The 57,377-nt window shown below is 74.5% G+C and carries 47 protein-coding genes and 1 tRNA gene; 27 read left to right on the top strand and 21 right to left on the bottom strand.

Going from position 1 to position 57,377, the window contains the following annotated elements; all coding sequences use genetic code 11:
* Positions 1-214 precede the first annotated feature (214 nt).
* The 8 genes from JQN70_RS05700 to JQN70_RS05665 all read left to right on the top strand — a co-directional run bounded on the left by JQN70_RS05700 (position 215) and on the right by JQN70_RS05665 (position 14,616).
* Positions 215-580 carry an NADH-quinone oxidoreductase subunit A gene (locus tag JQN70_RS05700; RefSeq protein ID WP_204130368.1) on the top strand — a complete coding sequence of 122 codons (366 nt, stop codon included), beginning with the start codon at positions 215-217 and terminating at the stop codon, positions 578-580.
* Positions 581-588: 8 nt separating this feature from the next.
* Positions 589-1,170, top strand: a complete 582-nt coding sequence (locus JQN70_RS05695; protein WP_204130367.1) for an NADH-quinone oxidoreductase subunit B — start codon at positions 589-591, stop codon at positions 1,168-1,170.
* Positions 1,167-1,526, top strand: a complete 360-nt coding sequence (locus JQN70_RS05690) for a DUF2568 domain-containing protein (RefSeq protein ID WP_204130366.1) — start codon at positions 1,167-1,169, stop codon at positions 1,524-1,526. The genes JQN70_RS05695 and JQN70_RS05690 overlap by 4 nt, the downstream gene beginning before the upstream one ends.
* 102 nt (positions 1,527-1,628) lie before the next feature.
* Complete coding sequence (locus JQN70_RS05685) at positions 1,629-3,683, top strand: PhoX family protein (RefSeq protein ID WP_204130365.1); 2,055 nt, start codon at positions 1,629-1,631, stop codon at positions 3,681-3,683.
* A 117-nt stretch (positions 3,684-3,800) separates the two neighbouring features.
* Positions 3,801-9,995 (top strand): Ig-like domain-containing protein, encoded by a 6,195-nt coding sequence (locus JQN70_RS05680; RefSeq protein ID WP_204130364.1) that lies wholly within the window; start codon positions 3,801-3,803, stop codon positions 9,993-9,995.
* Positions 9,996-10,050: 55 nt separating this feature from the next.
* Complete coding sequence (locus JQN70_RS05675; RefSeq protein WP_204130363.1) at positions 10,051-11,037, top strand: AAA family ATPase; 987 nt, start codon at positions 10,051-10,053, stop codon at positions 11,035-11,037.
* Between the two features lie 7 nt (positions 11,038-11,044).
* Complete coding sequence (locus JQN70_RS05670; RefSeq protein ID WP_204130362.1) at positions 11,045-12,244, top strand: DUF58 domain-containing protein; 1,200 nt, start codon at positions 11,045-11,047, stop codon at positions 12,242-12,244.
* The gene (locus JQN70_RS05665) at positions 12,241-14,616 is read left to right on the top strand and encodes a transglutaminase-like domain-containing protein (RefSeq protein ID WP_204130361.1); all 2,376 of its coding nucleotides are present in this window, start codon (positions 12,241-12,243) and stop codon (positions 14,614-14,616) included. The genes JQN70_RS05670 and JQN70_RS05665 overlap by 4 nt, the downstream gene beginning before the upstream one ends.
* A gap of 30 nt (positions 14,617-14,646) precedes the next feature.
* On the opposite strand, the gene JQN70_RS05660 is transcribed toward JQN70_RS05665, so the two are convergent.
* The 3 genes from JQN70_RS05660 to JQN70_RS05650 form a co-directional block, all read right to left on the bottom strand.
* On the bottom strand, positions 14,647-14,844 hold the full coding sequence (locus JQN70_RS05660) for a hypothetical protein (RefSeq protein ID WP_204130360.1): 198 nt from the start codon (positions 14,842-14,844) through the stop codon (positions 14,647-14,649).
* A 5-nt stretch (positions 14,845-14,849) separates the two neighbouring features.
* The gene (locus tag JQN70_RS05655; RefSeq protein WP_204130359.1) at positions 14,850-15,053 is read right to left on the bottom strand and encodes a hypothetical protein; all 204 of its coding nucleotides are present in this window, start codon (positions 15,051-15,053) and stop codon (positions 14,850-14,852) included.
* Between the two features lie 81 nt (positions 15,054-15,134).
* Positions 15,135-15,623, bottom strand: coding sequence for a hypothetical protein (locus JQN70_RS05650; RefSeq protein WP_204130358.1), 489 nt, complete (start codon positions 15,621-15,623; stop codon positions 15,135-15,137).
* A 211-nt stretch (positions 15,624-15,834) separates the two neighbouring features.
* Between JQN70_RS05650 and JQN70_RS05645 the strand changes: the two genes are divergently transcribed.
* The 9 genes from JQN70_RS05645 to htpX are packed head-to-tail and all read left to right on the top strand — an operon-like array spanning position 15,835 to position 24,497.
* On the top strand, positions 15,835-16,356 hold the full coding sequence (locus JQN70_RS05645) for an NADH-quinone oxidoreductase subunit C (RefSeq protein WP_204130357.1): 522 nt from the start codon (positions 15,835-15,837) through the stop codon (positions 16,354-16,356).
* A complete protein-coding gene (locus JQN70_RS05640; RefSeq protein WP_204130356.1) occupies positions 16,353-17,309 on the top strand; it encodes a complex I subunit 1/NuoH family protein in 957 nt (318 codons plus the stop codon). The genes JQN70_RS05645 and JQN70_RS05640 overlap by 4 nt, the downstream gene beginning before the upstream one ends.
* The gene (locus JQN70_RS05635) at positions 17,306-17,932 is read left to right on the top strand and encodes a NuoI/complex I 23 kDa subunit family protein (protein ID WP_204130355.1); all 627 of its coding nucleotides are present in this window, start codon (positions 17,306-17,308) and stop codon (positions 17,930-17,932) included. The genes JQN70_RS05640 and JQN70_RS05635 overlap by 4 nt, the downstream gene beginning before the upstream one ends.
* Positions 17,929-18,453, top strand: a complete 525-nt coding sequence (locus tag JQN70_RS05630) for an NADH-quinone oxidoreductase subunit J family protein (protein WP_204130354.1) — start codon at positions 17,929-17,931, stop codon at positions 18,451-18,453. The genes JQN70_RS05635 and JQN70_RS05630 overlap by 4 nt, the downstream gene beginning before the upstream one ends.
* On the top strand, positions 18,450-18,773 hold the full coding sequence (gene nuoK, locus JQN70_RS05625) for an NADH-quinone oxidoreductase subunit NuoK (RefSeq protein ID WP_204130353.1): 324 nt from the start codon (positions 18,450-18,452) through the stop codon (positions 18,771-18,773). The genes JQN70_RS05630 and nuoK overlap by 4 nt, the downstream gene beginning before the upstream one ends.
* Complete coding sequence (locus JQN70_RS05620; RefSeq protein ID WP_204130352.1) at positions 18,770-20,647, top strand: NADH-quinone oxidoreductase subunit 5 family protein; 1,878 nt, start codon at positions 18,770-18,772, stop codon at positions 20,645-20,647. The genes nuoK and JQN70_RS05620 overlap by 4 nt, the downstream gene beginning before the upstream one ends.
* The gene (locus tag JQN70_RS05615) at positions 20,644-22,119 is read left to right on the top strand and encodes a complex I subunit 4 family protein (RefSeq protein ID WP_307835837.1); all 1,476 of its coding nucleotides are present in this window, start codon (positions 20,644-20,646) and stop codon (positions 22,117-22,119) included. Before JQN70_RS05620 ends, JQN70_RS05615 begins: the two co-directional genes overlap by 4 nt.
* The gene (locus JQN70_RS05610; RefSeq protein WP_204130350.1) at positions 22,116-23,570 is read left to right on the top strand and encodes a proton-conducting transporter transmembrane domain-containing protein; all 1,455 of its coding nucleotides are present in this window, start codon (positions 22,116-22,118) and stop codon (positions 23,568-23,570) included. Before JQN70_RS05615 ends, JQN70_RS05610 begins: the two co-directional genes overlap by 4 nt.
* A gap of 39 nt (positions 23,571-23,609) precedes the next feature.
* The gene (htpX, locus tag JQN70_RS05605; protein ID WP_204130349.1) at positions 23,610-24,497 is read left to right on the top strand and encodes a zinc metalloprotease HtpX; all 888 of its coding nucleotides are present in this window, start codon (positions 23,610-23,612) and stop codon (positions 24,495-24,497) included.
* 10 nt (positions 24,498-24,507) lie between these two features.
* Here the strand turns inward: htpX and JQN70_RS05600 are convergent, their stop codons facing one another.
* A complete protein-coding gene (locus JQN70_RS05600) occupies positions 24,508-25,107 on the bottom strand; it encodes a GNAT family N-acetyltransferase (RefSeq protein ID WP_204130348.1) in 600 nt (199 codons plus the stop codon).
* 66 nt (positions 25,108-25,173) lie between these two features.
* On the opposite strand from JQN70_RS05600, the gene JQN70_RS05595 reads away from it, so the two are divergent.
* A complete protein-coding gene (locus tag JQN70_RS05595; protein ID WP_204130347.1) occupies positions 25,174-26,127 on the top strand; it encodes an NAD(P)-dependent alcohol dehydrogenase in 954 nt (317 codons plus the stop codon).
* A gap of 1 nt (position 26,128) precedes the next feature.
* On the opposite strand, the gene JQN70_RS05590 is transcribed toward JQN70_RS05595, so the two are convergent.
* The 7 genes from JQN70_RS05590 to JQN70_RS05560 form a co-directional block, all read right to left on the bottom strand.
* Positions 26,129-26,917, bottom strand: coding sequence for a glucosamine-6-phosphate deaminase (locus tag JQN70_RS05590; protein WP_204130346.1), 789 nt, complete (start codon positions 26,915-26,917; stop codon positions 26,129-26,131).
* An 11-nt stretch (positions 26,918-26,928) separates the two neighbouring features.
* On the bottom strand, positions 26,929-27,822 hold the full coding sequence (locus JQN70_RS05585) for an ROK family protein (RefSeq protein ID WP_204130345.1): 894 nt from the start codon (positions 27,820-27,822) through the stop codon (positions 26,929-26,931).
* On the bottom strand, positions 27,819-29,213 hold the full coding sequence (locus tag JQN70_RS05580) for a glycoside hydrolase family 3 protein (RefSeq protein WP_204130344.1): 1,395 nt from the start codon (positions 29,211-29,213) through the stop codon (positions 27,819-27,821). Before JQN70_RS05580 ends, JQN70_RS05585 begins: the two co-directional genes overlap by 4 nt.
* A complete protein-coding gene (locus JQN70_RS05575) occupies positions 29,210-30,049 on the bottom strand; it encodes a carbohydrate ABC transporter permease (RefSeq protein WP_204130343.1) in 840 nt (279 codons plus the stop codon). Before JQN70_RS05575 ends, JQN70_RS05580 begins: the two co-directional genes overlap by 4 nt.
* Positions 30,049-31,038 carry a carbohydrate ABC transporter permease gene (locus JQN70_RS05570; RefSeq protein WP_204130342.1) on the bottom strand — a complete coding sequence of 330 codons (990 nt, stop codon included), beginning with the start codon at positions 31,036-31,038 and terminating at the stop codon, positions 30,049-30,051. Before JQN70_RS05570 ends, JQN70_RS05575 begins: the two co-directional genes overlap by 1 nt.
* Positions 31,039-31,111: 73 nt before the next feature.
* Positions 31,112-32,464, bottom strand: coding sequence for an extracellular solute-binding protein (locus JQN70_RS05565; protein ID WP_204130341.1), 1,353 nt, complete (start codon positions 32,462-32,464; stop codon positions 31,112-31,114).
* Between the two features lie 65 nt (positions 32,465-32,529).
* Positions 32,530-33,666: an ROK family protein gene (locus tag JQN70_RS05560; protein WP_204130340.1), complete on the bottom strand. Its 1,137-nt coding sequence runs from the start codon at positions 33,664-33,666 to the stop codon at positions 32,530-32,532.
* A 98-nt stretch (positions 33,667-33,764) separates the two neighbouring features.
* Here JQN70_RS05560 and pepN point away from each other — a divergent pair, with 98 nt between their 5' ends.
* Positions 33,765-36,248, top strand: a complete 2,484-nt coding sequence (gene pepN / locus JQN70_RS05555; RefSeq protein WP_204130339.1) for an aminopeptidase N — start codon at positions 33,765-33,767, stop codon at positions 36,246-36,248.
* 92 nt (positions 36,249-36,340) lie between these two features.
* On the top strand, positions 36,341-37,855 hold the full coding sequence (locus JQN70_RS05550) for a S8 family peptidase (RefSeq protein ID WP_307835836.1): 1,515 nt from the start codon (positions 36,341-36,343) through the stop codon (positions 37,853-37,855).
* Positions 37,856-37,961: 106 nt separating this feature from the next.
* Here JQN70_RS05550 and JQN70_RS05545 read toward each other — a convergent pair whose 3' ends face one another.
* From JQN70_RS05545 to JQN70_RS05515, 7 genes are all read right to left on the bottom strand, one after another.
* Complete coding sequence (locus tag JQN70_RS05545) at positions 37,962-38,369, bottom strand: DUF6855 family protein (RefSeq protein ID WP_204130337.1); 408 nt, start codon at positions 38,367-38,369, stop codon at positions 37,962-37,964.
* Between the two features lie 85 nt (positions 38,370-38,454).
* Positions 38,455-39,030 (bottom strand): dihydrofolate reductase family protein, encoded by a 576-nt coding sequence (locus tag JQN70_RS05540; RefSeq protein WP_204130336.1) that lies wholly within the window; start codon positions 39,028-39,030, stop codon positions 38,455-38,457.
* A gap of 72 nt (positions 39,031-39,102) precedes the next feature.
* A complete protein-coding gene (locus tag JQN70_RS05535) occupies positions 39,103-40,041 on the bottom strand; it encodes a transketolase family protein (protein ID WP_204130335.1) in 939 nt (312 codons plus the stop codon).
* On the bottom strand, positions 40,038-40,727 hold the full coding sequence (locus JQN70_RS05530; protein ID WP_204130334.1) for a thiamine pyrophosphate-binding protein: 690 nt from the start codon (positions 40,725-40,727) through the stop codon (positions 40,038-40,040). Before JQN70_RS05530 ends, JQN70_RS05535 begins: the two co-directional genes overlap by 4 nt.
* A 43-nt stretch (positions 40,728-40,770) precedes the next feature.
* Positions 40,771-41,169, bottom strand: a complete 399-nt coding sequence (locus JQN70_RS05525; protein WP_204130333.1) for an ester cyclase — start codon at positions 41,167-41,169, stop codon at positions 40,771-40,773.
* A 9-nt stretch (positions 41,170-41,178) separates the two neighbouring features.
* On the bottom strand, positions 41,179-43,203 hold the full coding sequence (locus JQN70_RS05520) for a vWA domain-containing protein (RefSeq protein ID WP_204130332.1): 2,025 nt from the start codon (positions 43,201-43,203) through the stop codon (positions 41,179-41,181).
* On the bottom strand, positions 43,196-44,584 hold the full coding sequence (locus tag JQN70_RS05515) for a magnesium chelatase ATPase subunit I (protein ID WP_204130331.1): 1,389 nt from the start codon (positions 44,582-44,584) through the stop codon (positions 43,196-43,198). Before JQN70_RS05515 ends, JQN70_RS05520 begins: the two co-directional genes overlap by 8 nt.
* Positions 44,585-44,720: 136 nt before the next feature.
* On the opposite strand from JQN70_RS05515, the gene JQN70_RS05510 reads away from it, so the two are divergent.
* Complete coding sequence (locus tag JQN70_RS05510) at positions 44,721-45,446, top strand: MerR family transcriptional regulator (RefSeq protein ID WP_204130330.1); 726 nt, start codon at positions 44,721-44,723, stop codon at positions 45,444-45,446.
* Positions 45,447-45,455: 9 nt separating this feature from the next.
* Positions 45,456-45,854, top strand: coding sequence for a PIN-like domain-containing protein (locus JQN70_RS05505; RefSeq protein WP_204130329.1), 399 nt, complete (start codon positions 45,456-45,458; stop codon positions 45,852-45,854).
* 43 nt (positions 45,855-45,897) lie between these two features.
* Here the strand turns inward: JQN70_RS05505 and JQN70_RS05500 are convergent, their stop codons facing one another.
* Entirely contained in the window at positions 45,898-46,392 is a 495-nt protein-coding gene (locus JQN70_RS05500; protein ID WP_204130328.1) for a YajQ family cyclic di-GMP-binding protein, read from the bottom strand.
* Positions 46,393-46,450: 58 nt separating this feature from the next.
* Between JQN70_RS05500 and JQN70_RS05495 the strand changes: the two genes are divergently transcribed.
* Together JQN70_RS05495 and JQN70_RS05490 are read left to right on the top strand one after the other, a co-directional pair.
* A tRNA-Tyr gene (locus JQN70_RS05495) sits at positions 46,451-46,531 on the top strand.
* A 95-nt stretch (positions 46,532-46,626) separates the two neighbouring features.
* Positions 46,627-47,838, top strand: a complete 1,212-nt coding sequence (locus JQN70_RS05490; protein WP_204130327.1) for an AI-2E family transporter — start codon at positions 46,627-46,629, stop codon at positions 47,836-47,838.
* On the opposite strand, the gene JQN70_RS05485 is transcribed toward JQN70_RS05490, so the two are convergent.
* Positions 47,835-49,340, bottom strand: a complete 1,506-nt coding sequence (locus JQN70_RS05485; protein ID WP_204130326.1) for a carboxypeptidase-like regulatory domain-containing protein — start codon at positions 49,338-49,340, stop codon at positions 47,835-47,837. The two genes, JQN70_RS05490 and JQN70_RS05485, sit on opposite strands and share 4 nt — an antisense overlap.
* Positions 49,341-49,468: 128 nt before the next feature.
* Between JQN70_RS05485 and JQN70_RS05480 the strand changes: the two genes are divergently transcribed.
* Positions 49,469-54,976 carry an ATP-binding protein gene (locus JQN70_RS05480; RefSeq protein ID WP_204130325.1) on the top strand — a complete coding sequence of 1,836 codons (5,508 nt, stop codon included), beginning with the start codon at positions 49,469-49,471 and terminating at the stop codon, positions 54,974-54,976.
* Between the two features lie 21 nt (positions 54,977-54,997).
* Here JQN70_RS05480 and JQN70_RS05475 read toward each other — a convergent pair whose 3' ends face one another.
* Complete coding sequence (locus tag JQN70_RS05475) at positions 54,998-55,426, bottom strand: pyridoxamine 5'-phosphate oxidase family protein (RefSeq protein WP_204130324.1); 429 nt, start codon at positions 55,424-55,426, stop codon at positions 54,998-55,000.
* Positions 55,427-55,546: 120 nt separating this feature from the next.
* On the opposite strand from JQN70_RS05475, the gene JQN70_RS05470 reads away from it, so the two are divergent.
* Positions 55,547-56,161, top strand: coding sequence for a hypothetical protein (locus JQN70_RS05470; protein ID WP_204130323.1), 615 nt, complete (start codon positions 55,547-55,549; stop codon positions 56,159-56,161).
* Positions 56,149-56,991: an HNH endonuclease signature motif containing protein gene (locus JQN70_RS05465; protein WP_204130322.1), complete on the top strand. Its 843-nt coding sequence runs from the start codon at positions 56,149-56,151 to the stop codon at positions 56,989-56,991. The genes JQN70_RS05470 and JQN70_RS05465 overlap by 13 nt, the downstream gene beginning before the upstream one ends.
* Positions 56,992-57,377: the final 386 nt, after the last annotated feature.

Raw genomic sequence — 57,377 nt, 5'->3', positions numbered from 1 at the left:
GGGTCGCATCTGGGGGCAACCGAGAGTCCGGGCGGGAGGGTGTGGTGTGAGTGCTCTCGGTTGAGTCACATCCGGAAGCAACCGAGAGCAGTCGCACACCCCATCAACGGACCGGATCGGTCGACGTCCCGCCACGGGGGCCCCGGCAGGAGGCCGGCACGAGAACCGGCACGAGGCCGGCAGGAGAACCATCACGCGGCTAGGCTGACCGACCATGGAGGGCTACCTCGCCGCCGCCGCGGTGATCCTCGCGGGCGTGCTGCTGGTCGCCGCCGCGATGGTCGTCCGGCGGCTCGTCGCGCCGCGGGCGGCCGGACCGGTCGGGCGCACCACGTACGAGTCGGGCGTCGACCCGGTCGGCGCCGGCTGGGCGCAGTCCCGGGTGCGCTACCTCTCCTTCGCCTTCCTCTACGTCGTCTTCGCCGTCGACGCCGTCTACCTCTTCCCGTGGGCGCTCGTCCTGCGCGACGCCGACCTCGGGGTCGCCTCGCTCGTCGAGGTCGTCGTCTTCGTCGGCGTCGTCCTCCTCGGGCTGCTCCACGCCGGCCGCCGCGGCCTCCTCCGCTGGGACCTGCGGTGACCACCCGGATGAGCGTCGACCTCCCGATGCCGCGCGTCGGCCCGGTCGGCGAGCACGCCCCGAAGCCGGTGCGCGTCGTCCTCAACTGGGGTCGCCGCTACAGCCTGTGGGTCTTCAACTTCGGGCTCGCCTGCTGCGCCATCGAGTTCATCGCCACCTCGATGGGCCGGCACGACTTCATCCGGCTCGGGGTCATCCCGTTCGCGCCCGGCCCGCGGCAGGCCGACCTCATGGTCGTCAGCGGCACGGTCACCGACAAGATGGCGCCGGCCATCCGCCGCCTCTACGACCAGATGCCCGAGCCGAAGTACGTCATCAGCTTCGGCGCCTGCTCGAACTCCGGTGGGCCGTACTGGGACTCGTACTCGGTCACCAAGGGCGTCGACCAGGTCATCCCCGTCGACGTCTACGTGCCCGGATGCCCCCCGCGCCCCGAGGCGCTGCTCCAGGGGATCATCCGGCTCCAGGAGAAGATCGCCGCCGAGCGGGTCAGTGGCGGGGCCATCGCCGCCCGCCGGGCCGGACGCTTCGCCGGGCACCGGGCCGCCACCGCCGCCGACGTCACCCGCGGGCTGGTCACCAAGCCGTGACGACGCCCGCCCTCGCGCTCCTCGCGCTGATCGCCTTCGTCACCGAGCTCGCCCTCTTCGGCGGGGTCGGCGCCCTCGCGCACCACGCGGCCGGGGGAGGGGCGGCCGGATGGGCCGCCGCCGTCGGCGCCACCGCGCTCGTCCTCGTCCTCTGGGGGCTGTTCATGGCGCCGAAGGCCCGGCTGCGGCTCGCGCAGGGGCCGCGCACGGTGGCCGCCATCGTCCTCGTCTACGGGGTCGCGTTCGGGCTGCTCGCCGTCGGGCAGACCGGGTGGGCGTGGTTCGTCGGCATCGCCGGGCTGGCCGTCGTCGCGGCCCAGACCGTGCTGCACCGTCCGGCCGACGCGCCGTCCTGACCATCGTCTGACCCGCGCGTCACCGTCCCCACGGGCAACCGTCACCCGGTGTTCAGGTCGGCGACGCCCGCCGGGACGGGGGCCGCTCCTACCGTCCTGACCATGACGATCGCCCCCGAGAACCGCCCGCTCCTCGCCCTCGCCGCCCACGCCCGCGGCAAGCGCAGCCCGGTCACCTGCCGCCTCAAGTGCGGCGACCAGTGCGCCCACGACGCCCCGAACACCAGCGGCAACGAGTACTTCCGCGACGTCGCGTCGCGCGCCTTCAGCCGCCGCGGCGCGCTCGGCGCCGCCGGGGCCCTCGCCCTCGCGGTCGGCACGGCCGACGCGGCCGCCGCGCACCCGGGCCACGGCCACGGTCGCGGCCTGCGCTTCACGCCGATCGACCCGGTCCCCGCGTCCACCGACGCCCTCACCGTCCCGCAGGGCTGGCGCTGGACGCCGGTCATCCGGTGGGGCGACCCGCTGTTCCGGCACAGCGAGGAGTTCGACCCCGAGCACCAGAGCGAGCGCTCGCAGCTCGGCCAGTTCGGCTACAACTGCGACTACCTCGACGTCATCGAGCTCGACGGGAGCCACGGCCGGCGGGCCGTCGCGGTCGTCAACCACGAGTACACGAACGAGGGGATCATGTTCCCCCCGACGACCGACCCGGACACGCTCGCGGAGCAGAAGCGCATCGCGATGGCCGCCCACGGCCTGAGCGTCGTCGAGCTGCGGCGCTCCGGCGAGGGCCGCCCGTGGGAGTACGTGCGGGGGAGCCACCTCAACCGGCGCGTCCACGTGCAGACGAGGTTCACCGTCTCCGGCCCGGCCGCCGGTCACCGGCTCCTGCGCACGAAGGACGACCCGGTGGGCCGCACCGTCCTCGGCACGCAGAACAACTGCTCCGGCGGCACGACCCCCTGGGGCACCGTGCTCTCCGGCGAGGAGAACTTCCACCAGTACTTCGTCGCCGCCGCCACCCCCGAGAACGCCCGCTACGGCATCCCGACGACGGTCAGCGCGACCGGCCGCAACTGGTGGACCGTCGACCCGCGCTTCGACGCCCGCCAGCCGGGCTACGAGAACGAGGTGAACCGGTTCGGCTGGGTCGTCGAGGTCGACCCGATGGACCCCGACTCCACGCCCGTCAAGCACACCGCGCTCGGCCGCTTCAAGCACGAGAGCGCGAACGTCCGGGTCGCCCGCGACGGCCGGGTCGTCGCCTACTCCGGCGACGACGAGCGGTTCGAGTACGTCTACAAGTTCGTCTCCGAGAAGCGGATGGCCAGGGGCAGCAGCCGCGCGGCCCGCGCCCACAACAAGACCCTCCTGGCGAGCGGCGACCTCTACGTCGCCCGGTTCACCGGCGACAGCCCGGCCGCGGAAATCGACGGCACCGGCACCCTGCCGTCGGACGAGCGCTTCGACGGCCGCGGCGAGTGGCTGCCGCTCGTCAAGAACGGCCGCTCGCGCGTGCCCGGGATGGACGTCGCCGAGGTGCTCGTCTTCACCCGGCTGGCGGCCGACAGGGTCGGCGCGACGAAGATGGACCGGCCCGAGGACGTCCAGCCCAACCCCGTCACGGGCAGGGTCTACGCGGCGCTCACGAACAACACGAACCGCGGGGTCGGCGCGAACGCCCCGGCCGACGAGGCCAACCCCCGGGTCACCAACCGCGAGGGCCACGTCCTCGAGCTCACCGAGGACCGGAACGACCCCACGTCGACCCGCTTCTCGTGGAACCTGCTCCTCGTCTGCGGCACCCCGGACGGGGCGGGGACCTACTTCGGCGGCTACGAGGGCCCGGTCTCGCCGATCTCCTGCCCGGACAACGTCGCGTTCGACTCCACCGGCGCCCTGTGGATCTCCACCGACGGCCAGCCGGGGACCATCGGGTACTGCGACGCGCTGCACCGGGTGACCCTCGAGGGCCGCGACCGCGGCAAGGTCGAGCAGTTCCTCGCCGTCCCCCGCGAGGCCGAGACCTGCGGGCCGGTGGTCCACGACCGCGACGGCGCCGGCACGGTCTTCGTCTGCGTGCAGCACCCCGGCGAGGAGGGGTCCTGGGCCGACCAGCACTCCTTCTTCCCCGACTACGCCGCGCCCGGCTCGCTGTCGCGCGGCCGGTGGGGCGGGCCGCGCCCGAGCGTGGTGCAGGTGCACCGGGCCTGACCCGGCGAGACACGCCGGGCGGGATTCCCGAACCCGGCCACGTGGACGCCGCGCGTCGCACACAATGGACCCGGGACGCGGCCGTGAACGCGTCCCGATTGGTCGGACCCAGGGATCATGAGCGAGGAGCGCGGGACGACGCGGCGCGGCCATGCGGCACGTCGCGGTCCTCGGCGACCCCGCACGGGGGTCGTCGTCGCCACCGTGCTCGCCGTCGTGCTCGGCGGGTACGGGTACGCGGCCACGCGCAGCCCCGGCTACACGAGCGACCACCTCGAGGCCAACGACGGCACCCTGTGGGTCACGAACGACCGCGGCGGGCTCTTCGGCCGCCTCAACGCCCCCGCCGCGCACCTCGACGCCGCCTTCGTACCCGGTGAGGAGCGCGGCCCCAGCTACCAGCTCGACGTCGTCCAGTCCGGGTCGTCGGTGCTCACCCGAGACCGGGTCACCGGGAAGGTGGCCCCCGTCGACGTCCGCGCCGGCACGCTCGTCACCGACCGGACCGTCGCCGTGCCCCCGTCCGCACCCCTGGCCGTCGGCAACGGGACCGCGGTCTTCGTCGACCCCGACTCCGGCGAGGTGAAGGCGTCGGTCTCGACGACCCCGACGGCCGTCGGCGTCGACGGCTTCTCCACCGCACCGGTCGCGCAGGTGCCCATCGCCCCCGACGTCACCGGGGACGCCCTGACCGCCGACGTCGCCGTCGACGACGAGGGCACCGCCTACGCCGCGGGGTCCGGCGGCCGGCTCGTCATCCTGCGACCCACCGGCGACGGCCGCTTCGGCACGGACTCGCGCTCGCTCGGCGGACCCCTGCAGGACGCCCACCTCGTGCTGACCACCGACGGCCCGGTCGTCCTCGACACCGTCACGGGCGTCATCGCCCGGCCGGACGGCACCCGCACGTCGGTCACCGGCACGTCCCTCACCGACGGCGTGCCGGAGGAGGGACGGGTCGACGGCGAGGTGCTCGTCGCCACCCCTCGGGCCCTCGTGTCGGTCGACCTCGCCACCGGCGTGGCCCGCACCGTCACCGACGGCGGCACCGGCCCGGCCGCCGCGCCCGTCGTCCTCGACGGCTGCACCTACGCGGCGTGGTCCGGCAGCCCCGGGCGCGCGGTCAAGGGTTGCGGCGGGACCGTTCAGGACGTGCGGCTCGACCGGGCGAGCACGCTCATCTCCCCGCACCTGCGCCTCAACCACCGCTCGGTCGCGCTCAACGACGGGTCCACCGGCGCCGTGTGGTCGCTCGACACCGGTCGACGGCTCGACAACTGGGACGCCGTCGCCCCACCGTCGTCGCAGTCCCCGCCGAAGGACCCCGACCAGTCGAGCACCGTCGACCGGAGCTCGAAGCCGCCGCAGGCCCGTGACGACACCCTCGGTGCCCGGCCGGGCCGCACGAGCATCCTCCACGTCCTCGACAACGACGCGAACCCCTCGGGCAGCGTCCTGTCGATCACCAAGGTGTCGCCCCTGCCGTCCGCCACGGGCGCGGTGGCGATCTCGCCGGACGGCCAGGCGGTGCAGCTGACGCTCGAACCCACCGCCCGCTCGGCCGAGTTCGACTACGTCATCGACGACGGCCGCGGCAACAGCTCGTCGGCCCGCGTCACGGTCGAGGTGCGCTCGCCGGACGAGAACGGCGCCCCGGCGCTGCGCCCGGACTTCGTGCCCTCGGTGACGAGCGTCGTCAACAAGGGCTCGGTCAGCGTGCCGGTCGTCGGCGACTGGCGCGACCCCGACTCCGACCCGGTCGCCGTCACCTCCGCCAAGGACGAGGACACCCCGGTGGGCCTCACGCCGGACGGCCGGATCCGGTACACCGCGGGCGGCGACGCCGGCCCGCGCACGGTCGAGTACACGGTGTCCGACGGCACGGCCTCGACCGTCGGCCGACTCTCGGTCGACGTGCTGGCCGCCGACGCGCAGCGCACGACGCCGGCCACGCCGCTGCCGGACGTCGGACGCGGCGAGGTCGGCAAGCCGATCGTCCTGCGGCCCCTCGACAACGACGTGCCCGGCACCGACCCCGTCAACCCGTCGGCCAGCCTCCAGCTCGCGGGCGCCGTCACCGCGCCGGACGGCACGACCGTCGACACGAGCCTCGAGGCCGGCACCGTGTCGGTCACCGCCGGTGCGCCCGGCACCTACCTCCTCACGTACCCCGTGCGGTACGGCGACGCGAACATCGCGCGGGGCGCCATCCGCGTCGACGTCCGGGCGGCCAGCGACCGGCCGGGGGCGATCACCGCGATGCCCGACCAGGCGGTCCTGCGCAGCCAGACCGCGACGATCGTCGACGTCCTCGCCAACGACGTCGACCCCGCCGGCGGGCTGCTCGTCGTCCAGGGCGCGAAGACCGAGTCCGATGCCGTCGACGTCGCGGTCCTGCGCGGTCGCTGGCTGCGCATCGCCGCCACCAGCCCGTCCCTGCGGCCCAACCCGGCGCTCGTCAGGTACACGGTGACCAACGGCGAGGGACGCAACGCCACGGGCGACGTCTCGGTGCTCCAGCTGCCCGAGCCCGCCGACGACACCCCGCTCGTCGTCGACGACACGGCCACGGTCCGCTCCGGCGACCACGTGTCGGTCCCGGTGCTCGACAACGACGTCGACCCCACCGGCGCGACCCTCCGGCTCTCCCCGCGGGTCGAGGGCGCGCCCCGCCCGGGCACCCTGCCCGTCGGGGGACCGGACGGCGGGCCGACCACCGACGACGTCGGCGCCGCGTACGTCGCCGGCTCCGTCGTGCGCTACCAGGCCCCCGAGGTCACGACCGCGCGCACGGTCGCCGTCACGTACGTCGTCGAGAGCCCCTCCGGCGCGCGGGCGAGCGGCCTGGCGCGGATCAACGTCGTCCCGCCGCCCTCTCCGGAGCGGCTCAACCGGGCGCCGGCCCCACCGACCCTCGAGGGCCGGGTCGTGGCCGGCGACACCATCACCGTCTCGGTGGCGGCCTCCGGCTCGGACCCCGACGGCGACTCCACCACGCTCGCCGGCCTGGCCTCCGCGCCGAGCCTCGGCCGGGTGCTCGCCGTCACGCCCTCGTCGATCACCTACCAGGCGTACCCGACGAGCGGCGGCACCGACGACTTCACCTACCTCCTCGGCGACCGGTACGGGAAGGTCGGCACCGGCACGGTCCGCATCGCCGTCGCCCCGCCGGGCGACCCGCAGCCGGTCGTGGCGGTCGACGACGACGTCACCGTCGCCCCGGGTGCGACGGTGGTCGTCGACGCGCTCGCCAACGACATCCAGCCGATCGGGGAGCGGGCCACCGTCGAGCCGCTCGAGCCGCTCAACCCCGACCTCGCCGGCCGCGCCACCCTCGACGCGACGTCCGGGCGGATCACCGTCACCGCGCCACCGGCCGACCAGCCGCTCGCCATCCGCTACTCGATCACGGGGGCGAGCGGCGAGCCGTCGACCGCCACCGTGCACGTCCGCGGCCGCGCGGGTACCAACCTGCCGCCGGTGCCGCGCAACGCCCTCGCCCAGCCCGGGCCCGGCGCCACCTCGGTCGACGTCGACCTGCTCGCCGGCGCGGTCGACCCCGACTCCCCGGGCGGCGCGCTCACCGTGACGCGCGTCTTCAACGCGCCCGGGGCCCGCATCGAGGGCGGCGTCGTCACCCTCCCGGTCACCGACGCCCCGCAGGTCCTCTCGTTCGAGGTCACCGACGCCGGGGGAGCGGCCGCCCTCGGGCTCGTCCACGTGCCGGCCGGCGGCTCGGGCGCCCCGAGCGTCCGCGAGGACGCCCTCGTGCGGGTCGACCGCAACGCCACCGCCACGGTCGACCTCGACGACGTCGTCGTCGACCCCGCGGGGCGCGAGCTGACGCTCACCACCGACGACCGGCTCGCCGCGTCGCCGGCCGGCAAGCTGCGCGTCGAGGCCGACGGCCCCTCGCGGCTGCGGGTCACCGGCCTCGCCGGGTACGTCGGACCGGCGGCCATCGCCTTCGAGGTCTCCACGGCCGCCACCGCCGACGACCCCACCGCGCGCCGGGCCTTCCTCACCGTGCCGGTGCAGGTCGGGCCCGAGACGCCCGTGCTGCGCTGCCCGCCGACCGCGATCGACGTCGTCGTCGGCGGCACCTCGCGACCGCTGGGCATCCCGCAGCTCTGCCACGTGTGGACGGCCACCCCGGACGGCCTCACCGACCTGCGGTTCACCGGGCGCTTCGAGTCGCCGGTCGCCGGGCTCACGGTCTCGAACCGCGGCGACGACACGCTCGTCGTCGAGGCGGGGGCCGCGGCCGTCCCGGGCTCGACGGCCCGGATGCTCGTCACCGCCGAGGGCACCGAGGCGGTGCCGGCCGTCATCACCGTGCGGGTGGCCCCCGCCGAGCCGCCGACGATGTCACCCGTCGTCGTGTCCGGCGTGCGGGCCGGCTCCACGGCGACCGTGAACATCGAGGGGTACCTCTCCTCCCGCCTCGGCGACCCGGCGTTCTCGATCGTCGGGTTCGAGCGGACGTCCGGGTCGGCGGCCTCGGTGACGCAGGACGGGCCGACGACGCTGTCGGTCACGCCGGCCGGGGACGCCCGCGGCCGGATCACCGTCCGCGTCACCATCACCGACGTCGAGTCCACGACCCGCCGCGACCGGCAGGGCACCGGCACGCTGAGCATCGACGTGCTCGGGGTGCCCGACGCCCCCGGCACCCCGGCCCAGACCGGCCCGACGCTCAGCCGGTCGGCGCGGCTCACCTGGCAGGCCCCGAACGACAACGGGCTGCCGGTCGAGGCCTACGAGGTGCGCTGGGAGGGTGGCGGCACCCAGCTCTGCGACGCCTCGCCCTGCCTCGTCACCGGCCTGACCAACGCCACCGAGCACCGCTTCACCGTGCGGGCCCGCAACGCCGTCGGCTGGGGCCCGCCGAGCGCGGCCTCGGCGCCGATCGTCCCCGACGAGGTGCCCGGCGCGCCGGTCGACCCGCGGGTCGTCGACCCCGCGAACCGCACCGTCACGGTCACCTGGAGCCCGGCCCCGACGCAGGGCTCGGCCGTCGACCGCTACCTCGTCACCTGGCCCGGCGGCCGGCTCGAGACGACGTCGACCTCGGTGACGCCCACCGGCCTCGACAACACGCTGCCGACCCCCTTCACCATCCGGGCCCGCAACACCGCCGGATGGGGGCCGGGGGTCACCGTCGAGGGCCAGTCCGCCGGCACTCCCGCGACGCCGGACGCCCCGCGCCTCGAGGCCACCGAGGTCGCCGGCGGGGCGCGGCAGGCGGTCGTCGTCAGCTGGAACGCGGTCTCGCCCAACGGTCCCGGCGACACGTCCTACACGGTCACCCGCACCGGACCCGGCGGCAGCACCGACGTGTGCCGCACGTCGGCCACCCGGTGCGACGCCGACGCCGTCGAGAACGACGGCTCCACCTACGAGTACCGCGTCGTCGCGTCCAACCCCTTCTACAGCTCGCCGGCCAGCGCCCCGGCCTCCCTCGAGGCGATCGGCACGCCGGGCGACTTCTCGAACGCCTCCGCCGTCGCCACCGGGGAGGACCGCACGATCCGGCTGCGGTTCACCTCCCCGGCCGCGCGCGACGACTCCCTGACCATCACCTGCCGGGTGTCCGGTGCGACCTGCGGCAGCTGGCCGGCCCCCGCGGAGCCCACCCGGTTCGACGAGGTCGTCACCGTCCCGGCGAACGGGTCCGAGTACACGCTGACGCTCACCGCGACGAACAGCGGCGAGCTGTCGTCGTCGACGCAGGTGACCTCCGACGTCGTCTACGGGCCGCTCGGCCCGGTGAGCGTCGAGGACGTGCAGACCGTGGGCCCGTACGTGTTCTTCACCGTGACGGCCGACCCGAACGGCCGGCCGGCGACGGTGGCCGTCGCGGTCACCGGGGGCAACGCCGCGCCGGTCGGCGACGACACGACGGGCAACGGCCCGTGGTCGCGCCGGTACGCCGTCAAGGCCGGCTTCTCGAGCGCCCTGGCCATCACGGCGACGGCGAGCCGCGGCTCGGAGTCGCAGTCGGCGGCCGGGGCCGGCAGCACGGGCAGCGGGTCGGTGCGCGCGGCCGGCGAGGCGCTGCCCGGTGGCGGGGTCGCGCTCACCCTCACCGCGAACAACCTGTCGCCGAGCACCACGCTCCAGTGCGTCGTCGACGAGGCGGGCAGCGGGGGCACGACGACCGTCGGCCTGCCCACCGACACCGGCGGCGACGGCACCCGGGCGATCCCCGCGTCGGAGTTCACCGCGACGTCCGGGACGCGGTACACCATCACCTGTGACGACGGGGTCTCGCCCGAGACCCCGGTGCGACGCACGTGGGTGGCGCCGTGAGCCGCGCCACCCGCCCCCCGAGGACCCCCGCCCCCGAGCCCATGACGAGGACCCCATGAGCACCGAGCCCCTGGCCCACGCCGACGAGATCGCCTGGTTCGGCGAGACCTTCGCGACGATCGTCGACGCCGTCGGCGCCGCGCTCGTCGGCAAGGAGCGGGTCGTCCAGCTGAGCGTGGCCTGCCTCGCGGCCGGGGGCCACCTGCTCCTCGAGGACGTGCCCGGCACCGGGAAGACGAGCCTGGCCCGCTCGCTCGCCGGCGCGGTGCGCGGCAGCCACCAGCGGATCCAGTTCACGCCCGACCTGCTGCCCTCCGACGTCACCGGCGCCTCGATCTACGACCCGCGCGCCCAGGCCTTCGAGTTCCGCCGCGGCCCGGTCTTCGCGAACATCGTGCTCGCCGACGAGATCAACCGCGCGTCGCCGAAGACCCAGTCCTCGCTGCTCGAGGTGATGGAGGAGGGCCGCGTCACCGTCGACGGCACGACGCACCAGGTGCCCTCGCCGTTCATGGTCATCGCGACCCAGAACCCCATCGAGCAGGCCGGCACCTACCGGCTCCCCGAGGCCCAGCTCGACCGGTTCCTCATGAAGACGGCCATCGGCTACCCGGACCCGGAGGCCACGATCGGCGTGCTCTCCGGGCTGGCCGTCCGCGACCGCGCGGCCTCGGTGACCCCCGTCATCGACGGCACGCAGGTGCTGCGGATGCGCCAGATCGCCCGCTCGGTGCACGTGTCGCGCCCGCTGCTCGAGTTCACCCAGACGGTCGCCGAGCGTTCGCGCGAGCACCGGCACGTCCGGCTCGGCCTCTCGGTGCGCGGGCTGCTCGGGTACGTCCACGCGGCGAAGGCCTGGGCCGCCGGGCAGGGTCGCAACTACGTCGTCCCCGACGACCTCAAGGAGCTCGCCGTCCCGGTCATGCAGCACCGCATGCTCCTCGACGCCGACGCCCAGTTCGACGGCGTGACGATGCTCGACGTCATCGACGAGCTCTTCGACGCCATCCCGCTCCCCGCCGCCGCGACCGCCGACCGCTGACCCGACCGTGACCTCCCTCCGCCGCCTCCTCGACCTCCTCCGGGAGCGGTCCGTCGTGACCCGCACCGGCTGGGGTGCGGGGGTCGTCGGGGTGCTCGCGGTGCTCGTCGGCTGGCTGCTGGCGTGGGACGAGGCCCGCATCGTCGGGATGGGCCTCGTCGTCCTCCTCGTCCTGTCGGTGCTCATGAGCCTGGGCGGCTCGCGCGTCGACCTCGACCTCACGGTCCACCCCGTCCGGGTGCGCCCGGGGACGACCGCCGACGGCTCGCTGCTCGTGACCAACGGCCGCAGCCGACGGGTCGCGCCGGCCGACCTCGAGGTGCCGGTCGACGGCCGCGTCGAGGCCTTCCGGATGCCCTCGCTCGGGCCCGGCGTGCGCGTCGACTACCCGTTCGAGATCCCGACGACCCGGCGCGGGGTGGTGCTCGTCGGACCCGTGACCACCGTGCTCGGCGACCCGTTCGGGCTGGCCCGGCGGGCCCTCAACACCTCGCGCACCGTCGAGCTCTTCGTGCACCCCGAGGTGGTGCGCCTGCCCTCGCTCGACGCCGGGCTCGTGCGCGACCTCGAGGGCCGCCCGACCCAGGACCCCTCGGTGTCGGACCTCGACTTCCACACCCTGCGGGCCTACCTGCCCGGCGACGACCGCCGGCACGTGCACTGGCAGTCCTCGGCCCGGATGTCGGCCGCCGCCGGCACGACGACGCTCATGATGAAGGGCTACACCGACACGCGCCGCAGCCACCTCGGCGTGCTGCTCGACGCGCGGGCCGAGGGGTACGCCGACGAGGACACCTTCGAGGCGGCGGTCACGGCGGCGGCGTCGGTGGCCGTCCGGGCGCTGCGCGACGAGATGGACGTCAGCGTCGTCGCCGGGTCGCACGCCGTCGACCGGGCCGGCGTCGCCCGCACCCTCGACGGCTTCTCCCGGGTCGAGCCCGACGACACCGACCTGCCGACCCTCGCCGCCCGGCTCGCGGGCCTGGCCCCGGGGACCTCGATCGCCGTCGTCGTCACCGGCCCGGACACCCCGGTCGCCGAGGTCCAGCGGGCCGCGGGGCACCTCGGCCCGCACGTGCGCCTCTTCGTCCTCCGCTTCTCGCCGGACCAGCGCAGCAGCGCCTCGGCGGTCCTCGGCATCACCTTCCTCACCGTCGGCTCGCTCGCCGACCTGCCGCGCCTCGTCCGGGTGGTGGGGGGCCAGTGACGACCCTGACCCGCGACCCCGTCCGCGCGGCGCCCGTCGCCCCGCCGACCCCGGCCCCGCAGACCCGCCGGGCCCGCGCGCAGGCCCGGCGGCGGCGCAACATCGCCATCGACGCGCTGGGCACGACGGTGCTCACCGCGACGGCCCTCAGCGCCCTCGTGGGCACCTACGACGGGCCGTGGTGGGTCGTCACGAGCGCGGTCGCCCTCGTCGCCGGGATGGTCCTCGCGCTCGCCCTCGACCGCTTCCGGATGCCGTGGTGGGCCGCGGCCCCGGCGCTGCTCGTCCTCGTCGCGCTGCTCGCCCCACCGCTGACGATGCGGAGCACCTCGGCCGGTCCGTGGCCGACCCCGACGTCGTGGGCCGCCCTCGCGGACACCGCGACCGACGGCTGGCGCCGGTTGCTCACGACCCTGCCGCCGGTCGACGGCGCCGGGCCGCTGTCGCTCCTCCCGTTCCTGCTCGCCCTCGTCGGGGGGTGCGCGACGCTGCTCGTGGCCCGCCGCGTGTGGTCCCCGTACCTTCCGGTCCTCGTGCCGGCCCTCGTCGGCGCCGCGTCGGTGGCCTTCGGGGTCGTCGAGCCGGGCGGCGTGGTCGCCCGCGGGGCGGTGCTGCTCGTCGCCGCGCTCGTCTGGGGCACAACGCGCTCGCGCCGCCGGGTCGTCGTGCACACAGCGCGCAACCTCGAGCGGCTCGGCACCGCGGCGCTGCTCCTCGTGGTCGTCGGCGTCATCGTCATCGGGGCGGTCCCGTGGACCGGGACGACACAGCGGCAGGTGCTGCGCGAGCACGTCGAGCCCCCGTACGCGGCCACCGACCGCCCGAGCCCGCTCGCGGCCTTCCGCTCCTTCCGGCCGGTCGCCGAGGACCTCGCCGACAAGGAGCTGGTGCGGGTCGGCGGGCTCCCGCAGGGGACGCTGCTGCGGCTGGCCACCGTCGACACCTACTCCGGCACGGTGTGGGCCGCGGGCAACGCGACGCCGACCTCGGCCGCGGGATCCGGCACCTTCCTGCGGGTCGGCGCCCGGATCCCGCGCCCCGACGGCGGCCGCGAGGCCCGCGCCACGGTGACCGTCGGCAAGGACTGGGCCGACCGCCGCGACCTCGGCATCTGGGTGCCCACCGTCGGCAGCGAGACGCGCATCCGGTTCGAGGGGCCGCGGGCCCAGGACCGCGCCGACGAGCTGCGCTACAACCTCGACACCGGGGCCGCCGTGCTGCCGCAGCGGCTGTCGGCCGGCGAGACCTACGTGCTCGACGAGCGGATCGGCGCCCCGCAGACCTCGGTCCCGACCGCCCCGCCCGTCGACCCGACCCTCGCCCAGCCGATGGCCCGGCTCGTCGCCGCGAGCGCGACCGCCGGTGGCGACCCCATGACCCAGCTGCGGGCGGTGGCCACCCGGCTGCGGACCACGGGTGCCTACAGCGACGGCGGCACGGGCGAGGAGACCATCCTCCCGGGGCACTCCTCCGGCCGCCTCACGTCGTTCGTCGCCGAGTCCGAGCCGGCCGGCAACGACGAGCAGTTCGCCGCGACGCTCGCACTGTCGGCCGCCTACCTCGGGATGCCGGCCCGCGTCGTCCTCGGGGCGCTGCCGGAGGCCGACGGCCTCGTCCGCGGCCGCGACGTGCGTGCGTGGGTCGAGGTGCACGACGGCACGCGCTGGCAGCTCATCGCCCCCGACGAGTTCGTGCCGGCGCGCGACAAGAAGCCGAAGCCCCGGGCGGTCGTCGAGCAGGACACCAGCCGGGCCGCCACCGTGCCGCCGCCCACCGCGCAGCGACCGCCGAGCAGCGAGGACGGCTTCTCGCTCGACGAGTCCGCGAGCGGCCGCAGCCGGACCACCGCACCCGAGGTGACCTTCCCGCTGCCGCTGTGGGCGCGGGTGACGATCGCCGCCGCGGCGGTGCCGGTGCTCGGGATCCCGCTCTGGACGGGCCTGCTCGTCCTCGTCAAGACCCTGCGCCGGGTGCTGCGCACGCGGCGCGGATCGGCCGCCGCGCGCTCGGCGGCCGCGTGGGACGACGTGCTCGACTCCCTGCGGGACGCCGGTTACGCGGTCTCGCGCCGGGACACCCGCCGCGAGGTGGCCGCGTCGGTCGGTGGCGCGGCCCTGCTCGACACCGCGCGCGCGGTCGACGGGGCGACCTTCGGGCCGGCGGGCGCCGACGACGCGACCGCCGAGCGGGCCTGGGCCCTGGCCGGCCGCGCCCGGCACGAGCTCGCCGAGGGCCGGACGCGTCGCGAGCGCTGGCGCCGGGCGGTCGCCCTGACCTCGCTCCTGCCGTCGCGGCGGGCCGCGGCCCGCCGCACGCCGTCCGGCATCCACGCCGGGCGCATCACGGCGCCGGTGTCGGCCTCGGCCGGGTGACTCCGGGCCACCCGCCGCGGCGGGGTCGGCTCAGTAGTTGCCGCCGCTGATCTGGCCGACGCTCATCGAGCCGGGGCCGGTGACGTTGCCGCGCGGGCCCGTCCAACGCTCGCGCATGCACAGGGCGCACCGGACGAAGCGCTCGCCGTCCTCGGTGTGGGCGTTCTCCCACCGGTGGCGCAGGTTGGTGCGGCACAGGAACGGGACGCGTCGCGGCGTGGAGGCCACGGTGCTCAGAAGCCGCCGCCGCTGATGCCGGAGGTGCTGCCGGCGCTCATGGCGCCGGGACCGGTGACGTTGCCGCCGGGGCCGGAGTCGCGCTCGCGGAGGCACTTCGCGCAGCGGACGAAGCGGGCGCCGTCGTCGGTGTGCGCGACCTCCCAGACGTGCCGGAGGTTGGTGCGGCAGAGGAACGGTGTGCGGGTGCTGCTGGTCATCGGGACCCCCTTGTCGTCGGTACCCGAGGATACCGCCGGGCGGCCCCGGTGAACAGGAGGTCGGGCCGTCGCCGGGGCCGGTCAGCCGCGACGTCGGCGCCAGGGCCACCGGCCCCGGCGCGGGGGGTCGGTGAGCGGCGTGGCGCGGTCGGGGGCGAGGTCGACCGCACCGCGCGGCGGGGCGAAGCGCTCGTGCGCGCGGGCCCGCGACGCCGAGCCGCCCGTGGGCGACGGAGCGGGCTCGGCGGGTGCCGGCCCGGCCGGGCTGTGCGGCGGTGCCGGCGGGACCATCGTCGAGGCCGGCGGCACGGCCCACGGCGCGATGCGGTGCTCGAGGTCCGGGCCGGTGCGGCGTTCGGCGGCGCGGGCGGGCTCCGGCGGGTCGGCGACGAGGGGACGGGCCGCCGGGGTGGGCACGGCGGGTGCGGCGGGAGCGGGCGTCCCGGGCGTCCCGGGCGTCCCAGGCGTGTCGAGCGTCTCGGGTGGGCCCCACGCGGCGCGCAGCCGGGAGCGGGGGACGGTGTCGCCGTCGACGTCCTCGAGGACCTCGGGCGCGTCGGGCTCGGCCACGGCGTCATCGTAACCAGCACGGGGTGTATTCGACCCGGCCTTCGACGCCGAACCCCTCCTGTCGCACGAGTATCGGGTCACCCGATACCGGTGCGCTTCACCCCGCAACCGTTCCCGGGGGAAGCGCGGCGTTCCGGGGGAGAGGCGTTCGGCGGACCTCCGGCGGGTGCGCTCGGGTGCGTGGAGGCGGTGTCTCGCTAGGCTGCCGGACGTGGCGGACGAGACACGGGTGGTCGAGCCCGGCGGGTGGCGCGAGGCCGCCGCCGCCGCGCGCGACGACGGGTTCGCCTTCCTCGACTGGCTGAGCGCCGTCGACCGCACCGACGACGAGGCCGCCCCCGGCTTCGACGTGCTCTGCCACCTCTACGACGTGTCGGTGCCCGGCGCCCTGCGCGGCCTGCTGCTCACCACCCGGCTGCCCGACGGCGCCGCCATCGACTCGCTCACCCCGGTGTTCGCCGGCGCCGCCTGGCACGAGCGCGAGACCCACGAGATGTTCGGCATCGACGTTGCCGGCTTCGACGACGGCAGCGGCCTCGGCCTGCGCCCGCTCCTGCTGCCCGACGGCTTCGAGGGGACCCCGCTGCGCAAGTCCTTCCAGCTCGCCGCGCGCGCGTCCAAGCCCTGGCCGGGCGGCAAGGAGCCGGGGGAGGGCCACGACTCCGCGCGCTCGCCGAGCCGCCGCCGGGTGCAGGCCCCGGGCGTCCCACCGCCGGAGTGGGGTCCGCGATGACTCTCCTCGAGGTGGTGCTGCGAGCCGTCGCGGCGCTCGCGGCGTTCCTCGTCCTGCCGCTGCTCGTCGGGCAGGCCGAGCACAAGGTGATGGCGCACATGCAGGGCCGGCTCGGCCCGATGTACGCCGGCGGCTTCCACGGCTGGGCCCAGCTCGTCGCGGACGGCGTGAAGTTCGTCCAGAAGGAGGACATCGTCCCGGCGGCCGCCGACCGGTGGGTCTTCCGGCTCGCCCCGGCCGTCGCCCTCGTGCCGTACCTCGTCGCCCTCGCCACCCTGCCGGTGCACCCCGGCGTCGCCGCCGTCGAGGTGCCGGGGTCGGTGCTCCTCGTCCTCGCCGCCACGTCCGTCGGGGCGCTCGGCACGCTGATGGCCGGCTGGTCGAGCGCGAACAAGTACTCGCTGATCGGCGGCCTGCGGGCCGCGGCCCAGCTCGTGTCCTACGAGCTGCCCGTCGTGCTCGCCGTCGCCTCGGTGGCCCTCGCGGGCGGGTCGCTCTCGCTCGCCGGGCTCGTCGAGGCGTGGAGCCCGTGGTGGCTGCTCTGGCAGCTGCCCGGCGCGGTGGTGTTCCTCGTGGCCGCGGTCGCCGAGCTGCAGCGCCCACCCTTCGACATGCCGGTCGCCGACGCCGAGCTCGTCATGGGCGCCTGGACCGAGTACACCGGCCTGCGCTTCGCCTTCTTCCTCCTCGCCGAGTACGCGGGCATCGTCGTCATGTCGCTGCTCTTCACGACCCTCTGGCTCGGCGGCTGGCACGGGCCGTTCAGCGACGCCCTCGGCTGGCTGTGGTTCCTGCTCAAGGGGTTCGTCGTCTCGCTCGTCGTCGTGTGGGTGCGCGTCGCCTGGCCGCGGCTGCGCGAGGACCAGCTCCAGCGGATGGCCTGGCTGTGGCTCGTGCCGCTGGCGCTCGGCCAGCTCCTGCTGACGGGCGTCGGGGTGGTGGTGGGCTGGTGAGCACCGAGCCGAAGGACGAACGAGGACGCGACGGCGGGCTGCCGGGGGTCCTCAAGGGCCTGGCCACGACGGCCCGGACCGCGTTGCGCCCCAGCCACACCCACGAGTACCCGGACGTCGCGCCGACCCTGCCGCCGCGCAGCCGCGGGGTCATCGCGCTGCTCGAGGAGAACTGCACCTCGTGCATGCTCTGCGCCCGCGAGTGCCCGGACTGGTGCATCTACATCGACTCGCACAAGGAGACGATCCCGGCGACCACCGAGGGCGGCCGCGAGCGCCAGCGCAACGTCCTCGACCGGTTCGCCATCGACTTCTCGCTCTGCATGTACTGCGGCATCTGCATCGAGGTGTGCCCGTTCGACGCCCTCTTCTGGAGCCCGCAGTTCGAGTACGCCGAGGTCGACATCCGCGACCTGCTCCACGAGAAGGACCGGCTCGGCGAGTGGATGGCCACCGTCCCGCCGCCGCCGGCGCTCGACGAGTCGGCGGCCGAGCCCGCCGAGGTCGCGGCGGTCAACCGGCCGGCGCGCGGCACCGGGCTCGTCGGCGGGGCCGGCGCCCGGCCGCCCCGCACCGTGCGGCCGAAGGTCGTGCAGAAGGACCCGCCCGAGGACCCCTCGTGACCGCGCTCGACACCGCCTTCGCGGCGAGCGCCGTGCTCGCCGTCCTCGGCGGGCTGTTCGCCGTCACCACGCGGCACGTCGTGCACGCGGCCCTGTGGCTCGTCGTCGCCCTCCTCGGCGTCGCGGGCGCGCTCCTCGTCCTCGGCGCCGAGCTCGTCGCGCTCGTCCTCGTCCTGGTCTACGTCGGGGCAGTGGTCGTCCTCGTCCTCTTCGCGCTGATGCTCACCCGGGCCCCCATCGGGCCGGACCGCGCGCACGCCGTCGGGCCGTGGCGGGCGGCCGGCGCGGCCCTGCTCGGGCTGGCCACCGCGGGGCTGCTCGCCTCGGTGCTCGTGCCGCTGGCCGACGGCACCGTGCGGCGCGCCGACGTCTCGACGACCCAGGTCGCCGGGCAGCTGTTCGGCACCTGGGTGTGGCCCTTCGAGCTGCTCTCGCTGCTGCTCCTCGCGGCCCTCGTGGGCGGGCTCGCCGTCGCGCGCGGCCCGGCCGACGACGACCCCGCGACGGGGGTCCGCCCGTGATCCACCTCGTCGGCCCGTACCTGCTGGCCGCGGCCCTCGTCGGGCTCGGCGTGGCGGGGATCGCGGTGCGCCGCAACGCCGTCCTGCTGCTCGTCGGCGTCGAGCTCGTGCTCAGCGGCGGGCTCGTCCTCCTCCTCACCACGCAGGCCACCGGCGCCGACCGCTGGGCGGCCGGCAGCGTCCTGCCGCTCTTCGTCATCACCATCGCCGCCGCCGAGGTCGTCGTCGCGCTGGCCGTTGTCCTCGCGGTCTTCCGGCTGCGCGGGAGCATCGACCTCGACGCCGCGAGCGACGCCACCGACCGGGAGGAGGCGCCGTGAACCCCTGGCTGCTCGTCGTCGTGCCGGCCGTCGCCGCCGGCCTCGGGGTCGCCGTGCGTCGCGACGACCGCATTGCCCAGGTCCTCGCCGTGCTCGGCGCCGGTGCCACGCTGCTGCTCGCGCTCGTCGCGTGGATCGGCCAGTCCGGCACCGTCATCGGCTTCGGACCGGCCCTCCCGGTCGGCGAGCTGCAGGTGCCGCTCGGGGTGACGAGCGACCCCACACGCCTCGCCGTCGCCACCGTCGTGGCCCTCGTCGCCACGGCGGTGCAGCTGTACTCCACGTGGTACCTGCGCACCGACGACCGCTACGGCCAGTTCGCCGCCACGGTCTCGCTCTTCAGCGCCGCGATGCTCCTCGTCGTCGTCTCCTCCGACCTCGTCCTGACCATCGTCGGCTGGGAGCTCATGGGCTGGTGCTCCTACCTGCTCATCGGCCACTGGTCGCGCCGGCCGAGCGCCCGCCGCGCCGCCCTCAAGGCCTTCCTCGTCACCCGGGTCGCCGACATCGGCTTCGTCCTCGGGCTCGTCGGTCTCGCGGCCGGGGCGCGGTCCACGGACCTCGGCACGGTCCTCGAGGCGTGGGACCGCCCGACGCAATGCATCGACACCGCCGTCGCGGGCGGCTCGGTGCTCGGGGACGCCCTGACCGCCTGTGCCGCACCGGATGCGCGCCTGCGGGCCGTCCTGCTGGCCCTCGTCGTCGTCGGCGTCCTCGGCAAGTCGGCGCAGGTGCCGTTCCAGGACTGGCTCGCCGACGCGATGGAGGGCCCGACGCCGGCCAGCGCGCTCATCCACGCGGCGACGATGGTCGCCGCCGGCACGGTCGTGCTCACCGGGCTGCACCCGCTGCTCGAGGACAGCCCGAGCGCCCGCTGGTTCCTCGGCGTCGCCGTGTCCGTGACGATGCTGCTCGCCGCCCTGCTGGCCTTCGCGCAGAGCGACCTCAAGCGGATGCTCGCGTGGTCCACCGTCAGCCAGGTGTCGGTGATGCTCGCCGCAGTGGCGGTCGCGGGTCCCGGCGTCGACCCCGATGCCGGTCTGCTGCACCTGTGGTCGCACGCGATCTTCAAGTCGCTGCTCTTCCTCGCCATCGGGTGGGCCGCCGTCGCCGCGGGTGGGACGGCGGCCACCGCGTTGCGGGGGAGCGGGGCCGCCACGCCGGTGCTGCGCGCCGCCTTCCTCGTCGGCTTCCTCTCGCTCGCCGGCGTCCCGCTCGTCGTCGGTGGGGTCTCGAAGGAGCACGTGCTGTCCTCGGCCTGGGACGGTGCGGTCGCCGCCGACGGGCCGGGGGTGCTCGTCCTCGTCGCGCTCGTGCTCACCTCGGCCGTCACCGCGGCGTACTCGACCCGCGGCTACCTCGTCCTCACCGCGCACGTGCGGCGTCGTCCCGAGGCCGGCCGGGTGCCCCCGACCGTGCCCGGCCTGCTGTGGGTCCTCGTCGTGCTCACCGTGTTCGGGGGGCTCGTCGTGCTCACGGGTTCCTTCGCGGTGCACCGCGTCTCGCTGCTCTGGCTCCTGCTCACCGTGCTCGTCGTCGGGGTCGGCGTGGCCGTCGCGCTGCGCGGCGGCTTCGACCGCGACCCCGCGGAGGTGCTCGCCCGGCGCCTCGTCCCGCACGCCGACCGGGGGCTCGGGGTCGACGCCCTGTACCGGCGCCTCGTCGCCCGTCCGGTGCTGCGCCTCGCCCGGGTCGTCGCCTTCGTCGACACCGAGGTCGTCGACGCCTACGTCCGCGGCACGGCCGTCGCGGCGCGGGCCGCCGGCTGGGCGGGGCAGCGGGCGCACCGGCGCGAGCGGCCCAGCGCCGGGGTCGGGCTCGTGCTCGGGGCGGTCGTCGTCCTCGGGCTCGTGGGGGTGCTCGCGTGGTCGTGAGCCTGCTCCTCGCCGTGCCGGCCGCCGTCGGGCTGTGGCTCGTCTCCGGCGGTCGTGCCCTGCCGGTGCGCCCCGCCCGCTGGCTGGCCCTGCTCACCGCGGTCGCGACCGCCGGCCTGGCCGTCGGCGTCGTCGTCACCGAGGCCGCCGTCGACCGGGCCTGGCTGCCCGAGCTCGGGGTGCGGTGGTCCTTCGGCACCGACGGCATCTCGGTGCCGCTCGTCCTGCTCACCGTGCTCATGGGGCTCGTCGTCACGGCGCACGCCTGGGTCGAGGTGCCCGCGGGCGGGACGCCGGCGACCTTCCTCGGCTGCCTCCTCCTCGTCGAGGCCGGTGCGCTCGCGACCTTCACGGCCCGCGACGCCGTCCTCTTCCTCGTCGCCTTCGAGGTCGTCCTCGTCCCGATGTGGGTGCTCGTCGGCCGGTACGGCGACCCGCACGACCCCCGGGCGCGCACCGAGGCCGCACAGCGCTTCGTCCTCTACACGGCCGTCGGGTCCACGACGATGCTTGTCGGCATCCTCGCCCTCGTCGCAGCGGCCGGCACCGCCGACCTGCGCGAGCTCGCCGGCGGCGCGGGGGCGGCGCTCGGTCCGGGCGCGCAGATGGGCGTGGCCGCCCTGCTCGTCGTCGGGCTGGCCGTCAAGGTGCCGGTGCTGCCGTTCCACACCTGGCTGCCCCCGGCGCACACGACGGCGCCGACGGCCGGGTCGGTGCTCCTCGCCGCCGTCCTTCTCAAGATGGGCACCTACGGGCTGGTCCGGCTGCCGGTCGCCACGGTCCCCGACGGGTTCGGCCGGCTCGCGCCCGTGCTCGCGGTCGCCGGGGCGCTGGGCATCGTCTGGGGCGGGCTGGTCTGCCTCGTCGAGCGCGACCTCAAGCGGCTCATCGCCTACTCGTCGGTGGCGCACATGGGCTTCGTGGTGCTCGCCCTCGCCAGCGGCTCGGAGACCGGGCTCCAGGCCGCGCTCTACGCCAACGTCGCGCACGGGCTGGTGTCGGCGCTGCTGTTCGTCCTCGTCGGCGGGCTCAAGCAGCGCTGGGGCGACGTCGACCTCGCCGTGCGCCGCCCGGCCCTGCGCGAGACCTCGCCCCGGCTCGGGTTCGCGCTCGTCATCGGGCTCGCCGCCTCGCTCGGGCTCCCGGGGCTCGCGGGGTTCTGGGGCGAGCTGCTCGCCGTCTACGCGGCGTGGGCGCCGGCGGCCGACCGCCCGCGGGCCGTCCTCGTCACCTGTGCGGTCGTCGCGGCCGTCGGGGCGGCCCTCGCCGCGGCGTACGCGCTCCGCGTCGCCGGCCTCGTCTGGGCGGGTGACCGGCCCGACCCCGAGGCCCGCCGGACCGCCGACACCGTCGGTGTCGAGCGGTGGGTGCTCGCGGGCCTCGCGGGGCTCGTCGTCGTCCTCGGGGTGGCCCCGATGCTCGTCCTCTCGGTGACGGCCGACGCCGTCGCGACGGTCGGCGGTGCGCGATGAGCACGCTCGTCACCGTCGACTGGCTCGTGCTCGCGCCGGCCCTGGCCCCGGTGCTCGGGGTGGTCCTCGTCCTCGTCGGTGACGCGGTGTCACCGGCCCGTCGGGGCGGACGGTGGGCGCTGCCCGTCGCGGCGGTCGTCCTCGTCGCCGGCGCGGTGCTCGCCCTGCGCGGCAGCCTCCTCGACCCCGCCACGCCGCTGCGCACCCTGTGCCTCCCCGCCCCCGACGGCGCGTGCCTGTGGACCGCCGGGCCGCGCACCTCGACCCTCCAGGCGGGCGTCCTGCTCGCCGCGGCGGCCGCCCTCGCCGTGCACCACGACGCCCGACCCCGGCTGCGCGACACCACCGTCACCGCCACGCTGCTGCTCGCGGCGACGACGGGCGGCGTTGCGGTGGCCGCGGCCCGCGACCTCGGGACCTGGCTCGTCGCCCTCGAGCTGGCCACCGTCCCGGCGGTCGCCCTCGTCGTGCTCCGGGGCACCCGCGCCGCGGCGCACGGCGGCCTCAGCCTGCTCGTCACCTCCCTCGCGTCCTTCGCGCTGCTCGTCCTCGGGGCCGGGCTGTGGCTCACGGCGACCGGCGACGCCGCGTTCTCGCCCGAGTCGGTCGCCGCCGCCTGGGCCGACCCCGAGCGCCGAGCCGTCCTCGTGCTCGCCGTCACCGCGCTCGTCTCGGGCGTCGGCTTCAAGCTCTCGCTCGTCCCCTTCCACGCCTGGACCCCGCAGGCCTACGCCACGACGGACCTCGGGACGACGCTCTTCCTCGCCGCGGCCTCCAAGCTGTCGGCGGCCGCGGCCCTGCTCGTCGTCGTCGAGGCGCTCGTGGGGTCGGCGGGCTCGGTGGTCGTCGTGCTCCTCGGGCTGCCCGCCGCCGCCTCGCTGCTGCTCGGCACGGTCGTGGCCCTCCGGCAGGACGACGCCGTGCGCCTCCTCGCGTGGTCGACCATCGCGCAGGCCGGCTGGGTCGTCGTGCCCCTCACCGCGCTGAGCAGCGACGGGCTGCGGGCCTCGGCCGGCTATGTCCTCACCTACGCCGCCGCCACCGCCGTGGCCTTCGGGGTGCTCGCCCGCACCGGCGCGCGCTCGCTCGCGGCGACCCGGGGCCTGCTGCGCCGCGACCCGCTCGCCGGTGGGGCGCTGGCCCTGGCCCTGCTCGTCCTCGCCGGGTTGCCGCCCGGGGTCGTCGGGCTCGTCGTCAAGGTGCTCGCCGTCGCGGCCCCGGTCGCCGAGGGCGTCTGGCCGGTCGCGGCCGCGGCCGTCGTCGCGGTCGTCCTCGGCATCGCCGTCTACCTCCGCTGGGTGGCGGTGCTCGTGGCCCGGCCCGGGGAGGGCGACGAGCCGGCACACGAGGGGTCGCGGGCCCGCTCCACGACGGTCGTCGTCGTGCTCGGGACCGCCGTGCTGCTCGTGACGAGCGCCCTGCCGCACGCCCTGCTCGGCGGGCTCGGCTGACCCCGGAACCGAACCGGCCACCGCGAGCGTTCACCCGGCATGCACAACCACTTCAACGGCCTCAAGACCGCCGCCCTGCTCGGCGGCCTCTGGGCCATCCTGCTGGCCATCGGCTGGTTCATCGCCCAGGGCACGAACAGCAGCATCTTCATCCTCGTCTTCGCGCTCATCGGCCTCGGGACGACCGCGTACGGGTACTGGAACTCCGACAAGCTGGCCATCCGCGCGATGCACGCCTACCCCGTCACCGAGGCCCAGGCGCCCGCGATGTACCGCATCGTCCGCGAGCTCTCGACGCGCGCCGGCAAGCCGATGCCGCGCCTCTACGTCTCGCCGACCCAGGCCCCCAACGCCTTCGCCACCGGCCGCAACCCCGAGAACGCCGCCGTCTGCTGCACCGAGGGCATCCTCGGCCTGCTCGACGAGCGCGAGCTGCGCGGCGTCCTCGGCCACGAGCTGATGCACGTCTACAACCGCGACATCCTCACCGGCTCGGTCGCCGCCGCCATCGCCGGCGTCATTTCCTCGATCGGCCAGTTCCTCGCCTTCGGCGCGATCTTCGGCGGGGGCAACGACGAGGACCGCAACCCGATCGCCGGGCTCGCCCTCGCGCTGCTGGCGCCCATCGCGGCGGTGTTCGTGCAGATGGCCATCTCGCGCACCCGCGAGTACGACGCCGACGAGGACGGGGCCACCCTCACCGGCGACCCGCTCGCCCTCGCGAGCGCGCTCAAGAAGCTCGAGCTGGGTGTGGCCCGTGCGCCGCTGGCGCCGACGCAGCAGGTGGTCAACGCCAGCCACATGATGATCGCCAACCCGTTCCGGGCCCAGGACATCTCCCGGATGATGTCGACCCACCCGCCGATGGCCGAGCGCATCGCCCGCCTCGAGCAGATGGCCTACGGGCACCGCATCAACCCGAGCTGACGCGCCCCGGTCAGGGGGCCGGGGGGACGACGAGGCGCATCACGGTGTTCTTCTCGCCCTTGGTGCGCTCGAGCTCGAACCCGACCCGCTCGAACATCGACCGGGTCGTGGAGTAGAGGAAGGACGACGAGACCTTCTTCGTCGAGCCCGTGAGGTCGTGCGGGTAGCCCTCCAGCACACCGCCGCCGGCCTGCGCGACGAGGTCGACGACACCCCGCAGCGCGACCTCGGCGACGCCCTGTCGCCGGTACCGGCGGTCGACGAAGAAGCACGTGACGCGGTAGTCGGGCGGGCTGACGAGGCCCTCCTCGTACTCCTTCCGGTGGCGGATGTTCGGCAGCTCGGCGGGCGGGCCGTACTGCGCCCAGGCCACGGCCTCCTCCCCGTCGAACACCACGGCGGCGTGCGAGCGACCGCCCCGCACCCATTGCTCCTTGAGGGCGTGATTGGCGTCCGCGTCGCGCGGCTTCTCCGAGACCATCGTGTGGAACCACGTGCACCAGCAGCCGCCGAAGACGCCGTTGTGGCGCGCGGCGAGGGCGTCCCAGGCCTCCCACGTGTCGGGGCCGAGGGGGCGGACGGTGAGGCGGGAGGTGTCGACGTCGACCATGGCGCCCACGCTAGGACCGGATGCGGACGGAACGCGTCCGCGATGCGCCCGCCCTAGGCTGGCCGCGTGAGGGCCGTCGTGCAGGACCGCTACGGGGGGCCCGACGTGCTGCGCCTCGTGACGCTGCCGGACCCCCGGCCCGGCCCGGGCGAGGTGCTGCTGCGGGTGCACGCGACGTCGGTCAACCTCTCCGACTGGGAGACCCTGCGCGGCAGCCCGGCCTACGCGCGGCTCGGCGGGCTGCGCCGCCCGGCCCGCTCGGTGCTCGGGTCGGACGTCGCCGGTGTCGTCGAGGCGCTCGGCGAGGGGGTCGGCTCGGTGTCGGTCGGCGACGAGGTCTTCGGCGACCTCCTGGGCACCAAGGGCGGGTTCGCCGAGCTCTGCGTCGCCCCGGCGGCCCGGCTGGCCCCGAAGCCGCCCGGGCTCTCCTTCGTCGAGGCCGCCGCGCTCCCGCAGTCCGCGGCCATCGCCCTCCAGGGCACGCGGTGGGCCGGCGCCGGGACCCGCGTGTGCGTCAACGGAGCCGGTGGTGGCTCGGGGGTCCTGTGCCTCCAGCTGGCCGCCCGCGCCGGCGCCCACGTCACCGGTGTCGACACCGCCGCCAAGCTCGACCTCATGCGCTCGCTAGGGGCCGACGTCGTCCTCGACCACACCCGCGAGGACTGGACCCGGCAGGGCCCGTACGACCTCGTCCTCGACCTCGTCGCGCACCGGTCGGTGCTCGCGTACCGCCGGGCCCTCGCGCCCGGTGGCCGCTACCGGTGCGTCGGCGGGACGACCCGGGCGCTGCTGCGGGTCCTCACGGTCGGCGGCCTGCTCGGCCGGATGACCGGGCGCTCGCTCGGGGTCCTCGCGGTGCGCGAGGGGCCGGAGCACTTCCTCCCGGTGGCCGCGCGGTGCGCCGAGGGGGAGCTCGAGGTGCGGGTCGACCGCACCTACCCCCTCGAGGAGGTGCCGGCCGCGCTCGAGCGCGTCGGGCTCGGACGCTCCCTCGGCAAGGTCGTCGTCGAGGTCCGCTGACTCAGCCGGTGGGCAGGCCCTCGGCCGAGTCGTCGTAGTACTGGCGGTTGCGCAGCCCGGCCGCCGCGGCCTCGTCGAGGCAGACGACGGTGTCGGCGTGCCACTGGAGCACCGACGCCGGCACCGACGCGGTGAGCGGACCCTCCAGTGCCGCGGCGACGGCGTCGGCCTTGGCGTCACCCGTGGCGACGAGGACGAGGCGGCGTGCACCGAGGATGGTGCCCAGGCCCTGGGTGAGGCAGTGCGTCGGCACGTCGTCGAGGCCGCGGAAGAAGCGGGCGTTGTCGCGTCGGGTGCGCGCGGACAGCCGCTTGACGCGGGTGCGCGAGGTGAGGGCCGACCCCGGCTCGTTGAACCCGAGGTGCCCGTTGGCCCCGATGCCGAGCACCTGGACGTCGACGCCGCCGAGGTCGCGGATGCGCTGCTCGTACGCCGCGGCCGCGGCCTCGAGCGCCGCGCCGTCGGTGCTCGACCCGTCCGGCACCTCGAGCCGGTCGGGGGCGAGGCCGACGACGTCGCAGACCTCGCGGAGCAGGACCTGCCGGTAGCCCTCGGGGTGGCCCGGCGGCAGGCCCACGTACTCGTCGAGGGCGACGCCGTGCGTCGTGGAGAAGTCGGCCCGCCCCGCGGCGACCGCCCGCCCGAGCTCGCGGTACAGGCCGAGCGGCGAGGAGCCGGTGGCCAGCCCGAGGACGGAGGGCCGGCGGGAGGAGCGGTCGAGCCCGGCGAGCACGGCCTCGGCGGCACGTGCGGCGGTCTGCTCGGGGTCGGGGCTGACGAGGATCTCCATCGCCGGTCAGCCTAGGCCGTGACGGGGGTGGGCAGCAGCGCGGCCCCGATGGCCGCGAGGGGCGCCGCGCCGTCGAGGACGCGGACCCGGGCGGCCAGGTCGAGCCGGGCGAGGAACGGGGAGGTGCGGCAGTGTGCGACGAGCTCGTCCCGCACCGCCGCCTCGAGCTCGGCGCGGTCGCGGGCCAGTCCGCCCCCGACGAGGACGAGGTCGGCTCCCGTCGTCACGAGCACCTGGACGGCGAGGCCGAGGCCGCGGGCCAACGTGGCGACGACGTCACGCGCCACCGGATCCCCCTGTGCCGCAGCGGGGAACAGCTCCGCGGGTCGACGGGGCCACAGGCGGTGCAGGGCCGACCCGGACGCGATGGTCTCGAGGCAGCCACGCTGGCCGCACGAGCACGGCACCTCCGTCCCGACGGGCAGGTGGCCGATCTCGCCCGCGGCACCGCCCGCGCCGCGCAGCACCCGGCCCTCGTCGACGAGCGCCGCGGCGAGCCCCGTTCCCGCGTTGAGGTAGGCCGTCCGGCCCGAGGGTGCCCCGGCGTGCGTCACGTGCACGGCGCCGAGCGCGGCGGCCTTGACGTCGTTGTCGACGCCCGGCCGGTGGCCGGTCGCCGCGGCCACCTCGCCCGCGAGGTCGAGGGCGTCGACGTCGAGGTGCACGGCCGAGCGCGCCCACCCGGTGACCGGGTCGACGAGCCCGGGCATGCACACGCCGACGTGCCGCAGCGCCGTCCAGCCGCCGACGACGTCCGCCGCGCGTGCGGCCACCCCGACCGCCGTCGCGAGCACGTCGTCGCGTCCCCGGCCGGAGGCCGCCGTGACGTGGGCGACGACCTCGCCGACCGGGTCGAGGACGAGGGCGGCGGTCTTCGTGCCGCCGATGTCGACGCCGAGCCTCACCGCGCGTCCCCGTCGCGCAGCAGGCCGAGCAGGGCACGAGCGACGGCCGGGGAGGCGCCCCACGTCTCGACGTCCGCGCCACCGCGCGGCCAGCCGCAGTCGACGAGCACCGCGTGGTGACCGAGGCCCCGCAGCCGCGAGAGCACCTCGTGGGCGGGGTGGTCGGGGCCGGCGGACCGGGCCACGACCGCCACCCGGGCGTCGCGCGGCACCTCCTCCTCGCGGACGGTCCCCCCGAGGGCCGCCGGGCCCCACGCCACGGCGCCGACGGCGAGGTTGGCCCGCGAGCCGACCTGCACGACGGCCAGCGGCGCCGGGTCCGCGGCGAAGCTCCGGGCCTCGTCGGTGACGGTGAACGCAGCGGCGACGGCCTCGTCGGACACCGGCGTCCGGTCCGGTGACGCGTCGGGGCGCAACGACCGGTGCGCCAGCCGGCGCACGCGCGCCGCGGCCTCCGCGACCCGGAACTCCGGGAGGCGACCGGAGCGCACCGCGTCGAGCACCGCGTCCCGGACGGCGGCGAACCGCTCGCCGCCGGTGGCCGAGCCGAGGCAGAGCAGGTCGACCCCGGCCGCGAGGGCGCGCACCGCCGCCTCCGGGATACCGGTCCCGGCCGAGGCCCCGGCCATGTCGAGGGCGTCGCTGACGAGCGCCCCGTCGAAGCCGAGCTCGTCCCGCAGGAGTCCGATGACCGTGGGGGAGAACGTCGCCGGGCGCTCTGTGTCCAGGGCCGACACGACGATGTGCGAGGTCATGACGCACTCGACGCCCGCCGCGACGGCTGCGGCGAAGGGCACGAGCTCGCGGGCTCGCAGCACCTCGAGGGGCACGTCGACGCGGGGGAGGGCGTGGTGCGAGTCGGCGACGGTGTCCCCGTGGCCGGGGAAGTGCTTGGCGCAGGCGGCGACCCCGGTCGACTGCAGGCCACCGACCCACGCCGCGGTGTGGCGGGCGACGGCCTCGGGGTCGTCGCCGAACGAGCGCACCCCGATGACGGGGTTCTCGGGCGAGGAGTTGACGTCGACGACCGGCGCGAGGTCGAGCCCGATGCCCAGCGCCGCGAGCTCGGCCCCCACGGCGGCGGCGGCCCGGGCAGTGACCGCGACGTCGTCGATGCGCCCCAGCACCCCGTTCCCGGGCGACGTGGACCCGGCGGGGTAGTGCAGCCGGGTGACGTCGCCGCCCTCCTCGTCGGCGGCGAGCAGCACGCCCGGGAGGTCGCGCACCAACGACGAACAGACCTCTGCCACACCACCCTGCGGTCCGACGTTGTCCCCGTACAGGCAGACGGAGACGAGCCCCTCCGCGTGCGCGGTGCGCAGCCAGGCGGGGACGTCGGTGCCGACGAAGCCGGGCTGGAGGGTCGCGGTGACGTCCTCCTCGAGGGTCATCCCTTGACCGCTCCGCCGACGAGGCCGCTGCTCATCCGGCCCTGCACGAGGAGGAAGAAGACGATGACCGGGAGCGCGACGAGGGTCGAGGCGGCCATCACCTGGCCCCAGTCCGTCTCGCGGCTGGCGCTCGCCTGGACGAAGCCGCGCAGCCACAGCGGCAGGGTGCGCGACTGCTCCTCGGTCATGACGACGAGGGCCACGGTGAACTCGTTCCACGCCTGGAGGAACGCGTACACGCCCGAGGCCACGAGCCCGGGGGCCAACAGCGGGAACGTGATCCGCAGGAAGGCCTGAACGCGCGAGAGGCCGTCGACCATCGCCGCCTCCTCGAGGTCGGCGGGCACGCCGGCGACGAAGCCGCGCAGCATCCAGATCGTGAAGGGCACGACGGCGGCCGTGTAGAGGACGGCCAGCCCGAGCGAGCGGTTGAGCAGCCCGAGCGAGCTCATCATCTTGTACTGCGCGATGAACAGCCCCTCGGCGGGCAGCATCTGGATGAGCAGCAGGGCGAGGACGAACGAGGTGCGCCCGCGGAAGCGGAAGCGGCTGACCGCCAGCGCTCCGAGGAAGGCGACGGCCAGCGCCGCGACGACGGTGGTGAGCGTGACGACGAGCGACACCCCGAGGGCGCGCGCGAACGCCGGCTGCCCGGCCACCGCCGAGAAGTTGTCGAGCGACCCGCCGAACGGCAGGAACGTCGGTGTCGTGGACTGGAGGACGACGTTCGGCAGGAACGCGGAGTTGAGCATCCAGTACACCGGGAAGGCCCAGACGGCCGACACGACGAGGGCCAGGACGGTCAGCAGGACGCGGGAGGTGCGAGGGCGGCGCATCAGTTCTCCTGGGCCATGAGCGAGCGGACGTAGCGCCAGCTGAGCGCGACGGTGAGGAGGAGCATGAGGACGCTGACGGCGCTCGCGGTGCCGAAGTCGCCCTTGCCCGTGCCCAGCTGGTAGACGTACGTGCCGAGCAGGTTCGTCTCGTTGGCCACCGACCCCGCGTCCTGGAGGAGCTTGATCTGCGTGAAGACGCGCAGGTCCCAGATCACCTGCAGGAGAAGGACGATGGAGAGCACCGGGGCGACGAGCGGCGCGTAGATGTAGCGCAGCCGCTGCCAGCCGCCCGCGCCGTCGAGCATCGAGGCCTCGACGACCTCCTGGCCCACCTGGGTGAGCCCGGCGTAGATGCTCAGGGCGACGAACGGCACGCTCATCCACACGACGACGACCGACGCGACGACGAAGAACGACAGCGGCTGGGCGAGCCAGTTGTGCCCCGCGGCACCCTCGACGCCGACGTGCACGAGGAGCCAGTTGAGCAGGCCGCGCCGCCAGTCGACGATCCAGATCCAGACCGTCATCGCCGCGACGACCGGCATCGCCCACGCGAGGAGCAGCGAGACCTGGAGGACGAGGCGCGCCCAGCGGCCGACCGAGTTCATGAGGACCGCCACCGCGCCCCCGACCGCCACGGTGACGAAGGCGGTGACGAGGCAGAAGACGACCGACCGGACGACGACCGCCCAGAGGGTGGGGTCGGTGACGAGCCGGACGTAGTTGTCGAGGCCGACCCACTCCGGAGGGGCGCCGAACTGCTGCTGGAGACCGAACTTCCGCAGGCTCGTCACGAGCTGCCAGCCGACCGGGTACCCGAGCGCGGCGACGAGGAGGACGAGGGTCGGGAGGACGAGGAGGAGCGGGAGCCGGCCCCCGGTGCGCCCTGCGCGGCCGGGCCGGCGGCGGGGGGCTGCGGTGGGCGGTGCGGGCACCGGCGGCACGGCGGCGGCGGCCGGTGACGGTGGGGTGGTCGTCCGCGAGGTCATGGGAGGTCCTTCGGGAGGGGCCCCGACGCCGAGCCCAGGGGTGGCTCGGCGCCGGGGCGGGGCATCACCGGGCTCAGGACAGGTTGAGCATCGGGGTGATCTTGTCGTCGTACTGCTTCGCGAGGCCGGCGAGGTCGTCGGTCGTGCGGATCTTGCCGAAGAACTCCTCGAGCACCTGGGCCGACTCGACGGCGGCCCAGCCCGGGGCGGCCGGGGTCAGCTTGGAGTTCGAGGCCGACTCGACGAGGGCCTTGGCGAACTGGTCGTCGCCGAGCGAGGACACGTAGTCGGAGTTGGCCGGGCCGAGGCCCGCCGCGCCGAGCTTCTGCTGGTAGTCCGCGGAGAAGACGATCTTCATCAGCTCCTTGGCCAGCGCCGGGTTCTTGCTCTTCGCCGAGATCGCGATGTTCGAGCCGCCGGCGAAGACCGGGGCCGGCTTGCCGTCGTTGCCCGGGAGGGCGAAGACACCGAAGGTGTCGTCGTTCCACACGCGCACGTCCTTGCCGTCCTGCTTCGTGAGGTCACCGATCGACCCGTGCGCCCAGCCCGGCGCCATGATCGTCGCGGCCGCGAGCGAGGTCGTCCCGGCCGGCTTGCCGTCGGCGTCGAGGACGGTGTCGGAGTCGTTGATGTACAGCCACGGCGACTGGTCCTTGGCGTCGGCCGGGGCCTTGCTCGCGAGGCGCTGGATCTGCTGGATCTGCTCGAGACCCTTGAGCGAGTTGGCGTCCGAGAGGGTCGAGACCCACTTGCCGTTCTCCTGCTTGGCGAGGTCACCGCCGTTGGCGAAGATCCAGGAGATGCCGTTGCGCCAGTCCTGGCCGCCGATGAAGAAACCCGAGAAGTTCTTGATCTGGTCGGGGTTGTCCGTGGCGATCTTCGCGACGTCGGTGTTGAACTGGTCGAGCGTCGTCGGCATCTCGACGCCGGCCTTCTTCCAGACGTCCTTGCGGTAGAACATGTACCGCGAGCCGAAGTAGTAGGGGAGGGCGTACTTCTTGCCGTCCACCGACCCCGCCTCGACGAACGAGTTGAGCAGCTTGGACCCGCCGAGCTCGTCGTACATGTCGGAGACGTCGAGGAAGGCGCCGACGTTCGTGAAGGTCGGGCTCTGGGTGTTGCCGAGCTCGACGACGTCGGGGGTGTTCTCGGCGTCCGGCAGGGCGGTCGTCAGCTTCGTCACGAGGTCGGGCCAGGCCTGCTCCTCGATGGAGAGGGTCGCGCCGGTCCTGGCCTTGAAGGTGTCCTTGAGGTAGGTCCGCAGCTCGTCGGGGGTGTCGCCGCCGGCCAGCCACAGCGTGACCGTCTTGCCGGCGTTGTCGGCCGTGTTCGTCGCGGCCGGTTCGTCGGACCCGCCGCCGCTCGAGCAGGCCGTCAGGGCGAGGGCCGCACTCGTCACGAGGACGAGGGGAAGGCGCCGGTTCATCTCGGGTTCCTTTCGATGGGTCACGGGGCGTTGGGCCCCCTGGGGTGCACCCGGGTGCGGTGGGGTCAGACGACCCCGAGGCGGTCCCAGAGGACCAGGGCCGCAGCGCCACGCAGGACGATGTCCTCCGGGGACGTGGCGAGGCGGACGGTGAGGGGGGTGTCGAGGCTCGGCAGCAGCCGGTCGGCGAGGCTGCGGGCGACGACGGGGACGACCGGCTCGAGGAGCGCGGCGGGGCCGGCGAGCACGACCTCGGAGAGGTCGAGCGCGGCGACGAGGGGGGCGAGCGCGACGGCGAGGCGGTGGCCGCCGACCTCGACGACGGACTCGGTCGACGCGGGGTCCTCGCCGGCGTCGGCGGCGGCCCGTAGCCGGGGGACCGACAGCCAGGTCTCGAGGCACCCCCGGCGCCCGCAGGAGCACGTCTCGCCCCCGTCGGTGCCGACGGTGACGTGGCCGATCTCGCCCGCGGCGTGGTGGGCCCCCCGCACGAGCCGGCCCCCGCTGACGACGCCACAACCGACACCGCGCCCGACCTGCACGAGGACGAGGTCTTGGCTCCCGGGCGTGGCGCTCAGCTCGGCCTGGGTGGCGGCGTCGGAGTCGTTCGTCACGAGCACCGGCAGGCCGGTGGCCTCGGCGACGAGCGCGCGCAGGGCGACGTCGGTCCAGCCGAGGTTCGGCGCGGTGCGCACGGTGCCCTCGGGGTCGACGAGCCCGGGGGTGCCGATCCCGATGCCGAGCACGGGGTGCGGGGCGACGGCGAGCACCGAGCGCACGAGCTCGACGACGACGGCGGGGTCCAGGCCGCGCCCCTCGTCGGCGTCGACGGCGGCGGCCCGCTCCTCGCGGTGCAGCACGGCGCCCGTCACGTCGACGACCGCGGCCTGCAGCCGGGCGGGGACGGACAGATCGACGGCGAGGGTGAGCAGCCCCGAGCGGTCGAGGTCGACGAGGGTGGCGGGCTTGCCCGGCCCGGCCTGCTCGGCGGTGCCGACGTCGCGGACCCGGCCCTCGCCGATGAGCTCGGCGACGAGGTCGGACATCGTCACCTTCGTGACCCCGACCTCGCGGGCCAGCTGGGCCCGGGACGTCGGGCCGAGGCGGCGCAGCGTCTGGAGGACGAGGGAGAGGTTCTGCCGCCGGCCGTCCGCGGGGAGCACGGCCGTCGAGGTGCTCACGCGGCGGGGGGTGGGGCTCATGGTTGGTTAGTAAAGGGTACTAACTAATGATCGGCAAGGGCCGTGACCGATTCGTGACCTTCGCCGGCCCCCGACCCCGCGTCTGGTTGGGTGGACCCATGCCGTCCCTCACCCGCGACGAGGCCGTCGCCCGCGCCGCCCTGCTCACCGTCACCGCGATGGACGTCGACCTCGACCTCGACCGCGGCGCCGAGCACTTCGGCAGCCGCACGAGCATCCGGTTCACCTGCCGGGAGCCCGGCGCCTCGTCGTTCGCCGACGTCCGGCCGGTCGCGCTGCACGCCGCCACCCTCAACGGCCGCGTGCTCGGCCCCGACGACCTCGTCGACGGACGGCTGGCGCTCGCCGACCTCGAGGCCGACAACGTCCTCGAGGTCGAGGCCACGATGGCCTTCGGACACGACGGGCAGGGCCTGCACCGCTCCACCGACCCGGCCGACGACGAGGACTACGTCTACGGACACCTCTTCCTCGACGCCGCACCCCGGGTCTTCGCCTGCTTCGACCAGCCCGACCTCAAGGCGCCCTACACGGTGGCGGTCGACGTGCCGGCGCACTGGAGCGTCGTGGGCAACGGTGCGGCACATCAGGTCTCGTCGGGGCGCTGGCGGCTCGCCACCACGCGGCCCCTCGCCACGTACTTCGTCACCGTCTGCGCCGGACCGTGGGTGTCGGTCACGGCCGAGCACGACGGCATCCCGCTCGGCGTGCACGCGCGGCGCTCGCTCGAGGCGCCGTTGCGCGAGCAGGCCGAGCAGATGCTCGCGACGACCCGGGCGTGCTTCGACGGCTACCACCGCCTCTTCGGCATCCGCTACCCCTTCGGCGAGTACCACCAGGTCTTCGTCCCCGAGTTCAACGCCGGCGCGATGGAGAACCCCGGCTGCGTGACCTTCCGCGACACCTACGTCTTCCGCGGCGCGGCGACCCCCGACCAGCTGCTCGAGCGCGACAACACGATCGCCCACGAGATGGCGCACATGTGGTTCGGCGACCTCGTGACGATGCGCTGGTGGGACGATCTCTGGCTCAACGAGTCCTTCGCCGAGTACATGGCCTACCGCACCTCGGCCGAGGTCCTCGGCGCCCCCGAGGCGTGGGTCGAGTTCGGCATGGTCCGCAAGCTCTGGGGCTACGCCGCCGAGCGGTCGCCGAGCACCCACCCGGTCGCGGGGTCGCCCGCGCCCGATGCCCTCTCGGCCCTCCAGAACTTCGACGGCATCTCCTACGCCAAGGGCGCGTCGGTGCTGCGCCAGCTCATCGCGCACATCGGCGACGACGCGTTCGTCGCCGGCGTGCGCGACCACCTCGGCGCGCACGCGTTCGGCAACGGCGAGCTCGCCGAGTTCCTCGATGCCATGTCGCGCGCGGCCGGCCGCGACCTCGACGGCTGGGCGCAGGCCTGGCTGCGCACCGCGGGTGCCGACCGGCTGGCCCTCGACAGCGACGGTGTCCTCACGCGCAGCACGCCTGCGGCACAGCCGGCCTCGCGCCCGCACACCCTCGACGTCGCGGCCTTCGTCGGCGACGACGAGGTGCTCCGTCACCGGGTGGTGCTCGACGGCGACCAGGTCGACGTGCCGGGTGTCGACGGCCTGCCGGCCGACGCCCTCGTCGTGCCGAACGCCGCGGACCTCACCTGGGCCGAGGTCGCCCTCGACCCGCGGACCACCGAGGCGCTCGTCGGCAATCTCGCCGACGTCCCCGACCCGATGGCGCGCGCCGTCGTCTGGACCTCGCTGCTCGGCGGGATGGCGGGGGCCGAGGTCGACCCCCGGCTCGTGCTCGACGTCGTCGAGGCCGCGTGGCCGCGCGAGGACGACGCGTCGGTGCTCTCCCGCGTCTCGCTCGTCGTCACGAGCTCGGTCGTCCCGCTCTTCCTGCGCGCCGAGGAGCGCGAGGAGGCGCTGGAGCGCGTGGCCGCCGCCGCCGACGTGCTGGCCGACCGCGCCGCGTCGGACGGTGGACCGGCGGCCGACGCCCTCGCCCTCGTCGCGGCCCGGGTGTGGGCGCGGTCGGGCTCCGACCTCGACCGGCTGCACCGCTGGGCCGCCGGCCACGACCTGCCCGCGTCGCTGGGCGGTGACGACGACTTCCGATGGCTCGTCCTGCGCCGGCTGTCCGCGCTCGACGCCCTCGACGACGCGGCGCTCGGGGCCGCGGAGGCCGCGGACCGCTCCCTCGCGGGGCGGCTCGCCGCGCTCGGGGTGCGGGCCGTGCGGCCGACCGCTGCGGCGAAGCAGTGGGCCTGGGACCGGCTGCACGACGACCCGGACCTGTCGAACTACGCCGCGCTCGAGCTGGCCCGCGGGTTCTGGGCCGCGCCCGACCCCGCCCTCGTTCGGCCGTACGTCGGACGCGTCGGTGACCTGCTCGCCCACCTCGACACCCGGATGGGCGAGGACGCCCTCTCCCGCGTCGCCGTGGCCCTGCACCCCAAGGGCGTCGTCGAGCCGGCCTCGCTCGAGGCCTCGACCGCGATGCTCGGCCGCGACGACCTGTCGCCGGGGGTGCGGCGCGCGCTGCTCGACGAGGACCACGTGCTGCGCGAGGCGCTCGCCAGCCACGCCCGCTTCGCCTGACACCCCGCCCCGGGATGCGGGCCGCCCCGGCCCGGGTGATGATCGCGGGACCCACACCGATGGGCCCACCGGCCCGCACAGGAGGACCACCCGTGCCCAGACCCACCCAGCTGCGCCGCCTCGCCGTGGCGGCGGCGACGACCGTCGCCCTCGCCGGAGCACTGACCACGGGGAGCGCCTCGGCCGCCCGCACCGCCCCCGAACCGCCCTCGACCCCCGTCCCGATCGTCACCCCCGACGGCGAGGTCTTCAGCTACGTCCTCAACGCCAAGCACGCCAACCCCGGGCAGACGAGGCTCGTGACCCGGGCGGTCGAGCGCTCCGGCGGTGTCGTCGTCCAGGCCTGGCCGCAGATCGGCGTCGTCGTCGCGCACTCGGACCGGGCCGCGTTCCGGGCCGACGTCGCGAGGTCGGCCGGCAAGGCGCTCGAGTCGGTCGGCGCCACCCGCACCGTCCCGGTGTCCGAGGTCGCGCCCGCCGCGGGGACGTCTGCGCGCCGGTCCGCCGCCGCGGACGCTGCCGCCACCCGGAAGGCCGACGACGTCGAGGCGCGGTCGAGCAAGCCGGTCCCCACCGACCCCCGCGAGGTCGAGCAGTGGGACATGCAGATGATCAAGGCCGACCACGCCCACGACATCACCGACGGGTCGCGCAAGGTGCTCGTCGGCGTGCTCGACAGCGGCATCGACCCCGACCACCCGGACCTCGTCGCCAACCTCGACGTCAAGCGCTCGGTCAACTGCACCGACTCGGGTCGTCCGAGCAGCACCGGCTGGGAGCCGACGACGAGCGACCACGGCACCCACGTCGCCGGCACGATCGCGGCCGCCCGCAACGGCGTCGGCATCGTCGGCGTCGCGCCGAACGTGCGGCTGGCCTCGGTCAAGGTCGTCAACGACGACGGCTTCATCTACCCCGAGTACGCCGTCTGCGGGTTCGTCGAGGCGGGCCTGAAGCACATGGACGTCACGAACAACAGCTACTACGTCGACCCGTTCGAGTTCTACTGCGACGACCAGCCCGACCAGCACGCGGCCAAGGAGGCCGTGCGCCGGGCCGTCACCTGGTCGACGAAGCAGGGCGTGGTCCACGCGGCCGCGGCCGGCAACTCCGGCAAGGACCTGTCCGACAAGACGCTGCTCACCGACACCGGCAGCCCCGACGACGGCACCCCGGTCACCCGGACGCTCAACAACACCTGCGGCGACATCCCGACCGAGCTCGACGGGGTCGTGACGGTCTCGTCGGTCGAGCGCTTCCCGACGGACACGCTGGGCAGCCGCCTGTCGAGCTTCTCCAACCGCGGACTCGGCGTCATCGACGTCGCGGCCCCCGGCTCGCGCATCCTCTCGACCGTCGTCGCCGACAACGGGTACGGCCTGAAGAGCGGCACCTCGATGGCCTCGCCGCACGTGGCCGGCGTGCTCGCGCTCATGAAGTCGGCCCACCCCTCGTGGAAGCCCGCGAAGATGATCCAGAAGCTGCGCCAGCAGGCCGACGACAAGGCCTGCTCGGCCGCGACCGGCGGCGTGCCGTGCGTCGGGACGACCCGGAACAACAGCTACTTCGGCGAGGGCATGGTCGACGCCCTCGACGCGGTGGGCTGACGCCTCGGGCGCTTCCGGCCCGACTCATTGCCCGGAACCCACCTCGAGGGGCCCTCGCACGGCCCCTCGAGGTGGGTTCTGCGCAATCAGTGGGCGCGGACGGGGCTCACAGGGCTCGGACGCGGTTGTTGCGCGCATTGTGCTCGAGCTCGACGAGGCCGAGGGCCTCGAGCAGCGGCGGCAGGTACATCCCGACCCGGCCGCGGTAACCCTTGCGCTGCCCGTACCAGCCGCCGACCGGGTTGTCGGCCGAGCGCGCCCACGCCTCGACGCTGCCCTCGGCGGGCGTCTTCTGCTCGTCGGCCGCACCGAGCGGCACCCAGTCGCCGGCCTCGCGCAGCATCGCGTGGAGGTCGTCGACGACGCTCGCCAGGTAGGTGAGCCGGGTGGACCCCACCTGGCAGACGAGCAGCGGCGGGTCGGCCGTGTCGTCGCGGTGCATCGTGTACTCCGACGACCCGGGTGGCGTGCGCAGGACCCACGGGTCCTCGGCGGTCCCCGATCCGGTGGCCATGGCTCCTCCTCGCCGGGACGCGACGGCGCGGCCCGACCACCATCGTGGCCCACCGGGTGGGCGCCGGGAAGGGGCCGCGTCCTCGTCAGTGGCGGGTGGGCCGGTAGACCAGCTCCTGGATGTCGTGGTCCAGGGTTCGCCGCTCGAGGAGCTCGAGGTCGAAGTCCTCGGCACCGGCGAAGACCGGGTCCAGGCCGGTCCGGCCGGTGACGACCGGGAAGACCGTCACCTGCACGCCGTCGACGAGCCCGGCCGCCATGAGGGAGCGGTTCATCGACAGGCAGCCGTGCGAGCGCAGCGGGACCTCGGAGTCCTCCTTGAGCCGGGCGACGACGTCGACGGCGTCCCCCGCGACGAGGGAGGCGTCGGCCCAGTCGAGCGGCCCGGTCAGGGTGGTCGAGACCACCGTCGCGGGCAGCTGCGTCATCCTCGTCACCCAGGCGTCGCGCACGTCGTCGCCCTCCGAGGAGCCGGCGAGCATCTCGGTGAAGAGCCGGAAGGTGTTGGCGCCGAAGACCATCCGCTGGTCGGGCGTGTACAGGTCGAGGCGGTGCGCGAGCAGCTCCGGGCCCTGTCTGCCCCAGTAGCCGCCCCAGTCACCCCCGGCGGCGCTGAAGCCGTCGAGGCTGCTGAACACGTCGAAGGTGTACGTCGCGGTCATGTCGTCTCTCCTCTGCTCGGTGGTCCCTGTACCGACCCGTGGCGGCCCCGCGACTCATCGGTGGGGCCGCGGTCAGGCGGCGAGGAACGCGGCGATGTCCTCGCGCAGCCCCGCGGGGTCGAGACGGTGCAGCCGGTCGTGGTCCTCGACCGAGCCGTAGGTGCGGGTCGCGGCCCGGCCGACCCCGAGGCTCAGGAGGCGGTGCGGGCGGTGCCGGAGGGCGTGCGAGAGGACGTGCGCCGAGGTCCCCGCGAGGTAGGGCTCGACGACGACGAGCGCGGCGGAGGTCCGCGCCGTCGCCGCGCGCAGGCCCTCGGTGTCGAACGGCCGGGGCCGGGCGGTGTACGCGACGGACACGTCGAGGCCCTCGGTGGCGCGCAGCACCCGGTCGAGCACCGGTCCGACCGCGACCACGGTGGCCGCCGACCCGGTCGTGCGCACGGGCACGAGCCTGCCGTCGGTGACGTCGTGCGCGGTCGCGTTGTCGTGGTCGTCCAGGCGCAGGTACCGACGGTCGTCCGCGGAGGCCCCCTGCCGGAGGAGGGCCTCGGCCTCGTCCGCGTGGCCGGGGACGTCGACGACGACGTCGTCGAGGGTGTCGAGGAGGCTGACGTCGCGCATCCCGAAGTGGGTCTCGCCCCCACCCGGCCAGCCGTAGGACCCGCCGGCCGACACGAGCAGGGCCCCGACGTCCTGGTGGCAGAGGTCGAGCTTGAGCTGCTCGAAGGGTCGCTCGACGAGGAACGGCGGGAAGCTGTGCGCGATCGGGCGCAGGCCGGCCATCGCCAACCCGGCGGCCGCGCCGACGAGGAGCTGTTCGCGGATGCCGACGTTGACGACCCGCCGGGCCGCGCTCTCCGGCAGCTCCGGCAGGTACCCGAGACCGATGTCGGCGAGTACGAGGGCGAGCCGGGGGTCGTCGGCGAGCAGCTCACCGACGACGGCGTAGAACCTCTCGCGCTGGGAGACCGGGAGCGCGGGGCGCGGGGCAGCGGTCGTGGCGGTCCTCACGCGTCCTTCCTCTCCACGTGCGCGACGACGAGGTGGGGGCGGTCCGGCACCGTGTCGGCGAACGCCCGCTCGAGGGCGTCGTGGTCGCGGCCGTCGGCGTCGACCGCGCTCCAGCCCTCGGCCCGGAACCGTGGGGAGATGCCGCCGGGCCACCCGAGCGAGGCCGACCCGTTGTCGACGACGACGGCGGTCAGCCGAGACAGCCCGAGCCGACCGGCGACCTGGACCGCCTCCCAGTTGCTGCCCTCGTCGAGCTCGGCGTCCCCGACGAGCACGACGACCCGGGGCCGGGTGCGCCCGAGGAGGACGAGACCGTGGCTGAGGCCGACGGCGATGCCGAGGCCGTGCCCGAGGGAGCCGGAGCCGATCTCGACACCCGGCACGAGGACGCGGTCGGGGTGCATCCCGAGCCGGGACGTGGGCCCGGCGAAGCCTGCCAGCTCGTCCTCGTCGAGGAAGCCGGCCGCGGCGAGGACGGCGTAGTACGCCACCGGCCCGTGACCCTTCGAGAGCAGGAAGCGGTCGCGGTCGGGGTCGCCGGCGTGCTCCGGTCCCACCCGCAGCACCCGTTCGTGGAGCACCTGGAGCACGTCCAGGGTCGAGGTGGCGCTGGGAGCATGCTTCTCGTCGCCGGTCATCCTGCTCATGAGGGTGAGGAGCCGGGCGCGCGTCGTGGTGTCGTCCATCCCCCCACCCTGTGACCTCAAGTGCACGTGAGGTCAAGCCGGATCACGGCCGGGCGTGTCCGGACGCCTGCGCACGGAAGGCGTCGAGGTCGACGAGCGACCAGACCTGCTCGATGCGACCCTCCCGGAACCGGTAGAAGACGTGCTCGCCGAAGGCCACCGGGCGGCCGGTGGGGGCCACGCCGGCGAACTCCAGCGCGGGCGTGCAGGCGAACCACAGGCGGCAGGCGACGACGTCACCGGAGACGACGACGAGGCGCGGGTCGAAGCGCAGGTCGGGGATGCGCCGGGCGTCGTCGGCGATCATCGCGGCGTACTCCGCCCGGGTCATGCGCCGCTCGTTGTAGGTCAGCTCGTCGTGGACGAACCGCCCCAGGTCCTCGAAGCGGCGCTCGTCGAGGGCGGTCAGGTAGTCGCGGTAGACGCCCTCGAGACCGGACACGACCGGACCTCAGCCGGCCCAGAAGCCGCGACCACCGAACAGGTCGCGGTAGGAGCCGAACGCCGCCTGCCCCGGCGTGCGCCCGTCGAGGTAGGAGCCGACGACGGCGGCCCCGAGGTCGCCGAGCTCGGGGGCGACGACGCGGCCGTCGGCCCGGCGGGCCATCGAGTCGACGAACCGGGCCAGGCCGGGGTCGTCGCCGAGCCGGAAGAAGGTGACCTGGGCCCCGAGCCGCGCCGCGGCGTCGAGCTCGCGGACGGCGAGGGCGAGCGTGCGCGGGTGCGGCGGGTAGTCGAAGAAGACCCCGCCGCCGGGCTCGAGGTGCGAGGTGGGCTCGCCGTCGGTGACGACGAGGAGCACCGGCTGGGCGTCGGGGTGCTTGCGGAAGTGCCGGTTCGCGAGGAGCAGGGCGTGGTGGAGGTTGGTCCCCTTGTCCCACTCGGCGTCGAGCGCGGTGAGGGTCTCGATGTCCATCGTCTGCGCGTAGCGGGCGAACGACACGAGCTGGAGGTCGTCGCCGCGGAAGCGGGTCGAGACCAGCTGGTGCAGCGCGAGGGCGGTGCGCTTCATCGGCACCCAGCGACCGTCCATCGCCATCGAGAACGAGGTGTCGACGAGCAGCGCCACGGCAGCGCGAGTGCGCGCCTCGGTCTCGGTGACCTCGACGTCGCGGATGTCGAGCCGGAGGCCGCCGCGCGGGTCACCGCCCTCGCCGACCACCCGCGTGATCGCGTTGGTCATCGTCCGCGTCGTGTCCCAGGGCTCGGTGTCGCCGAACTCCCACGGGCGCGTGGCCCCGCTCTGCTCGCCGGCGGCACCCGCCTGCCGGGTGTCGCGCTGGCCGCCCCGGGTCGACAGCCGGCCCGCGACGTCGCGCAGCAGGGACTTCCCGAGCTCGCGCATCGCCTTGGGGGAGAGGCGCAGCGAGCCGTCGGCCGACCGGGTGAGCATCCCGGTGTCGCGCAACGCCTTCTCGAGCTCGGCCAGCGCCCGGGCGTCCACGGCGGCGTCGGCGCCGAGCAACCGCGACAGGGCGTCGAGGTCGACGTCGTCCATCCGGGCGCCGGGGTGGGACTGCGAGAGCTGCTCGGCGAGGGCGTCGAGCTGCGCGAGGTCCTGGAGCACGCCGGTGCCGTCACCGAGGCCGAGACCCTGCTCGCCGTCGAACCGTTCGGAGCCGCCCCAGTCCTCGCCGGGGCGCATCCCCTGGAGCAGCCCGTCGATCCGGGAGAGCTGGTCCATGAGCGCCGGCGAGCCGAAGGCCTGCTGGGACAGCTGCATCAGCTCCTCGCGCTGCTCGGGGCTCATCGACGCGAGCATCCGCTGCGCGGCGGCCGCCCGGGCGGCGAGGGCGTCGACGAGCTCCTCGACGGACTCCGGCCGCTCGGGGAAGAACTCGCCGTGCCTGTCCATGAAGTCGCGGAACTGCTCGTCGGTGTCGTCGCCGCGGGCGTGCGCCTCGAGGAGGTCGCCGAGGTCGCGCAGCATCTCCTCGACCTCGGCGCGGTCCTCGTCGGTGGCGTTCTCGAGGGCCTGCTTCATCCCCGCGAAGCGCTGGTCGAGCAGCTCGCGGCCGAGGAGGTCCTTGATCTGCTCGTACTTCTCCCGGCCGTCGGAGGAGCGCCACGCGTAGTCGGACAGCTCGCTGACCGCGGCGGCCGGGGTCGGCGGCAGGTTCTCGATCCGCATCTCGGCGAAGCGGGCATCGTCGTCGAGGTCGCGCGCCAGCTGCTTGCGCTCGGCGAGGACGGCCTCGTCGAGGAGCCGGCGCACCTCCTCGAGCGTCCCGTCGAGGTTGTGGCGCCGGAGCATCTCGCGGCGCCGTTCGGCGACCCGGCGGGCCAGCTCGTCGAGGCCGGTGTGGTCGCGGGTGCCCTGGCGCAGCAGCTCGCGCATCGCCCGCTCGGGGGAGTAGCCGGCCATGACGTCCTCGCCGATGGCGTCGAGCGCCTCGCGGAGGTCGACGGGCGGCGCCAACGGGTCGCCTCCGCCGTAGCGCGTGAACCGCGAACGCCGAGAAGCCCGTTCAGCCATAGACGGTCTCCGAGCCGTCGATGTCCTTCCCGATGCGCCGGGCGAGGTACAGGCCCTCGAGGGCGAGCTCGACGGCGCTCGCCCGCTCACCCTCGGAGGTCGCTCCGAGGCGCGTCGCGACGGTGTCGTAGAGGTCGGACTCACCGAGCACCGGGAGGGCGTCGAGGAAGGCGCGGGCGCTGACCGACTCACCGGTGGTGACCATCGCGCCGTCCTCGATCGCCTCGACGAGCAGCGCCATGTCGATGCCGCCGAGCCGGTGCCGCGCGGTCTCGGCGGTGGCCGTGCGCAGGAGGTGACCGAGCACCTCGCGCTCGCGACCCTCCTCGCCCGTCTCGAGCTCGACCTTGCCACGCAGCACGTCGATGGCGGCCTCGAGGTCGACGACCCGCGCCACGCCCTCGGGCTCGCCCTGCGTCGTCGCGCGGTGCAGGGCGGCGGCGGCGACCGTCTCGGCCGCGGCGATCGCGAAGCGGGCCGAGACACCGGAGCGCTGGTCGACCGAGCTCGACCCCCGCAGCCCGCGGGTGAAGCGGGCGACGACCTCGACGAGCGCGTCGGGGACGGTGGCGACGAGGTCGGCCTCCTGCCGGATGACCGCGACCTCGTCGCCGAGCTCGCGCGGGTAGTGGGTGCGGATCTCGGCGCCGAAGCGGTCCTTGAGCGGGGTGATGATCCGCCCGCGGTTCGTGTAGTCCTCGGGATTGGCGGAGGCCACGACGAGCACGTCGAGCGGCAGGCGCAGCACGTAGCCACGGATCTGGATGTCGCGCTCCTCCATGACGTTGAGCATCGCGACCTGGATCCGCTCGGCGAGGTCGGGGAGCTCGTTGATGGCGACGACGCCCCGGTGGCTGCGGGGGATGAGCCCGAAGTGGATCGTCTCGGGGTCGCCGAGCCGGCGGCCCTCGGCGACCCGCATCGGGTCGACGTCGCCGATGAGGTCGGCGACGCTCGTGTCCGGGGTCGCGAGCTTCTCGGAGTACCGCTCGTCGCGGTGCCGCCAGGCGACGGGCAGCGCGTCACCGAGCTCGGCCGCCCGCCGCCGGGACTCGACGGTGATCGGCTCGTACGGGTGCTCGCCGAGCTCGGAGCCGTCGATGACGGGCGTCCACTCGTCGAGCAACCCGACGAGGCTGCGCAGCAGGCGGGTCTTGCCCTGACCGCGCTCGCCGAGGAGCACGACGTCGTGCCCGGCGAGCAGGGCCCGCTCGAGCTGCGGGACGACCGTCTGGCCGAAGCCGTGCAGGCCGGGCCAGGGGTCGGTGCCCGCCGCGAGGGCGGCGAGGAGGTTGTCGCGGATCTCGGCTCGCACGGACCGGGCCTCGTGCCCGGAGGCCCGCAGCTCGCCGACGGTGGAGATGGCCGGTGGGGCGCTCATCGCCTCACGCTACGTCAGGATCCGGCGTGGCGGGAGCCCGCGTGGGCCTGGCTACCAGGAACGGCCACACCCTCAAGATCCGGCACCCCGTCGGTAGCGTGCGCAATGATGAGAACCTGAGGCGAGGGAGGTGCTCATGACGGCTGTCGCTGATGAGGTTGTGATCGACAAGTTCACTGCGCCGCTATACACGCAGGCTGAAGCCTCCCGATACTTGGGCCTCTCTGAATCAACGTTCCGTAATTGGGCGCGCGGATACACGGTGCACACGCCTCAACGGACAGTTGTTGGCGACCCCGTGATCACTTCTGTCGAACGGGTGACGACGCGGGGACCCGCAATCCCTTTCGTGGGACTCGCCGAGGGGTACGCCTTGGCAGCTATCCGCCGGACTGGAGTTCCACTCCAACGGATCCGTCCCGCATTGGAGCGCCTTTCCCAAGAGATGGGCGTTCGCCATGCCCTGGCGTCACATCAACTCTTCACCGACGGTGCCGAGGTTCTGTTCGACTATGCGAGTCATGCACCGCACGAGGATGCCGAGGCGCTAAGGGACCTCGTCGTCGTGAGAGATGGCCAGCGAGTCTTCAAGCAAGTGGTGGCTGAGTACCTCCAGAAGATCGTCTTCGGGACTGACGGCTTCGCGACCGCCGTGCCGCTGCCGGGATACACGACAGCGCAGTTGGTGGCTGACCTTCGCAGGTCGTTCGGTCAGCCGACGTTCGTTCACGGAGGTGCGCGCCTCGACGACGCCCTGTCGCTCTTCCGGTCCGGCGAACCTCTTGCAGTTGTCGCGGAGGAGTATGGCGTCCCGCCGAAGGAGCTCGAAGACGCCGTCCGTCAGGTAGTTCGGTCGAGCTGACGCAACACCATGATCAGCCCGCGGTTCTTCGTCGATCGGAGCCTCGGTCGGGTCCAGGTTCCTCGGCTGCTCCGCGATAGAGGCTGGGATGTCATCACCCTCGCGGAGCACTACGGGGTTCCCGGCGACGAGTCGATCCTTGACGTTGAGTGGCTTGAACTCGCTGGAAGCCGAGGGTGGCCTGTTCTCATGAAGGACGAGCGAATCCGCTATCGCAAGGCAGAGGTTGAGGCGCTTTCGCGCTTCCACGTGCGCGCATTCTGTCTGACGCAAGGCAATCTGAACGCACAAGCCATGGCGGAGTGCTACATCCTGCATGGAGCGGCGATCTGGCGAGAGGCGACCCGCGATGGCCCGGCGTTGTACGCGGTTTCCCGTACTCAGGTTCGGGCCCTGCCCCTCGTCTAGCCGATGCGGACGCGCCCGTCGCCAGGTGCAGCCCCGCTATAGGTCAGCGGCGGTTCGTGAAGTTCAGCGCGATGTCGAGGTCGGCGCCCTTGAGCAGCTGCTGGACGGCCTGGAGGTCGTCGCGCGACTTGCTCGTGACGCGCACCTCGTCGCCCTGGATCTGGGTCTTGACGCTCCTGGGGCCCTCGTCGCGGATCAGCTTGGTGATCTTCTTGGCGTTCTCGGAGGAGATGCCCTCCTTGAGCGGACAGTCGAGCTTGTACTCCTTGCCCGACAGCCGGGGACCGGCCTCGGGGACGTCGAGGTGCTTGAGCGAGACCCCGCGCTTGACCAGCCAGGTCTGCACGACGTCGAGGACGGCCTTGCAGCGCTCCTCGCTGTTGGCCTCCATCCGGATGACCTCGCCGGCGAGCTCGACGCGGGCGCCGACGTTCTTGAAGTCGTACCGGTTGCCGATCTCCTTCGCGGCCGTGTTCACCGCGTTCGCGATCTCCTGCTTGTCGTACGTGCTGACGATGTCGAAGCTGCTGTCCGCCACGGGTCCTCCAGTCGATTCGGTGGGTCGGGTCCGGCTTGCTATCCTTCCATGCGCACCAGGCAGGTTGCCCGAGCGGCCAATGGGAGCGGACTGTAAATCCGTCGCGAAAGCTACGAAGGTTCGAATCCTTCACCTGCCACCCCGTGCCCCGAGGGCCCAGTCCCGGCGACAGCCGCGGACCGGGCCCTCGGTCGTCCCCGTGCTCCTGTGGCCGCGGCCCTAGCATCGGGGCCCATGAGCGACTCGACGGCCGCGCCCACCGCCCCCGAGGGCATCCTCGACCCCGGACAGCGCAGCGAGCGGCGGCGCACGCTCGCCGTCGTCGGCGTCCTGCTCGGGATCGCCCTGCTGGGGTTCGTCCTGTGGCGCGGCAGCACCCTCGTGTTCTACGTCGTCATGAGCTGGTTCGTGGCGCTCGCGATGGAGCCCGCGGTCGCCCGGCTGTCCCGGTGGATGCCGCGGGCCGCCGCCACCGCGACGGTCATGGGCTCGCTCTTCGTCGCGGTCAGCGCCTTCCTCTGGGTCTTCGGGAGCCTGCTCGTCGACCAGCTGACCGCGCTCGTCACGGCCGTCCCCGACATCGCCGCCGACGTCCTCGACCAGGTGAACCGGGCCACGGGGTCCTCGTACACCTACGACGACCTCCTCGAGCAGGCCGGCATCTCGCCGTCCGACCTCACGGGGTACGCCCAGAACGTCGCCTTCGGGGTGCTGGGGCTCGTCTCGGCGGTGCTCGGGGCCGCCTTCGGGCTGTTCGTCGTCCTCTTCTTCGTCGCCTACGTCTCGGTCGGGATGCCCCGCCTGCGCACCTGGCTCGCCTCGCGGATGACCCCGCGCGTGCAGGTGCCCTTCCTCACCGCCTGGGACATCGCCAAGGTCAAGGTCGGCGGCTACATCGCGGCCCGGGTGGTCCTCGCCTCGATCAACGCCGGCGTGAGCATGGTGGCGTTCTTCCTGCTCGACCTGCCCTACTGGCTGCCGCTCGCGCTGTGGACCGGGCTCGTCGCGCAGTTCATCCCCAACATCGGCACGTACGTGTCGATCGCGCTGCCGGTCGTCGTCGGGCTCACGTCGGGCGACCCGTGGCTCGGCGTCTGGGTCCTCGTCTACGGCATCGCCTACCAGCAGGTCGAGAACCTCACCATCGAGCCGCGGATCTCGGCCAAGGCCGTCGACGTCCATCCCGCGGTGTCCTTCGGGGCCGCGCTGCTCGGCGCCCAGCTGTTCGGGCTCTCCGGGGCGCTCATGGGGGTGCCGTTCGCGGCCACCATCATGGCGATGCTCGAGATCTACCAGCGTCGCCACGAGGTGACGGCCGAGACGGAGGAGCGGGTCGCCGCCCTCGTCACCCCGCGGGTCGACCCCGAGGTGGAGGAGCCCGACCTGCCGGCGCTCGCGGAGGCGCGGGCCCAGCAGGCCGTCGAGGAGGACCGCGAGGTCCGCTAGTGCGTGCGGCGCGGTCGCCGGCGTGACCAGCCGAGCAGGCCGACTCCGGCGAGCACGAGGGCGCCGGCGTGGGCCAGCGGCGGGAGCGGGTCGGCGCCGGTGGCGGCGAGCGGGCCGGTGACGGCGGGCGGCGCGGTGGGAGGCGCGGTCGGCGCGGTCGTCGTGGGGGCCGGACCGGAGGTCGACGGGGCGGGCGTCGTCGTCGTGGGGGTCGGGGTGCTCGTCGGCGCGGCCTCGAGGGCAATGGCGTCGAGCGCGACGTCGCCGCACCCGACGGTCAGGTCCACCGGGTCGGGGTCGAGGTAGCCCTCCGGTGCGCTGACGACCGCCTCCCAGTCGCCGGCCGGCACCCCGGGCACCTCGAAGGTGCCGTCCGCGCCGGTGGTGACCGGGCCGAGCGTGGTCGTTCCGGACTGCAGGACGACGGAGGCGCCGGCGAGCGGGGCGCCGTCCGGGTCGGTGACCGAGCCGGAGACGGGTCGGACCGAGGTGAGGGTGCTGTCGACGCCCGTGACGTCGCCGGCGGAGAGGTCGACCGGGGTCGTGGCGGCGCCGCTGGGAGCCGTGCCGGCCGGCGGCACGACCCGCACCCGCCAGTCGTCGCGGGCGAGCAGCCCGGAGACCTGCCAGGTGCCGCCGGTGGTGGTGGTCGCCGTCGCGACGACGTCGTCCGCCGGGTCGAGCACCTCGACGTCGATGCCGCTGCCGTCGGCCTCGCAGGGGGCGGTGACCGTGCCGGAGACGGCGTGCTCGGCGGTGGCCAGCCACAGCAGGTAGGTCGGCAGGCCCTGGTCCCAGCGCGAACGGATGGTGAGCGAGCCGAGGGGCACCGTCGGGCTCAGCCACACGGTCTCCCCGACGGTGTCGCACGTCGTCGGGTCCGACGGGCAGCGCGGGTCGGTGGCGGTGACGCGGTCGGCGAGGACCGTGGCGGTCGGGAGGTCGTAGGGTGCGCTCTGCCCGCTGCATGCGGCCGACCGGGGACTGGCGTCGCAGAAGCTGAAGGCCTCGACGAGCCCGAGCTGCGCACCGCTGACCGGGTTGCCGTCGGGGTCGGTGCCGGTGACCTCGATCGTCTCGGCCTCGAGGTCGCCGAGCGCGAGGCCCCATCCGCCGACCGGGGTCGGCGCGGCGAAGGTCAGGGTGGTGTCCGACGGGGAGGTCGCGTTGTTGGCGGCCGGGCGCAGGCCGAGGTACTCGCGGCCCCGGCTCGACCCGAACGCGGCCCCGAACCCCGTGCCGGCGGGGACCCAGGTCGTCGTCCCGGTCCCGACGGAGGCCGGCGCGGCCGACGTGGAGGTGAGGGAGACGGCGGGGAAGCCGGTCGCGAGGTCGGCGGCCGTCGCGGTGTACGCGCCACCGCTGCCGGACAGCGTCCAGTCGGCGTAGCCCTCGCTCGGGGCGGCGCTCGCGGCGCCCGCCCCGGTGCCGACGAGGAGCCCGCCGACGATCGCCGCCACCCCGATGCCGTGCGCCGTCCGACGGCCGCCACCCCACGTCATGGTCCGACGGTAGAGAGGTGCACGCCCCCGCGGGGCCCGTGGTGCACGGCAGTTCGGGTTCCGGTACGCGCCTCGCCGGGCGGCGCTGTACTCGCGAGTCACCGGAGTTCGGTGGCAGGCTCGGGCGCATGTTCTCGCGGATCGCCGTCGTCAACCGGGGAGAGGCCGCGATGCGGCTGGTCCACGCCGTCCGTGACCTCAACGCCGAGCGCGGGCCCGGGGAGCCGCGCACCGAGGTCGTCGCGCTGCACACCGAGGGCGAGCGGTCTGCGATGTTCGTCCGCGAGTCCGACGTCTCGTACGACCTCGGGCCGGCGTCGGCCCGCCCGTACCTCGACCTCGAGCGGCTGCGCACCGCGCTGCTCGAGACCCGCGCCGACGCGGTGTGGGTCGGCTGGGGCTTCGTCGCCGAGGACCCCGCGTTCGCCGAGCTGTGCCGCGAGATCGGCGTCACCTTCATCGGTCCGAGCCCCGAGGCCATGCGCAAGCTCGGCGACAAGATCGGGTCCAAGCTCATCGCCGAGGAGGTCGGCGTCCCGGTCGCGCCGTGGAGCCGTGGCGGGGTCGACACCCTCGAGGCGGCCAAGGAGGCGGCGGGAGGCATCGGCTATCCGCTGATGCTCAAGGCGACGGCCGGCGGTGGCGGGCGCGGCATCCGGATGGTCGCCTCCGACGCCGACCTCGAGGACGCCTACCAGCGCACCCGCGAGGAGGCCGAGCGGGCGTTCGGCTCCGGGGTCGTCTTCCTCGAGAAGCTCGTCACGGGGGCCCGGCACGTCGAGGTGCAGGTCATCGCCGACGGGCAGGGCACCGCGTGGGCGGTCGGGGTCCGCGACTGCTCGGTGCAGCGGCGCAACCAGAAGGTCATCGAGGAGTCGGCCTCGCCGGTGCTCGACGCCGAGCAGGCGCGCGAGCTCCGGGAGTCCGCCGAGCGGCTGGCCGTCGCCGTCGACTACGCCGGCGCCGGCACGGTCGAGTTCCTCTACCACCCGGGCGAGCGGTTCTTCGCCTTCCTCGAGGTCAACACCCGCCTCCAGGTCGAGCACCCGATCACCGAGGTCGTCACGCGCACCGACCTCGTGCGCCTCCAGCTCCACGTGGCCGGCGGCGGGCGGCTCGAGGGCGAGCGCCCCACCGAGCTCGGCCACGCCGTCGAGGCCCGGCTCAACGCCGAGGACCCCGACCGCGACTTCGCGCCGTCGCCCGGGCGCATCGCCCACCTCGAGCTGCCGGCCGGCCCCGGCATCCGCGTCGACACCGGTGTGGCGGAGGGGGACTCGATCCCCGCCGACTTCGACTCGATGATCGCCAAGATCATCGCGTTCGGCAGCGACCGCGACGAGGCGCTGGCCCGCCTGCGTCGGGCGATGCGCGAGACGACGGTGGTCATCGAGGGCGGTGCGACGAACAAGTCGTTCATCCTCGACCTCCTCGCGCAGCCCGAGGTCGTCGACGGCAGCGCCGACACCGGGTGGATCGACCGCGTGCGCGGCGAAGGTCGGCTCGTCGCCACCGAGCACTCGGGCGTCGCCCTCGTGGCGGCCGGCATCGAGGCCTACCTCGACGCCGAGGCCATCGAGCGGGCCCGCCTCCTCGAGACGGCGCGTGGCGGCCGTCCGCAGGCGCAGCACGACGTCGGCCGCGCGGTCGACCTCAAGCTGCGGGGCACCGCGTACAAGGTCACGGTGTTCCGCACCGGGCCGTCCCGGTTCCGCGTCACGGTGGCCGACCCGTCGGGTGCCGGGCACACGGTCGACGCCGACCTCGAGCGGGTCGGTGCCTACTCCAGCCGGATGCGCGTCGCCGGGCGCGTGCACCGGCTCGTCACCGCGGCCCACGGCCCCGTGCAGCTCGTCGAGGTCGACGGCGTCACGCACCGCGTCAGCCGCGACGAGGGTGGCGTGCTGCGTTCTCCCGCACCGGCACTCGTCGTCGCCACGCCCGTCGCCACGGGTGAGGAGGTCGCGGCCGGCGCACCGGTCCTCGTCCTCGAGTCGATGAAGATGGAGACCGTCCTGCCGGCGCCGTTCGCGGCCCGGGTCAAGGAGCTGCTCGTCGCCACCGGCAGCCAGGTCGAGACCGGCGCCGCCCTCGTCCGGCTCGAGCCCACCGGCGAGGAGGGCGAGGTCGCGGCCGACGAGTCCGGGTCCGTCGAGCTCGACCTCCCGGACGCCGCGAGCGACGGGGACGCCTCCGAGCGGGCGGCGCGGGGTCGTGCCGACCTCGCGGCGATGCTCCTCGGCTACGACCTCGACCCGGCGCACGAGGGCCGGGCCCTCGAGGCCTACCTCGCGGCCCGCGACGAGCTCGTGGCCTCCGGCGGCGGTGTCGTGGGCGACGAGCTCGACCTGCTCACCGTGTTCGCCGACCTCGCCGAGCTGGGGCGCAACCGGCCGGTCGGGCAGGAGACGCACGTCGAGAACAGGGTGCACAGCCCGCGCGAGCACTTCCGCACCTTCCTCCAGACCCTCGACCCCGAGCGCGGAGGCCTCCCCGCCGACTTCGTCGCACGGCTCGAGCGGGTCCTGCACCACTACGACGTCGAGGGCGTCGAGCGCACCCCCGAGCTCGAGGGCGCCGTCTTCCGGATCTTCCTCTCCCAGCAGCGTTCTGCGCCCGAGGTGGCGATGGCGACCTCCATCCTCCAGCGGTGGCTCGGCGAGCCGGCCCCGGGGGGCGACGCGGCCGGTGCGGCGCGGGACCTGCTCGACCGGCTCGTCGTCGCCACCCAGCTGCGCTTCCCGATCGTCGGCGACCTCGCCCGCAGCGTGCGCTTCCGCTGGTTCGACCAGCCGCTCGTCGACGCCGACCGTCGCTCGGTCCTCGGCTCGGTCGGTACCGAGCTCGAGCAGATCGACGCGATGGACGCGGGCGACGAGCGGACCGCCCGCGTCGACGCGCTGGCCGCCATCCCCGAGCGCATCGTCCGGTTCCTCGGCGAGCGTCTGCGGCACGGGGTCTCGGCGCGCGAGCCGATGCTCGAGGTGCTCGTCAAGCGCCACTACCGCGGGTTCGAGCTGACCGGCCTCGCGGAGACCACCGAGGACGGCCGGGCCGTCGCCGTCGCCGACTACGTGCTCGACGAGCGCGCCACGCACCTCGTGAGCACCATCGCCACGGTCGATGAGCTGAGCCCCGGGTCGTCGCTGACGGCGCTCCTCGAGCGACTGGTCGCCGCGCGCGGCGAGCGCCAGGACGCCGTCGTCGACCTCTACGTGCACTGGCCCGACCTGCCGGCCGACCCCGACGAGGCATCGGCACTGCTCGCCGAGAAGGTGGCCGCGCTGCCGTTCGCGCACGCCTGCCGCCGGGTCGCCGTCGGCGTCGTGCCGGACGACGAGCGCGAGGTGGGGTACTTCACCTACCGGCCGGCCGAGGACGGGGCGGTCGCCGAGGACACCCCGGTGCGCGGCGTGCACCCCATGGTCGGGCGGCGGCTCAACCTCTGGCGGCTGCGCGACTTCGCGCTCACCCGGCTCGAGGCGCCCGAGGACGTCCTCCTCCTGCACGCCGTCGCGCGCGACAACCCGCAGGACCAGCGGCTCGTCGCGCTCGCGCAGGTGCGCCAGCTCGTCGTCGTGCGCGACGACGCCGGCCGGGTCACCGCGCTGCCGCACGTCGAGCGGGCGCTGGCCAACTGCCTCGAGGCCGTCCGGCGCGCGCGCCAGACCCTCGGTGGCGGAGCGCGCTTGGACATGAACCACGTGTGGCTGCACATCTGGCCGCCGGTCGAGGGCGACCTCGACCAGCTGACCGCCCTGCAGGGCAAGGTCGCGCCGATGACCGCCGGGGCGGGCATCGAGGAGGTACGCATCGAGGGCGAGATCGCCGGCGACAACGGCCACACCGTCCCCATCTGCGCGCGTTTCACGTACCAGCCCGGCTCCGGCGTCACCTTCACCGTCGAGCAGCCGCCCACCGAGCGGCTCGCGCCGCTGGACTCCTACGCGGAGAAGGTGGTTCGCGCCCGACGCCGCGGCCTCGTGTACCCGTACGAGCTCGTCTCGATGATCGCCGGCGGTGGCGGCGAGGCCGTGGAGCACGACCTCGACGAGTCCGGGCGGCTCGTGCCGGTCGACCGCCCGTACGGGCAGAACACCTCCGGGATGATCTGCGGCGTCGTCACCACGCCGACCCCGCTGCACCCGGAGGGCGTGACGCGGGTGCTGCTCTGCGGCGACCCGCTGCGCGCGCTCGGTGCCGTGGCGGAGGCCGAGTGCCGGCGCGTCATCGCGGCGCTCGACCTCGCCGAGGAGCGGGGACTGCCCGTCGAGTGGTTCGCGCTGTCCGCAGGTGCCCGCATCTCGATGGACTCCGGTACCGAGAACATGGACTGGGTCGCCAAGGCGCTCAAGCGGATCGTCGAGTTCACCCAGGCCGGTGGCGAGGTCAACGTCGTCGTCGCGGGCATCAACGTCGGTGCCCAGCCGTACTGGAACGCCGAGGCGACGATGCTCATGCACACCAAGGGCATCCTCGTCATGACCCCCGACTCGGCGATGGTGCTCACCGGCAAGCAGTCGCTCGACTTCTCCGGCGGTGTCTCGGCCGAGGACAACTTCGGCATCGGCGGCTACGACCGGGTCATGGGCCCCAACGGCCAGGCGCAGTACTGGGCCAAGGACCTCGTCGACGCGTACGGGATCCTGTTGTCGCACTACGAGTCCACCTGGGTCGCGCCGGGCGAGGCGGGCCCCCGACGCGCGCCGACGTCCGACCCCGCCGACCGCGACGTCACGGTCTTCCCGCACGTCATGGAGGGCAGCGACTTCACGACCGTCGGCGACATCTTCTCGTCGGCGACCAACCCCGACCGCAAGAAGGCCTTCGACATCCGCACCGTGATGCGCGCAGTCGCCGACCAGGACCACGCGACGCTCGAGCGCTGGGCGGGCATGGCCGACGCCGAGACCGCCGTGGTGCTCGACGCGCGCATCGGCGGTATCCCGGTGGCGCTGTTGGGGATCGAGTCCCGCTCGGTGTCCCGGCGCGGCTTCCCGCCCACCGACGGTCCCGACACCTACACGGCCGGCACGCTGTTCCCGCGGTCGTCGAAGAAGGCGGCGCGAGCCATCAACGCGGCCTCCGGCAACCGGCCGCTCGTCGTGCTGGCCAACCTGTCGGGCTTCGACGGCTCGCCCGAGTCGATGCGCAGCCTCCAGCTCGAGTACGGCGCCGAGATCGGGCGCGCGATCGTCAACTTCGAGGGCCCGATCGTCTTCGCCGTCATCAGCCGCTACCACGGTGGCGCGTTCGTCGTCTTCTCCAAGGCGCTCAACGACCGGATGACGGTGCTGGCGATCGAGGGGTCCTTCGCGTCGGTCATCGGCGGGGCGCCCGCGGCGGCCGTCGTGTTCGCGCGCGACGTCGACGCCCGCACGGCCGCCGACCCCCGGGTGGCCGAGCTCGAGGCGCGGGTGCGCGAGGCCGATGCGGCCTCGCGGGCCGTGCTCGCCACCGAGCTGGCCTCGGTGCGCCAGGCCGTGCGCTCGGAGATGCTGGGCAAGGTCGCCTCCGAGTTCGACCGCGTGCACGACATCCACCGGGCCGTCGAGGTCGGGTCGGTTGATGCGGTCATCGCGCCCGAGGAGCTCCGGCCGCGGATCGTCGCCGCGCTCGAGGCCGGGCTGGCCTGACGGTCCCCGCCCGGGCGGCGGTCAACCGGTGAGGTCGGCGAACCGCCAGTGCGTCGGGCGGAGGGTGGTGACCTGCTCGTCGGGGAACTGCTCGGCGGCCATCGCCAGGTAGCCCTCGAGCGCCCCGCCGGTGAGGTACCGCGCGGCGAGCGCCCGGCGGTCGTCGTCGGTGGCCGGCCGGCTGCCGACGAGCTCGAGGTCGACGGACACGTAGCGGACGCGGGGCTCGACGGTGTCGACGACGAGCGTGGCCGTGCGGGTGTGCTCGAGCAGGCGGGCCTTGCGGCTCGATGCCGGGGTCACGATGGTGATGTCGCCGTCGGGCTCGTAGGCGTACCAGAGGGGGACGGCCGCCGGTGGTCCGTCCGGTGCAGCGACGGCGAGGACGCCGACGTGGGGGTCGGCGAGGAAGGCCTGGGCGGCGGGCTGGTCGAAGCCGGTCTCGTCCATCGGTGCACCGTACTGCGGGGCACTGACACGCGATGCTGCGGTGTGCGGAAATCGTTCCGCTGCAGGGAGATTACTGACCGGAGGACTTGACCATCGAACGCCAGTTCGATACGATGAGGCATGGACAGGGGGACGATCAGCCGCCGCATCTCGGTACTGCGTGAGGAGTGCGCTGCGCTGGGTCGTGAGCTCGCCGACGGGGGTGTGGGGTTGTCGGCGGAGGAGGCGTTCGGGCTCGCGGGTGAGGCGCAGGGGTTGGCGAACGCTGCTGATGCGCTGGTCGCTGTGGCGGGCGCGTGGGGGGCTCGGGTGGAGACGACGCTGCGGGAGTCGGGGCCGTGGGAGCGGGTGCACCCGCTCGGGTTCGTCGACGCGATGGCTGGCACCGAGATGAGCCTGGCCTGCGGGCTGACCGAGGGTGTGGCGGGTCGCAAGGTCGCGCTCGGGGCGGCGCTGGGTGAACGGTTTCCCCTGACCCGCGACCTGCTCCTCGCCGGTGACGTGGCGGCGGTGACCGCGCACAAGGTCGTCGACGCGTGCGCCGGCCTCGACGTCGACGCGTGCGTGCGGGTCGATGCCGAGCTCGCCGGTCGGCTGCCGTCGATGGACCCCGCCCGCGTCACCGGCGAGGCCGGCGCGTCGCCGGGCGGCTGGCCGCCGACCAGGTCGCCGCCCACGTCGCGAGGACCCGCCGCGGCCGCTGCGTGGAGACCCGGGCCGGAGTGGACGGGCTGACGGACTGGTTCGCCTCCCTGCCGACTGCGACCTCATTGGCGATGTGGTCCGCGGTCGAGCAGCTCGCGGGCGAGTACCGGCAGGTCGACGACACCCTCTCGGTGCGGGAGTCCCGCGCTGATGCGCTGACCGACCTCGTGCTGCGCAACGTGACCGTGACGGCGCAGGTCACCCTCGGGGTCCCGGTCGTCACCGACCGGCCCGCACCCGAACCGGTTGCCGGTGAGCGGTTCCGGGTCGACTGGGACGACGACGACACCCTGATCGACCACGTCACGGGTCAGGAGGTCCGCTACGGCGACCTCGACCCCGCCTCCCGCGAGGAGCTGTCCTGGATCGAGGAACCTCCCGAGCTCGTCGGCGACTGCGGCGACACGATGGCCGAGGTGACCCCCGGCTGGGCGGTCTCCGGCACCCACCTTCCCGGTCTCGGCTGGGTCGACCCGGCCACCCTCGCCAACCTCCTGAAGCTGCTGCCGTTCGAGGTCTCCCGGGCCGTGCTCGAGGCCGACACCGGCACCCTCGCCAGCCTCACCACCAGTGCCTACCGGCCACCCAAAGCCATGCAGGAGTTCGTCAAGACCTGCGACGGCACCTGCCGCATGTGGGGCTGCACCAGGCCCGCCGAACGCTGCGACCTCGACCACGCCAGAGCCTGGCCCGACGGCACCACCACACCCACCGGACTCGAGTCACTCTGCCGGCACCACCACCGCTTCAAGCAACTCGCACGCTGGCGACCCGTCCTCGCCCCCGACGGCACCCTCACCTGGCACGGCCCCGACGGCGCCACCCGCACCACCGAACCCCAGCACCGCCTCCTCACCTGACCGTGACGGGCACGCCCCGATTCATCCGGATCTGCCGATGAGCGGGAACTTCCACGTCATCCCAGTGATGACGGGGAAAGCGGCAAATGACGCGGTTGCATCCCCGTCACGAGCCGACGTCCGCGTCCTTGGCGTGATGCCAGGGACGTTGCGCGATGACGCTGCAGTTGCCGCGACCCCGCGCAAGATCCATGGCGGTCGGGGAAACCGGGGTGGTGGCACCGGTATCGCCGGGTGCCGGCCCCGACCGAGGACCTTGCGCTCATCAGCGTGAGGTGTTTAGCGTCAAGGGCTGGGCGGGTGCCCGGGTCCTGGTCGTCGGTCCCTGCATAGCGGTAATCGAGGTGTGCTCGGCAGCGTGTGATCGGGTTGTGTCGACGACGGGA

It is taken from the genome of Phycicoccus sonneratiae, from assembly GCF_016887965.1.
Classification (GTDB): domain Bacteria; phylum Actinomycetota; class Actinomycetes; order Actinomycetales; family Dermatophilaceae; genus Phycicoccus; species Phycicoccus sonneratiae.
Note: the sequence above shows the minus strand (reverse complement) of the source record. Positions and strands in the feature narration are given on the sequence as shown.

Excerpts from the sequence above, each read along its gene's own strand:
- JQN70_RS05545 (WP_204130337.1), bottom strand. The coding sequence starts at position 38,369 with ATGGCCACCGGATCGGGGACCGCCGAGGACCCGTGGGTCCTGCGCACG.
- JQN70_RS05700 (WP_204130368.1), top strand. The coding sequence starts at position 215 with ATGGAGGGCTACCTCGCCGCCGCCGCGGTGATCCTCGCGGGCGTGCTG.
- JQN70_RS05470 (WP_204130323.1), top strand. The coding sequence starts at position 55,547 with ATGGACAGGGGGACGATCAGCCGCCGCATCTCGGTACTGCGTGAGGAG.
- JQN70_RS05515 (WP_204130331.1), bottom strand. The coding sequence starts at position 44,584 with ATGAGCGCCCCACCGGCCATCTCCACCGTCGGCGAGCTGCGGGCCTCC.
- htpX (WP_204130349.1), top strand. The coding sequence starts at position 23,610 with ATGCACAACCACTTCAACGGCCTCAAGACCGCCGCCCTGCTCGGCGGC.
- JQN70_RS05640 (WP_204130356.1), top strand. The coding sequence starts at position 16,353 with ATGACTCTCCTCGAGGTGGTGCTGCGAGCCGTCGCGGCGCTCGCGGCG.
- JQN70_RS05485 (WP_204130326.1), bottom strand. The coding sequence starts at position 49,340 with ATGACGTGGGGTGGCGGCCGTCGGACGGCGCACGGCATCGGGGTGGCG.
- JQN70_RS05580 (WP_204130344.1), bottom strand. The coding sequence starts at position 29,213 with ATGACCCTCGAGGAGGACGTCACCGCGACCCTCCAGCCCGGCTTCGTC.
- JQN70_RS05575 (WP_204130343.1), bottom strand. The coding sequence starts at position 30,049 with ATGCGCCGCCCTCGCACCTCCCGCGTCCTGCTGACCGTCCTGGCCCTC.
- JQN70_RS05570 (WP_204130342.1), bottom strand. The coding sequence starts at position 31,038 with ATGACCTCGCGGACGACCACCCCACCGTCACCGGCCGCCGCCGCCGTG.
- JQN70_RS05680 (WP_204130364.1), top strand. The coding sequence starts at position 3,801 with ATGAGCGAGGAGCGCGGGACGACGCGGCGCGGCCATGCGGCACGTCGC.
- pepN (WP_204130339.1), top strand. The coding sequence starts at position 33,765 with ATGCCGTCCCTCACCCGCGACGAGGCCGTCGCCCGCGCCGCCCTGCTC.
- JQN70_RS05565 (WP_204130341.1), bottom strand. The coding sequence starts at position 32,464 with ATGAACCGGCGCCTTCCCCTCGTCCTCGTGACGAGTGCGGCCCTCGCC.
- JQN70_RS05590 (WP_204130346.1), bottom strand. The coding sequence starts at position 26,917 with ATGGAGATCCTCGTCAGCCCCGACCCCGAGCAGACCGCCGCACGTGCC.
- JQN70_RS05560 (WP_204130340.1), bottom strand. The coding sequence starts at position 33,666 with ATGAGCCCCACCCCCCGCCGCGTGAGCACCTCGACGGCCGTGCTCCCC.
- JQN70_RS05480 (WP_204130325.1), top strand. The coding sequence starts at position 49,469 with ATGTTCTCGCGGATCGCCGTCGTCAACCGGGGAGAGGCCGCGATGCGG.
- JQN70_RS05600 (WP_204130348.1), bottom strand. The coding sequence starts at position 25,107 with ATGGTCGACGTCGACACCTCCCGCCTCACCGTCCGCCCCCTCGGCCCC.
- JQN70_RS05695 (WP_204130367.1), top strand. The coding sequence starts at position 589 with ATGAGCGTCGACCTCCCGATGCCGCGCGTCGGCCCGGTCGGCGAGCAC.
- JQN70_RS05540 (WP_204130336.1), bottom strand. The coding sequence starts at position 39,030 with ATGACCGCGACGTACACCTTCGACGTGTTCAGCAGCCTCGACGGCTTC.
- JQN70_RS05510 (WP_204130330.1), top strand. The coding sequence starts at position 44,721 with ATGACGGCTGTCGCTGATGAGGTTGTGATCGACAAGTTCACTGCGCCG.
- JQN70_RS05490 (WP_204130327.1), top strand. The coding sequence starts at position 46,627 with ATGAGCGACTCGACGGCCGCGCCCACCGCCCCCGAGGGCATCCTCGAC.
- JQN70_RS05505 (WP_204130329.1), top strand. The coding sequence starts at position 45,456 with ATGATCAGCCCGCGGTTCTTCGTCGATCGGAGCCTCGGTCGGGTCCAG.
- JQN70_RS05530 (WP_204130334.1), bottom strand. The coding sequence starts at position 40,727 with ATGGACGACACCACGACGCGCGCCCGGCTCCTCACCCTCATGAGCAGG.
- JQN70_RS05520 (WP_204130332.1), bottom strand. The coding sequence starts at position 43,203 with ATGGCTGAACGGGCTTCTCGGCGTTCGCGGTTCACGCGCTACGGCGGA.
- JQN70_RS05685 (WP_204130365.1), top strand. The coding sequence starts at position 1,629 with ATGACGATCGCCCCCGAGAACCGCCCGCTCCTCGCCCTCGCCGCCCAC.
- JQN70_RS05675 (WP_204130363.1), top strand. The coding sequence starts at position 10,051 with ATGAGCACCGAGCCCCTGGCCCACGCCGACGAGATCGCCTGGTTCGGC.
- JQN70_RS05655 (WP_204130359.1), bottom strand. The coding sequence starts at position 15,053 with ATGACCAGCAGCACCCGCACACCGTTCCTCTGCCGCACCAACCTCCGG.
- JQN70_RS05610 (WP_204130350.1), top strand. The coding sequence starts at position 22,116 with ATGAGCACGCTCGTCACCGTCGACTGGCTCGTGCTCGCGCCGGCCCTG.
- JQN70_RS05475 (WP_204130324.1), bottom strand. The coding sequence starts at position 55,426 with ATGGACGAGACCGGCTTCGACCAGCCCGCCGCCCAGGCCTTCCTCGCC.